At 70.2% G+C, this 44,411-nt stretch carries 45 protein-coding genes, 1 pseudogene and 1 riboswitch; of the genes and pseudogenes, 25 read left to right on the forward strand and 21 right to left on the reverse strand.

Going from position 1 to position 44,411, the window contains the following annotated elements:
* From H7I41_RS15890 to H7I41_RS15910, 5 genes and pseudogenes are all read right to left on the reverse strand, one after another.
* Nucleotides 1-590 (reverse strand): annotated as a pseudogene (locus H7I41_RS15890) (hypothetical protein); the annotation flags it as partial.
* A gap of 102 nt (nt 591-692) precedes the next feature.
* The gene (locus H7I41_RS15895; protein ID WP_264013568.1) at nt 693-890 is read right to left on the reverse strand and encodes a ferredoxin; all 198 of its coding nucleotides are present in this window, start codon (nt 888-890) and stop codon (nt 693-695) included.
* Nucleotides 891-909: 19 nt separating this feature from the next.
* A complete protein-coding gene (locus H7I41_RS15900; RefSeq protein ID WP_264013569.1) occupies nt 910-2,121 on the reverse strand; it encodes a cytochrome P450 in 1,212 nt (403 codons plus the stop codon).
* Nucleotides 2,122-2,130: 9 nt separating this feature from the next.
* Nucleotides 2,131-2,943, reverse strand: coding sequence for an alpha/beta fold hydrolase (locus tag H7I41_RS15905; RefSeq protein ID WP_264013570.1), 813 nt, complete (start codon nt 2,941-2,943; stop codon nt 2,131-2,133).
* An 11-nt stretch (nt 2,944-2,954) separates the two neighbouring features.
* Nucleotides 2,955-4,982: an MMPL family transporter gene (locus tag H7I41_RS15910; RefSeq protein WP_264013571.1), complete on the reverse strand. Its 2,028-nt coding sequence runs from the start codon at nt 4,980-4,982 to the stop codon at nt 2,955-2,957.
* A 63-nt stretch (nt 4,983-5,045) separates the two neighbouring features.
* Here H7I41_RS15910 and H7I41_RS15915 point away from each other — a divergent pair, with 63 nt between their 5' ends.
* A complete protein-coding gene (locus H7I41_RS15915; protein ID WP_264013572.1) occupies nt 5,046-5,510 on the forward strand; it encodes a MarR family winged helix-turn-helix transcriptional regulator in 465 nt (154 codons plus the stop codon).
* Here H7I41_RS15915 and map read toward each other — a convergent pair.
* The gene (gene map, locus H7I41_RS15920) at nt 5,507-6,301 is read right to left on the reverse strand and encodes a type I methionyl aminopeptidase (RefSeq protein ID WP_264013573.1); all 795 of its coding nucleotides are present in this window, start codon (nt 6,299-6,301) and stop codon (nt 5,507-5,509) included. The two genes, H7I41_RS15915 and map, sit on opposite strands and share 4 nt — an antisense overlap.
* Before the next feature lie 86 nt (nt 6,302-6,387).
* On the opposite strand from map, the gene H7I41_RS15925 reads away from it, so the two are divergent.
* Complete coding sequence (locus tag H7I41_RS15925) at nt 6,388-6,654, forward strand: helix-turn-helix domain-containing protein (protein WP_264013574.1); 267 nt, start codon at nt 6,388-6,390, stop codon at nt 6,652-6,654.
* On the opposite strand, the gene H7I41_RS15930 is transcribed toward H7I41_RS15925, so the two are convergent.
* On the reverse strand, nt 6,651-7,730 hold the full coding sequence (locus tag H7I41_RS15930; RefSeq protein WP_264013575.1) for an NAD(P)H-dependent amine dehydrogenase family protein: 1,080 nt from the start codon (nt 7,728-7,730) through the stop codon (nt 6,651-6,653). The two genes, H7I41_RS15925 and H7I41_RS15930, sit on opposite strands and share 4 nt — an antisense overlap.
* Nucleotides 7,727-8,767 (reverse strand): Rieske 2Fe-2S domain-containing protein, encoded by a 1,041-nt coding sequence (locus H7I41_RS15935; protein WP_264013576.1) that lies wholly within the window; start codon nt 8,765-8,767, stop codon nt 7,727-7,729. Before H7I41_RS15935 ends, H7I41_RS15930 begins: the two co-directional genes overlap by 4 nt.
* 103 nt (nt 8,768-8,870) lie before the next feature.
* On the opposite strand from H7I41_RS15935, the gene H7I41_RS15940 reads away from it, so the two are divergent.
* Nucleotides 8,871-9,431 carry a TetR/AcrR family transcriptional regulator gene (locus H7I41_RS15940; RefSeq protein WP_264013609.1) on the forward strand — a complete coding sequence of 187 codons (561 nt, stop codon included), beginning with the start codon at nt 8,871-8,873 and terminating at the stop codon, nt 9,429-9,431.
* Here the strand turns inward: H7I41_RS15940 and H7I41_RS15945 are convergent.
* Nucleotides 9,428-11,020 (reverse strand): Na+/H+ antiporter, encoded by a 1,593-nt coding sequence (locus H7I41_RS15945; protein ID WP_264013577.1) that lies wholly within the window; start codon nt 11,018-11,020, stop codon nt 9,428-9,430. The genes H7I41_RS15940 and H7I41_RS15945 overlap by 4 nt on opposite strands.
* Before the next feature lie 55 nt (nt 11,021-11,075).
* Between H7I41_RS15945 and H7I41_RS15950 the strand changes: the two genes are divergently transcribed.
* From H7I41_RS15950 to H7I41_RS15975, 6 genes are read left to right on the forward strand one after another with little or no spacing between them, the layout of a single operon-like run.
* Nucleotides 11,076-11,399 (forward strand): UBP-type zinc finger domain-containing protein, encoded by a 324-nt coding sequence (locus tag H7I41_RS15950; protein ID WP_264013578.1) that lies wholly within the window; start codon nt 11,076-11,078, stop codon nt 11,397-11,399.
* A gap of 41 nt (nt 11,400-11,440) precedes the next feature.
* Nucleotides 11,441-12,733, forward strand: a complete 1,293-nt coding sequence (gene purT / locus H7I41_RS15955; protein WP_264013579.1) for a formate-dependent phosphoribosylglycinamide formyltransferase — start codon at nt 11,441-11,443, stop codon at nt 12,731-12,733.
* Nucleotides 12,733-13,203, forward strand: a complete 471-nt coding sequence (locus H7I41_RS15960; protein WP_264013580.1) for an Rv0361 family membrane protein — start codon at nt 12,733-12,735, stop codon at nt 13,201-13,203. The genes purT and H7I41_RS15960 overlap by 1 nt, the downstream gene beginning before the upstream one ends.
* Nucleotides 13,204-13,222: 19 nt before the next feature.
* Nucleotides 13,223-13,633 (forward strand): rhodanese-like domain-containing protein, encoded by a 411-nt coding sequence (locus H7I41_RS15965; RefSeq protein ID WP_264013581.1) that lies wholly within the window; start codon nt 13,223-13,225, stop codon nt 13,631-13,633.
* Nucleotides 13,630-14,868: an O-succinylhomoserine sulfhydrylase gene (locus tag H7I41_RS15970; protein WP_264013582.1), complete on the forward strand. Its 1,239-nt coding sequence runs from the start codon at nt 13,630-13,632 to the stop codon at nt 14,866-14,868. Before H7I41_RS15965 ends, H7I41_RS15970 begins: the two co-directional genes overlap by 4 nt.
* Before the next feature lies 1 nt (nt 14,869).
* On the forward strand, nt 14,870-15,256 hold the full coding sequence (locus tag H7I41_RS15975; RefSeq protein ID WP_264013583.1) for a hypothetical protein: 387 nt from the start codon (nt 14,870-14,872) through the stop codon (nt 15,254-15,256).
* Here the strand turns inward: H7I41_RS15975 and H7I41_RS15980 are convergent.
* The 5 genes from H7I41_RS15980 to H7I41_RS16000 all read right to left on the reverse strand — a co-directional run bounded on the left by H7I41_RS15980 (nt 15,253) and on the right by H7I41_RS16000 (nt 21,262).
* Nucleotides 15,253-16,032: a triose-phosphate isomerase family protein gene (locus tag H7I41_RS15980; RefSeq protein WP_264013584.1), complete on the reverse strand. Its 780-nt coding sequence runs from the start codon at nt 16,030-16,032 to the stop codon at nt 15,253-15,255. The two genes, H7I41_RS15975 and H7I41_RS15980, sit on opposite strands and share 4 nt — an antisense overlap.
* On the reverse strand, nt 16,029-16,982 hold the full coding sequence (locus tag H7I41_RS15985; RefSeq protein ID WP_264013585.1) for a sugar phosphate isomerase/epimerase family protein: 954 nt from the start codon (nt 16,980-16,982) through the stop codon (nt 16,029-16,031). Before H7I41_RS15985 ends, H7I41_RS15980 begins: the two co-directional genes overlap by 4 nt.
* 73 nt (nt 16,983-17,055) lie before the next feature.
* Nucleotides 17,056-18,405: an MFS transporter gene (locus H7I41_RS15990; protein WP_264013586.1), complete on the reverse strand. Its 1,350-nt coding sequence runs from the start codon at nt 18,403-18,405 to the stop codon at nt 17,056-17,058.
* A gap of 173 nt (nt 18,406-18,578) precedes the next feature.
* On the reverse strand, nt 18,579-19,529 hold the full coding sequence (locus H7I41_RS15995; protein WP_264013587.1) for a 3-hydroxyacyl-CoA dehydrogenase family protein: 951 nt from the start codon (nt 19,527-19,529) through the stop codon (nt 18,579-18,581).
* 5 nt (nt 19,530-19,534) lie between these two features.
* Complete coding sequence (locus H7I41_RS16000; RefSeq protein WP_264013588.1) at nt 19,535-21,262, reverse strand: dihydroxyacetone kinase family protein; 1,728 nt, start codon at nt 21,260-21,262, stop codon at nt 19,535-19,537.
* A 193-nt stretch (nt 21,263-21,455) separates the two neighbouring features.
* On the opposite strand from H7I41_RS16000, the gene H7I41_RS16005 reads away from it, so the two are divergent.
* On the forward strand, nt 21,456-22,100 hold the full coding sequence (locus H7I41_RS16005; RefSeq protein WP_264013589.1) for a GntR family transcriptional regulator: 645 nt from the start codon (nt 21,456-21,458) through the stop codon (nt 22,098-22,100).
* Nucleotides 22,101-22,180: 80 nt separating this feature from the next.
* On the opposite strand, the gene H7I41_RS16010 is transcribed toward H7I41_RS16005, so the two are convergent.
* Entirely contained in the window at nt 22,181-23,044 is an 864-nt protein-coding gene (locus tag H7I41_RS16010; RefSeq protein WP_264013590.1) for an SDR family oxidoreductase, read from the reverse strand.
* A gap of 160 nt (nt 23,045-23,204) precedes the next feature.
* On the opposite strand from H7I41_RS16010, the gene H7I41_RS16015 reads away from it, so the two are divergent.
* The 5 genes from H7I41_RS16015 to H7I41_RS16035 are packed head-to-tail and all read left to right on the forward strand — an operon-like array spanning nt 23,205 to nt 27,603.
* Nucleotides 23,205-23,711 carry a GNAT family N-acetyltransferase gene (locus H7I41_RS16015; protein WP_264013591.1) on the forward strand — a complete coding sequence of 169 codons (507 nt, stop codon included), beginning with the start codon at nt 23,205-23,207 and terminating at the stop codon, nt 23,709-23,711.
* Nucleotides 23,708-24,814, forward strand: coding sequence for an LLM class flavin-dependent oxidoreductase (locus H7I41_RS16020; RefSeq protein WP_264013592.1), 1,107 nt, complete (start codon nt 23,708-23,710; stop codon nt 24,812-24,814). Before H7I41_RS16015 ends, H7I41_RS16020 begins: the two co-directional genes overlap by 4 nt.
* Nucleotides 24,811-25,929, forward strand: a complete 1,119-nt coding sequence (locus H7I41_RS16025) for an LLM class flavin-dependent oxidoreductase (RefSeq protein WP_264013593.1) — start codon at nt 24,811-24,813, stop codon at nt 25,927-25,929. Before H7I41_RS16020 ends, H7I41_RS16025 begins: the two co-directional genes overlap by 4 nt.
* The gene (locus H7I41_RS16030; protein ID WP_264013594.1) at nt 25,926-27,272 is read left to right on the forward strand and encodes an NtaA/DmoA family FMN-dependent monooxygenase; all 1,347 of its coding nucleotides are present in this window, start codon (nt 25,926-25,928) and stop codon (nt 27,270-27,272) included. Before H7I41_RS16025 ends, H7I41_RS16030 begins: the two co-directional genes overlap by 4 nt.
* 37 nt (nt 27,273-27,309) lie before the next feature.
* The gene (locus H7I41_RS16035) at nt 27,310-27,603 is read left to right on the forward strand and encodes a hypothetical protein (RefSeq protein ID WP_264013595.1); all 294 of its coding nucleotides are present in this window, start codon (nt 27,310-27,312) and stop codon (nt 27,601-27,603) included.
* Between the two features lie 11 nt (nt 27,604-27,614).
* Here the strand turns inward: H7I41_RS16035 and H7I41_RS16040 are convergent, their stop codons facing one another.
* Complete coding sequence (locus H7I41_RS16040) at nt 27,615-28,349, reverse strand: MBL fold metallo-hydrolase (protein ID WP_264013596.1); 735 nt, start codon at nt 28,347-28,349, stop codon at nt 27,615-27,617.
* 56 nt (nt 28,350-28,405) lie between these two features.
* Between H7I41_RS16040 and fgd the strand changes: the two genes are divergently transcribed.
* From fgd to H7I41_RS16060, 4 genes are read left to right on the forward strand one after another with little or no spacing between them, the layout of a single operon-like run.
* The gene (gene fgd, locus H7I41_RS16045) at nt 28,406-29,407 is read left to right on the forward strand and encodes a glucose-6-phosphate dehydrogenase (coenzyme-F420) (RefSeq protein ID WP_264013610.1); all 1,002 of its coding nucleotides are present in this window, start codon (nt 28,406-28,408) and stop codon (nt 29,405-29,407) included.
* A gap of 15 nt (nt 29,408-29,422) precedes the next feature.
* A complete protein-coding gene (locus H7I41_RS16050) occupies nt 29,423-30,382 on the forward strand; it encodes an endonuclease/exonuclease/phosphatase family protein (protein WP_264013597.1) in 960 nt (319 codons plus the stop codon).
* A gap of 10 nt (nt 30,383-30,392) precedes the next feature.
* On the forward strand, nt 30,393-32,480 hold the full coding sequence (gene pta, locus H7I41_RS16055) for a phosphate acetyltransferase (RefSeq protein ID WP_302914257.1): 2,088 nt from the start codon (nt 30,393-30,395) through the stop codon (nt 32,478-32,480).
* Nucleotides 32,477-33,676 carry an acetate kinase gene (locus tag H7I41_RS16060; protein WP_264013598.1) on the forward strand — a complete coding sequence of 400 codons (1,200 nt, stop codon included), beginning with the start codon at nt 32,477-32,479 and terminating at the stop codon, nt 33,674-33,676. The genes pta and H7I41_RS16060 overlap by 4 nt, the downstream gene beginning before the upstream one ends.
* 90 nt (nt 33,677-33,766) lie before the next feature.
* Here the strand turns inward: H7I41_RS16060 and H7I41_RS16065 are convergent, their stop codons facing one another.
* From H7I41_RS16065 to glnX, 4 genes are all read right to left on the reverse strand, one after another.
* The gene (locus tag H7I41_RS16065; protein ID WP_264013599.1) at nt 33,767-34,000 is read right to left on the reverse strand and encodes a hypothetical protein; all 234 of its coding nucleotides are present in this window, start codon (nt 33,998-34,000) and stop codon (nt 33,767-33,769) included.
* A 331-nt stretch (nt 34,001-34,331) separates the two neighbouring features.
* Nucleotides 34,332-36,575 carry a serine/threonine-protein kinase PknG gene (locus H7I41_RS16070; protein ID WP_264013600.1) on the reverse strand — a complete coding sequence of 748 codons (2,244 nt, stop codon included), beginning with the start codon at nt 36,573-36,575 and terminating at the stop codon, nt 34,332-34,334.
* The gene (locus H7I41_RS16075) at nt 36,575-37,540 is read right to left on the reverse strand and encodes a glutamate ABC transporter substrate-binding protein (protein ID WP_505011364.1); all 966 of its coding nucleotides are present in this window, start codon (nt 37,538-37,540) and stop codon (nt 36,575-36,577) included. The genes H7I41_RS16070 and H7I41_RS16075 overlap by 1 nt, the downstream gene beginning before the upstream one ends.
* A 65-nt stretch (nt 37,541-37,605) precedes the next feature.
* The gene (gene glnX / locus H7I41_RS16080) at nt 37,606-38,925 is read right to left on the reverse strand and encodes a protein kinase G-activating protein GlnX (RefSeq protein WP_264013602.1); all 1,320 of its coding nucleotides are present in this window, start codon (nt 38,923-38,925) and stop codon (nt 37,606-37,608) included.
* 134 nt (nt 38,926-39,059) lie between these two features.
* Between glnX and H7I41_RS16085 the strand changes: the two genes are divergently transcribed.
* A complete protein-coding gene (locus H7I41_RS16085; RefSeq protein ID WP_264013603.1) occupies nt 39,060-39,563 on the forward strand; it encodes an NUDIX hydrolase in 504 nt (167 codons plus the stop codon).
* On the opposite strand, the gene thiE is transcribed toward H7I41_RS16085, so the two are convergent.
* On the reverse strand, nt 39,547-40,212 hold the full coding sequence (gene thiE / locus H7I41_RS16090; protein WP_264013604.1) for a thiamine phosphate synthase: 666 nt from the start codon (nt 40,210-40,212) through the stop codon (nt 39,547-39,549). The two genes, H7I41_RS16085 and thiE, sit on opposite strands and share 17 nt — an antisense overlap.
* 110 nt (nt 40,213-40,322) lie before the next feature.
* On the opposite strand from thiE, the gene H7I41_RS16095 reads away from it, so the two are divergent.
* The 5 genes from H7I41_RS16095 to H7I41_RS16115 form a co-directional block, all read left to right on the forward strand.
* A complete protein-coding gene (locus tag H7I41_RS16095) occupies nt 40,323-41,705 on the forward strand; it encodes an FAD-dependent oxidoreductase (protein WP_264013605.1) in 1,383 nt (460 codons plus the stop codon).
* 4 nt (nt 41,706-41,709) lie between these two features.
* A riboswitch (TPP riboswitch) is annotated at nt 41,710-41,820 on the forward strand.
* Nucleotides 41,810-42,820: a glycine oxidase ThiO gene (gene thiO / locus H7I41_RS16100; protein ID WP_264013606.1), complete on the forward strand. Its 1,011-nt coding sequence runs from the start codon at nt 41,810-41,812 to the stop codon at nt 42,818-42,820. Its footprint overlaps the riboswitch before it by 11 nt.
* A complete protein-coding gene (gene thiS, locus H7I41_RS16105) occupies nt 42,817-43,014 on the forward strand; it encodes a sulfur carrier protein ThiS (protein WP_264013607.1) in 198 nt (65 codons plus the stop codon). The genes thiO and thiS overlap by 4 nt, the downstream gene beginning before the upstream one ends.
* Complete coding sequence (locus H7I41_RS16110; RefSeq protein ID WP_264013608.1) at nt 43,007-43,768, forward strand: thiazole synthase; 762 nt, start codon at nt 43,007-43,009, stop codon at nt 43,766-43,768. Before thiS ends, H7I41_RS16110 begins: the two co-directional genes overlap by 8 nt.
* A gap of 29 nt (nt 43,769-43,797) precedes the next feature.
* A partial coding sequence (locus tag H7I41_RS16115; protein ID WP_264013612.1) for an SGNH/GDSL hydrolase family protein occupies nt 43,798-44,411 on the forward strand: 614 nt, incomplete at its 3' end.

Consider the following 44,411-nt stretch of genomic DNA (forward strand, 5'->3'; position numbering starts at 1 on the left):
AGCTGCGGCACCGGGATGTTGAGGACGACGACCGGCGTCGGCGTGACAGCCGGGGCGGGCGCCGGTGCGGGTGCGGCCGGTGCAGGGGCGGGAGCCGCGACGGGCGCGGGACGCACGGGAGCCTTGACGGGGGCAGGCGGGCGGTTGTTGCTGATGCGGACGGGGACGGGCTGATTGTTCGCGGGCGCCGTCACCACGGTCGGGACGGCGGCGACCGACGGCAGCGCCGGCGCCGCGGTCGGGGTCGCGGGCACGACGACCGCACCGGGTGTGACCGCGACGGGCGCTGGCGAATGCGGCTCGGTGTAGTACTGCGAGACGACCACGCCGAGGACGGCGAAGGCGCCGACGGCACCCGCGATGGCGGCTGCCACCACGCCGTTGGTGAACGCCGTGGACCGGCCGGTCGGGGCCTGGTCGTCGGCAGGGTCGGGGCCGTCGATCGGGCCGTGGAGGTCGGCGAGCGCGTTCGACCACGCCGAGGCCTGCGTGTGCTCCAGGGACAGCACGTCGAGGTCGGCGGACCGGATCGTCTCGTTGTCCACCGCGCCGGTGTGGGCTGCGGTTTCGAGGTAGTCGGCGGCGTTCATCGGGGGGGGGGCTCCTCTGTGGTCTCGTCCTCGGCCGTGTCGGCCGTCGTGGGACAAGTACAGAGGGGGACCGGGGCTACCGATCCCAATTACTGCCGGCCGCTACTCCTGCGCGGCGATCCGCAGTGCGGAGGCCGGGCACAGTTTCACGGCCTCGCGTGCGTGGTCCTCCTCGCCGGCGGGCACCTCGTCGACGATCACCTGGACGATGCCGTCGTCGTCCTGGTCGAACACCGCGTCGGCGACCATGACGCAGTTCCCTGACGCGATGCACGCGTCCTGTTCGGCTTCGACCCTCATCCGCTCATCACCGCCCCTGCTACCAGCTCACTGCCAGCGACCGTAGTCCGTAGATGAAGTGGAACGACCGGAACTGCACATCCTCGAACGGCTCGGCGAGCGCGAGCCGCGGGAAGCGGCGCAGCAGTGCGGGGAAGGCGATCCGCATCTCCATCCGGGCCAGCGGTGCGCCGAGGCAGTGGTGCACGCCGTGGCCGAAGGCCAGATGCCCCATCGCGCCGCGGGAGATGTCGAGCTTCTCGGGTGCGTCGACGAAGTTCGGGTCCCGGTTGCCCGTCGGCAGTGACACGAACACCAGCTGGCCCGCCGGGATGGGCACTCCCGCCACCTCGACGTCGGTAGTGGTGATGCGGGGGATCGCGCTGTGCACGATGGAGAGCCAGCGCAGCAGCTCCTCGACCGCGGGCGCCACCGCATCGGGATCGTCGCGCACCGCCGCCAGCTGGTCGGGGTGCCGCAGCAGCGCGAGGGTGCCGAGGCCGAGCATGTTCGACGTGGTCTCGTGTCCGGCCAGCAGCAGCAGGCTCGCCACGCCGACGAGTTCGTCGTCGGTCAGTTCGTCGCCGTGCTCGCGCACCATCATGCCGAGGATGTCGTCGCCGGGCTCCACCCGCGCCCGGGTGACCAGCGATTGCATGTAGTCGCGGCTCTGCCGCTGCAGCTCGAACCGGTCGGGGATCGGGATGGACAGGTCCAGCTGGCGTGCCGACCGGCGCTGGAAGTCGGCGCGGTCCTCGTACGGCACGCCCAGCAGCTCGCAGATCACCAGCGACGGGATCGGCAGCGCGAAGCCCTCAACGAGATCCGCTGGGGCGCCGGTCTTTTCCATCGCGTCGAGGTGCTCGTCGACGATGGCCACAATCCGGGGTTCGAGCCGCTTCATCCGCCGGATGGTGAATTCGGGGGTGAGCATCCGGCGCAGCCGCTGGTGGTCGGGCGGGTCGAGGCCGAGCAGGTTCCCCGACCGGTTGCGCTGCTGTTCGTCCTCCGAGAGCACCGGGGCGCCCGGGATCACGAAGCCGGGCGGTCGCCCGTTGGAGAAGCGCTGGTGATCCGACAGCACCGCCTTGGCGTCCTCGTGGCGGGTGACCAGGTAGACGTCCATGCCGAAGGCGCTCTTGGCGATCCGCACACCCGTCGACTCGCGGATCTCGCGCAGTTCGGGGGTGGGATCGAAGTCGTTGCGGCGCATGTGCAACGGCGGCAGCGGTTCGGCCTCGACGTCGGTCATGTCACGACGCTACCCGCGTGCGAGGAAGTCCCCGGTCAGCGTGTTGACGAGCGGCGGGTTCTCCAGTGCCGCGAGGTGGGCGACGCCGTCGAGCACGACGAACGAGGCACCCGTGATGGCGTCGGCCATGGCGGCGGTCTCGGGAATCGGGAAGGTGGCGTCCTCGGCGCCGGCGACCACCAGCACCGGAGTCCTGACGCCGGCCAGCAGCGCGCGCTGATCCGGGCGCAGCGGCACCACCGAGCGCACCGCCCACCGGGCCGAGTCGACGTCGACGCGCTGGACGGCGTCGCGCACGTAGGCGACCACGTCCGGGCGGGTCCGCATGGTGGTGGGTCCGAGGAACGCCTTGAGCACCGACCGGGTCAGCGGCGGCCGGATGCCGCGCAGCAGTCCCGCCATTCGCAGCAGCAGCCCGTATTCGAGCCGCTGCCTGCCGCCTGCGGCCGAGGCCGTGCAGTTCATCAGCACCGCCCGTCCGATCCGGTCGGGATGGCGGGCGGCAAACGTGGCGCCGATCATCCCGCCCCACGAGTTGCCGACGAAGTGTGCCCTCGGCACCCCGAGTGCGTCGAGGATGTCGACGACGCAGCGCGCGCAGTCCTCGAACGAGAATGTCGCCGTGAGCTTTTCGCTCCCGCCGTGGCCGGGCGGGTCGACCAGCACGACGCGGTGCCCGGAGCCGAAGTGCGCCGCCTGAGCCGACCACATCTCGCCGGTCATCAGCAGGCTGGGCCAGAACACGATGGTGTCGCCGGTCTGCGCGCCGCCGACCGTCGTTCTCAGCCGGCCGAGTGCGGTGTCGATCAGGCGTTCCTGCACGACTTGTGACGCTAGCGGTCCGGCCGCAGCGCCGGCCACCAGATGCGCGGTCCGATCAGGGTGAACAACGCGGGGATGATCACGGTGCGCACCAGGAACGTGTCCAGCAGGATGCCGAGTCCGACGATGATGCCGACCTGGGTGAGCACGATCAGCGGCAGCACGCCCAGCACGCAGAACACCGCGGCCAGCACGATGCCCGCGCTGGTGATGACGGCGCCGGTCGCGGACACCGCGCGCACGATGCCCTCCCGGGTGCCGTGTTCGGGTGTCTCCTCGCGGGCGCGGGTGACGAGGAAGATCGTGTAGTCGACGCCGAGCGCCACCAGGAACAGGAACGCGAACAGCGGCGTCGAGTTGTCGAGCGCGGGGAAGCCGAACAGGTGCACGCTGGCCCAGCCGCCGAGGCCGATCGCCGCGAGTGCCGACAGCACGGTCACCGCCACCAGGACCAGCGGCGCCAGTGCGGAACGCAGCAGCGCGTACAACACGAGCAGGACGACCGCGAGGATCGCCGGGATCACCACCAGGCGGTCGCGGGCGGCGGCGGCGCCGATGTCGCGGGCCTGCGCGTCCGATCCGCCGACCAGCGCTGCCGGATCCGCCTCGTGCACCGACGTCCGAAGGCGGTCGACGGTGTCGAAGGCCCGATCCGATGCGGGGTCGGCGTCGAGCACCACCGACCACTGCGTCAGACCCGAGGGCGACTGCCCCGCCGGGTTCGCCGAGACCACGCCGTCGGTGTCGTCGATGGCCCGCTGGATCGCCGCGGCCTGCGACGTGGGCCCGATCACCCGGGTGGGGTCGGTGAGACCGCCGGGGAAATGGTCGGCCAATCGCTCGTAGCCCGTGACCGATTCGGCCTGCACCCGGAACTGCTCGGTCTGCGAGAGCCCGAGCGGGGTGCTCAGCAGGCCGGTGCACAGCAGCGCCAGCGCGGCGATCGACACCACGGCGACGCGACCAGGGCGGCGCGCCACCGCGTCGGCGATCCGGTGCCAGACCCCGCTCTCGGTGAGCGGTGTCGCGCCCGTCCGGGGGATGAACGGCCAGAACAGCCGCTTGCCGAACACGCGCAGCAGCGGCGGCAGCACCAGCAGCACGAACACCGCGGCGACCACCAGGCCGGACGCTGCCTGCACGCCGAGGCTGCGGGTGCTCGGTGCGGACGCGAACACCAGCGTCAGCAGTGCCAGCACCACCGTGGCGTTGCTCGCGACGATCGCCGGGCCCGCGCTGCGCACCGCGACCCGCAGCGCGTTGCGGTGGTCCTCTTCGCGGCCGAGTTCCTCGCGGTAGCGCGAGATCAGCAGCAGCGCATAGTTCGTCCCCGCGCCGAACACCAGCACACTGGTGATGCCGGAGGTCGAACCGTCCGGGCTCATGCCGAGGGCTTCGGCGACGGCGGTGCCCGCCACGGCGGCCACCCGGTCGGCGAAGCCGATCACGGCAAGGGGCACCAGGAACAGGACCGGCGACCGGTAGGTGACGATCAGCAGGACGGCCACCACCGCCGCGGTCACCGCGAGCAGGGTGAAGTTCGCGCCGGCGAAGGAGTTGGCGATGTCGGCTCCGAACGCCGGGCCCCCGGTCACCTCGGCCCTCAGGTCGGCGGGCAGACCGTCGGTGGCGGCGGTCCGCAGGCCCTTCACGGCGTCGTTGAGGGCGAACCCGGACAGCTCGCCGCTCAGCGAGACGGTGGTCACCGCGGCTTGGTCGTCATCGGAGATCACCACGGGCGGGCCTGCGGCGCCGCCGGTTTCGGCGACGGCCAGCATGCGCTGGCGCGCCTGTCCGGCGGCGTCGATGTCCGCGGGCGTCAGCGCGGTTCCATCGGCGCGGGTGACGACCAGGACGGCAGGCACCTGGTCGCCGTCGGGGAATTCGGTGCGTAGGGCGGTGACGCGTGCCGACTCCGCATCGGACGGCACGGACACCGGCGACTGGCTGCCGGAGTCCCCGCTGCCGACGAGGCCGAGCAGCGCACCGGAGAGCGCGACGACGATGAGGGCGAGCACCCAGGAGAAGCGACCGGACATCCTCAGAATATTTCAGATACTTAACTATTAATCAAGTGAACGAACAACCGCTACGCTGTCGGGGTGGACCGGGCGGAGCTGGAGGCGGTGATCGCCGCGGATGTACGGGCGCTCACCGCGGAGTCCGAACGCGTCGGCCGGCTGTTCGCGGCGCGGCACGACGTCTCGGTGAACGACTTCCGCGCCCTTCTGCACGTCATGGTGGCCGACACGGCGGGCACACCGCTGACCGCGGGCGAACTGCGACACCGGATGGGAATGTCCGGAGCGGCCATCACCTACCTGGTCGAGCGGATGATCGCGTCGGGCCACCTCGAGCGCGAGTCGGACCCGACGGACCGGCGCAAGGTGATGCTGCGGGTGGCCGACCACGGCATGGCGGTGGCGAAGGGGTTCTTCACGCCGCTGGCCGACCACAGCCACCGCGCGATGGCCGGCCTCTCCGACCGGGACCTCGCCGCCGCGCACCGCACCTTCGCCGCTGTGCTCGAGGCGATGCTGGCCTTTCAGCGCGAGGTGGACGGCTAGGTCGTGGGCCGCGGCTCGCGCAGCCGGGTCGGGGTGAGGATGCGCGGGCCGGCTTCGGTGATCGCGATGGTGTGCTCGGAGTGCGCCGCGTTCGACCCGTCCGCCGAGCGCAGCGTCCAGCCGTCGGCGTCGATGACCAGGCGGTCGCTGCCTCGTGCCCACCACGGCTCGAGCGCGAGGGTCATGCCCGGCCGCAACAGCAGGCCGCGGCCCGGCCGTCCGCGATTGGGAATGTGCGGGTCCTCGTGCATCGTGCGACCCAAACCGTGCCCGCCGAATTCGACGTTGACGCGGTAGCCGGCGTCGGCGGCGACGCGGCCGATCGCGGCGGAGATGTCACCGAGCCGACCGCCGGGCACCGCTGCCGCGACACCTGCGTCGAGGGCCCGCCGCGTCGACTCGATCAGCGCTGTGTCGGCGTCGTCGGCACTGTCACCGACGATGACCGAGACCGCGGCGTCGGCCACCCACCCGTCGATCGACACCGCGAAGTCCAGGCTCAACACATCGCCGTCACGGAGCACGTAGTCGTGCGGCATGCCGTGCAGCACAGCGTCGTTGACCGACAGGCAGATGACGTTGCGAAACGGCCCGCGGCCGAACGACGGCGCGTAATCCCAGTAGCACGACGTGGCGCCGCGCTCGGCGACCAGTGCGCGGGCACGGTGCTCGAGATGTATGAGGTTCATCCCGGGTTCCGCCTCGGCCGCCAGCGTCGCCAATGTCTGCGCGACGAAGTCACCCGTCACCGCCATCTTGTCGATCTCCTGGGCGGTCTTCAGTTCGATCACGTCCGTGCCTCCGTGCGGGGTCGGTATTTTTATACCGTCACGACGGTACCAGCTCCGGTATTTGAATACCGGCTATGCTGACGTCCATGGTGCGCGTACCGCTGAGCCCGGAGCAGGTGAGGGCCGGACAACGCCTCGGCGCGCTGATGAGGACGGCCCGCGCCGGACGCGACCCCGAGACGATCGCGCGCGACGCCGGCATCTCACCCGAGACGCTGCGCAAGATCGAGGTCGGAAGAATGCCAAGCCCCAGCTTCGGCACGGTGATCGGGCTCTGCAACGCCCTCGGCCTGCCGCTGCAGGACGCCGTCGACGCCTGGCACGGGGCCGACGACCACCAGCTGGCCATCTAGAGCGCGAAGCGCCCCGCGAATCCACGCAGCGGCACATCGGCGCTGGTGAGCAGTCCCGGCGGCGCCGCGACCACCGAGCGGATCGCGTTGAGTGCGGGCAGGCCGGTGACGGTCATGCCGATCGACGCGAAGTTCTCCGGATTCGACAGGTCCACACCGGGTTTGGGGAAGATCATGTGCTTGTTGTAGACGCACGGATCGCCCTTGATCTGAGTGATGTAGCAGCCCTTGATGTCCCAGCTCGGGTCCGTATGCGGGGTCATCTGCCACTCCAGGTGGGTCTCCACCCGCGGCACGCCGTCTACCATGCCCTGGTACTTGATGTAATTGCCGCCGAGTGAGCCCTTCGGCAGTCGGTACCAGCCGAGGTCGACGTCCTTGGTGCAGGCGCCGAGCTCGTAGCTGAACGCCACCTCGTCGAGGTCGAGGCCGAAGCAGTCGGCCATCATCAGCACGCTGTCGGCGAAGACCCGGGTGTACTTCTCCAGCTTGCCCGGGATCGACGGATCATCCACGGGCAAGCCGTAACCGACCTCGATCCAGGTGTCCTTGGAGTGGTGGCAGGACACGTCGACCGATTCGATCGTGGTGACGTTCTCGATCTCGGCGACATCGGCCGAGCAGGCCACCCCGAGGATCTGGTTGACGCCGGGGTTCATGCCGGTGCCGTAGAACGTCGAACCGCCCTTCGCGCAGGCCTCCGAGAGCAGTTGCGTCACCGGCTTTCCCGACGGGTGCGGGTGGTTGGTGTCGCGGTGCCAGCCCGTGATCCAGTCGGCGGTGGTGACGATGTCGATGCCGGCCTCGAGCACCGCGACGTAGAGATCCTCGTCGGGGAACACGCCGTGGAACGTGAGAACATCGGGCTCGGCGGCGATGATCTCGTCCACCGTCCCTGTCGCGGTGACCCCGATCGGGTCGATCCCGGCGATCTCCCCGGCGTCGCGACCCACCTTCTCCGGTGTGTAGCAGTGCAGCCCGACCAATTCGAGGTCGGTCCGGTGCTGCAGCCGGCGGATCATCTCGGAACCGACGTTGCCCGTCGCCACCTGGAACACGCGGATCGGTGAAGTCATGTCGTGCAACCCTTCTCGGTCATCGAGGCGAGGTCCGCGGCACTGCCGCCGCGGCCGTCGGGATAGAACTGCATCGCCCACTTGCGGATCGCGGTGAATCCCTCGTACTCGGCGGTGGCCAGCGCGGGGGGATCGGAATAGCGTTGGTGCGACCAGATGTGGATGTCCTGTGCGAACTGGCGGATCACCTCGTCGCCGAACGCCTCGGCCTTGACGCGGGCCCGCTCGGGATCCCGCACGGGCTTGGCCGGCCTGCCGATGTAGACCATGAACCGGACGTCGGAGGTCGAGTCGTCGACCGGGGTGACGGCCGAGATGGTGCGGTTGTCGACCATGCCCCAGCTCTTGGTCACCGCGATGCCCAGCCCGCCGTTGATCGCCTCGACCCCGCTGCGCACGTCGTCGATCGACTGCTGGTCGTCGCCCTCGAAGGTGATCGTGAAGTCCACGTAGGACACCGGTTCGGCGAAGTCGTGGCGGGTGAACACCGGAACGATCGGCGTCTCGTGCACGTACTTGAAGTGCGCGAAGTCGACCCCGTTCTCGAGCACGTACTGCGGGTGCATCTCCAGCCCCTGCCGGAACAGCCGCTGCTGCGGGAAGTAGTCGGCGGCGCTGCTGCCGTCGGCGAACGACGCGAACACGTCGGGGGCCTCGAAGAACGGCTCCCGGCCCTCGGCGTCGTGCCAGATGTAGACGGCCTCGTTGCGTTCGGTCACCGGGTAGGTCCGCATGCGGCGGCCGCGGTTGGGCCGGTCCTGGTACGGGATGCACACGTTGCGCCCGTCGGCGTTCCACTGCCAGCCGTGGAACGGGCACTGGATCACCTCGCCGACGACATGACCGCCGAAGCCGAGGTGGGCGCCGAGGTGCTCGCAGTAGGCGTTCATCACGACCACCCGGCCGGTCTCCGAGCGCCAGGCGACCATGTCCTCGCCGAAGTACCGCATGGTGTGCACGTCGCCGACGCCGACCTCGTCGGACCAGGCCACCTGGAACCAGCCCGTCGGCTTCATCGAGAGCGGCGGTTTCGCCATGTGGACAAGAATCACAGAGGCCTCTACGATTCGTCAAGTGTCGGCATCGCGGACCGAGAGTCCCCGGCGAACCAACCGGCGTGGCCAGGCCACCCGCGACGGCATGCTGGACGCCGCGCTGCGCGCCCTCGCCACCGGCGACACGACCGCAGCGTCCGGGAACCGCATCGCCAAGGACGCAGGCGCGACGTGGGGCGCGGTCAAATACCAGTTCGGCGACATCGACGGGCTCTGGGCGGCCGTGCTGCGCCGCACCGCCGAGCGCCGCGGCAGGCTGCCGTCCGGGGCGACCCCCGGTGCCCCCCTGCGCGAACGCGTCAGCGCCATCATCGACCTGCTCTTCGACGGCCTGTCCGCCCCGGACTCCCGCGCGATCGAGACGCTGCGCGCCGCGCTTCCCCGCGACGGCGCCGAGCTCGAACGGCTCTACCCGCAGACCGCGGCGGAACTGCAGTCCTGGGGACGCGGCTGGATCGAGGCCTGCCAGGCGGCGTTCGCCGACGTCGACGTCGACCCCGAGCGCATCCGCGAGGTGGCGTCGTTCATCCCCGGCGCGATGCGCGGCCTGGTCTCCGAACGCCAGCTCGGGTCGTACTACGACCTCGACGTCGCACGGCGCGGCCTGGCAGGCGCGATCGTCGCCTACCTCGAACCGCCGGCCTAGCGACGGTTGAGCGTCGCCTCCTCCAGGTCCAGCCCGCGCAGCACCGAGCGCAGCACCTCGTCGTCGATGCGTCCGGCGTCGCGCTCGGCGATGAACGTCTCTCGCTCGGCGGCCAGCATTTCCAGCCGCAGCCGCCGGAACGCCGACGCCGGGCTCTCGCCGATGTCCTCCTCGTCGCGCCCGAGCCGCTCCCACGCCGAGTTCGCCCTGCGGTTGTTCCAGCCCCTGAGCACCTCGGCGGCGCGGTCGTGCACGTCCGAGCCGGGCTCCTGTTCGGCCATCAGCTCGTCGAGCCGGTCGGCGGCCGCCTGTGCCGCCTTGGATTGTGCGGCGGCCGCCGCCAGCGCGTCCCGGTGCGCTTCGTCGCCCTGCACCCCGAGCACCCGGATCAGCCACGGCAGCGTCAGACCGTGCAGCAGCAGCGTGCCGACGACCACGACGAAGGTGAGGAACACCAGTTGCGGGCGGCCGGGGAACTCCGCACCCGACATCGTGGTCATCGGGACGCCGAAGGCGGCGGCCAGCGACACCACCCCGCGCATTCCGGCCCACGCGACGACGAACACCTGCGCGGGCGGGGGTGCAGGCTCGCTGTGCCGGAGACGCGGCGACACCCAGCGCGGCAGGTAAGCGAACAGAAAGACCCAGACCAGGCGCACCATCAGCACCGTCCCGAACACGGCCGCCGACGCGATCACCAGCGTGCGGGCCGAGATGCCGGTCAGCTCGCCGACGACCTTCGGCAGCTGCAGCCCGATCAGCAGGAAGGCGAACGACTCCAGCACCAGCTGCGCGGCCCGCCACACCGCGTCGTCCTGCAGCCGGGTCGCATAGCTCGCGCGGATGGAGCGCTGCCCGGAGATCAGGGCGGCCACCACCACCGCGATCACCCCCGAGCCGTGCACCTCCTCGGCCAGCAGGTAGATCGTGAACGGCGCGACCAGGCCGATCGCGCTCTCCACCACCGGGTCGTTCAGCCGGGCGCGGATGCCGACGATCAGCGCGCCGAGCAGGCCGCCGACCAGAGCCCCGCCGACGGCGGCCAGTGCGAAGGTGCCCAGGCCGTCGCGCCAGCTCACCGCCGTGCCGACCGCCGCGCCGAGGGCCACCTTGTACGCGGTCAGCGCGGTGGCGTCGTTGAGCAGGCTCTCGCCGCCCAGCAGCGTCATGGTCTGCCGGGGCAACCCGAGGCGCCGGCCCACCGCGGTGGCCGACACCGCGTCGGGCGGCGCGACGATCGCGCCGAGTGTCAGTGCGGCAGCCACGGTCAGCTCAGGAACCGTATGGAAGGCGACGAAGCCGACCGCGAACGTGGTGGCCAGCGGCAGCCCGACGGCCAGTAGCCCGATCGGCCGGACGTTGCGGCGCAGCGCCACGGAGCTGCTCTCCAGCCCCGCCGACCACAGCAGCGGCGGCAGGATCACGAAGAGCACCAGCTCCGGGTCGAGCTGGATGTCGGGCAGTCCGGGGATCAGGCCCACGCCCAGGCCGGCCACCACGAGCGCCAGCGGCGCCGACACGTCCAGGCGGCGGGCCACCGCGGCCAGCAGCAGCGACACCACCAGCACCGCCAGCAGCACGGCATTCACGTCGCGACCTCCGAATATTTGCGTCCGTATCGTTGTCCAGCATGCTTGGCAGAACATGTTGAGGAGATCACGATCCCGCGACCGCGGGCACACCGCTCGCTCGGGCTCGCGCTCCACGCCGCTGTGCGAGCACCTGGCCGCCGACGAGTCGGCGCACGTGCCGCCGGCGTCGAGCCGCTGCCAGGGCTGCGCCGCGCTCGGCGAGACGCTGTGGGCGCACCTGCGGGTGTGCGTGACCTGTGGCCACGTCGGCTGCTGCGACTCCAGCCCGCACCAGCACGCCACCGAGCACCACCGCGCCACCGGCCATCCCGTGATGCGTTCGGCCGAGCCGGGGGAGACCTGGCGGTGGTGTTACGTCGACTCGTGTCTGGGCTGAGCCCGTCGCGCCGCGGACCGATCTGGCAGGCTTGACAGGCGATGACTGAATCACTCGAAGGCGAATCGACAAGCGAGCCCGTCACGCCGGTGGAAGGCGTCGAGCTTGAGGCGTCGTCGCAGCAGGTCACCGCCGACGGGCCCGCGGACCACCGGGCGACGGTGATGCTGCTGGGTTCCGGTGAGCTCAGCCGGGAGCTGGCGCTGGCGTTCCAGCGGCTGGGCGCCGTCGTGATCGCCGTCGACCGGCACTACGGCGCGGCGCACGGCGTGGCGGACCGCTCGGCGGTGGTGAAGATGAACGACGCCGAGGAACTCACCGCGCTGATCGGCCGGGAGAACCCGCGCTACGTGGTCGCCGAATCCGGCGTCATCGCCACCGACGCGCTGCTGGCGGTCGCCGAGCGCGACGACGTCGAGGTGTTCCCCACTCCGCGCAGCACCCGCCTGGCGCTGGACCGCGAGGGCATGCGCCGGTTGGCCTCCGACGAACTCGGCCTGCCGACCGCTCCGTTCTGGTTCGCCGGTTCGGTCGAGGAACTCGGCGCGGTGGCCGAGCACGCGGGCTTCCCGCTGGTGGTCAAGCCGGTGTCAGGGGTGCTGCGCGACGGTCAGTCGGTGCTGCTGCGCCCCGAGGACGTCGAGCCGGCGTGGCAGCGGGCCATCGCGGCGGGACGCATCGCGCACAGCCGCGTGATGGCCGAGACCGTGGTCGAGGTCGACTACGAGGTCACCCTGCTCACCGTGCGCACCACAGGGCCCACGGGGCCGGCACTGACGTTCTGCGAGCCGATCGGACACCGCCAGGGTGACGGCGACGAGGTGCTCGAGGTCTGGCAGCCCCAGCAGATGAACCCCGCCGCGCTGGACGCGGCGAAATCGATCGCGGCGCGGATCGTCAACTCACTCGGCGGACGCGGGGTGTTCGCCGTCGAGCTGCTGGTCCGCGGCGACGAGGTCTACTTCTCCGACGTCCGGACCCGGCCCCACGACACCGGCATGGTGACGCTGCGTTCCCAACGGCTGTCGGTGTTCGAGCTGCACGCGCGGGCGATCCTCGGCCTGGCCGTCGACACGATCATGATCTCGCCCGGTGCGGCGGAGATCCGCTACGGCGGCGCGGAGGCGCCGGTGACCGAACCCGCCGCAGCCGACGTCACCGCCGTGCTGTCCGAGGCGCTGGAAACCCAGGAGAGCGACGTGCGGCTGTTCGGCCGCCCCGACGAGACCGAGGACCGCCGCCGGCTGGGCGTCGCGCTGGCCACCGCACCCGACGTGATCATCGCGCGGGACCGGGCGCGCCGGGTGGGCGCTGCGCTGCGCAAGCTCTGGTGATGGTGAAGCCCACCGACCCTGCAGGAGCGGACGGAGAACCCGACCGCGACCGGCCCACGGTCGCGCCGTTCATGGGGGCACTGGCAATCATTGTCCTCGTGGTGATCACAATCGGGCTGGTCAACCTGTTCGAGGGCGACCCGGAGCTGACCCCCGAGCAGCAGGTCGCCCGCGCGGCCGTCGCGCAGAACGACGCGCTGCAGCGCGAGGCCTACCCCGACTTCCGTGCCAACACCTGCGCAGCCCAGCAGGGCGACGAAACCGAATTCCTTGCCCGCCACCGTGACTCGAAGGACAAGAAGGGCCCCCGCTTCGTCGACGACGTCACCGGTGTGGCCGTCGACGGGGACCGCGCGACCGCCACGGTGACCTACTACTTCGAAAAGGCGCCGGACACCAAGACCGAGGTCCCGACCACCTTCGAGCGGCAGGACGGCACCTGGAAGGTCTGTTCGACCGGTCCCAGCTAGATATGGGAGACTCGCGGCCGTGAGCTACGCCGGAGACATCACGCCTGAGGAGGCGTGGAAGGTCCTCAACGACAACCCCGACGCGGTGCTGGTGGACTGTCGCACCGACGCGGAGTGGAAGTTCGTCGGCGTGCCCGATCTGTCGTCGCTGCAGCGCGATGTGATCTTCATCGAGTGGAACCGCGTCGACGGCTCGCACAACGAAGACTTCGTCGCCGACCTGCAGTCGGCCGGGGTGTCCGGCGAGCGGCCGGTGGTGTTCCTGTGCCGGTCCGGCAACCGGTCCATCGGCGCCGCCGAGGCCGCCACCGAGGCCGGCATCGGCCCGTCGTACAACGTGCTCGACGGCTTCGAGGGCAACCTCGACGAGCATCGCCGGCGCGGGAGCACCGGCTGGAAGGCCGTCGGCCTGCCCTGGGTCCAGTCGTGAGCTCGCCCGACCCCCAGGACGCGGTCCCGTCCGTCCGCATCCCTGCGCCCCTGCCCGACGGCGTCAGCCAGGCCACCATCGGAGTGCGCGGCGGCCTGCTCCGGTCGGGCTTCGACGAGACCGCCGAGGCGCTCTACCTCACGTCCGGCTACGTCTACGACAGCGCCGCGTCCGCAGAGAAGGCGTTCACCGGCGAGATCGACCGGTACGTGTACTCGCGGTACGGCAACCCGACCATCTCGATGTTCGAGGAGCGGCTGCGGCTCATCGAGGACGCGCCCGCGTGCTTCGCGACGGCCACCGGGATGGCGGCCGTGTTCACGTCGCTTGGCGCGCTGCTGGGCGCCGGTGACCGATTGGTGGCGGCCCGCAGCCTGTTCGGCTCGTGCTTCGTGGTGTGCAGTGAGATCCTGCCGCGCTGGGGCATCGAGACCGTGTTCGTCGACGGCGACGACCTCGCGCAGTGGGAGGAGGCGCTCTCGGTTCCCACCCAGGCGGTGTTCTTCGAGACGCCGTCCAATCCGATGCAGTCGCTGGTCGACATCGCCGCGGTGTCGGAGCTCGCGCACGCCGCGGGCGCGAAGGTGGTGCTGGACAACGTGTTCGCGACACCGCTTCTGCAGCAGGGCTTCCCGCTCGGTGTCGACGTGGTGGTCTATTCGGGGACCAAGCACATCGACGGTCAGGGCCGGGTGCTCGGCGGGGCGATCCTGGGCGACAAGGAGTACATCGACGGCCCGGTGCAGAAGCTGATGCGCCACACCGGCCCGGCGATCAGCGCGTTCAACGCCTGGACCCTGCTCAAGGGGCTGGAGACGCTCGCGGTGCGGGTGGACTACTCCAACCGTTCCGCGCACCGAATCGCGGAGTTCCTCGAGCAGAACTCCTCGGTGTCGTGGGTGCGCTACCCGTTCCTGGAGTCCCATCCCCAGTACGACCTGGCCAAGCGGCAGATGACCGGCGGCGGCACCGTGGTCACCTTCGCACTCGACGCGCCCGAGGGCCGCGCCAAGGAGCGCGCGTTCGAGGTGCTCGACAAGCTGTCGCTGATCGACATCTCCAACAACCTGGGCGACGCCAAATCGTTGATCACCCATCCCGCCACCACCACGCACCGGGCGATGGGCCCGGAGGGCCGGGCTGCCATCGGCCTCGGCGACGGGGTGGTGCGCGTCTCCGTCGGCCTCGAGGGCACCGAGGACCTGATCGCCGACCTGGACCGGGCGCTGGGCTGACGTGTCCCGGCGGACGGAGGCGAAGAAGGCCCGCAGGCGCAAACGCCGCACCGTCCGCGAGGAACGGCGGTTGGGTGGCGAGGTGTTGAGCCTCGAAGCCGTCGACGAGGTGCTCACCGACCGCGGGTGGGAGTTCGACGTCGAGAACTCCACCGACGACATCGCGACGTGGTTCTTCCCGCCGTCCGGAGTCGAGATGATCGGCGACACAGTCGAATCCGTGACGAGGATTTGGCTCGGCGCCGACGACGAGGACACCTGGCACGTGATCTTCGTCGGCGCGGGCGCGGAATCGGTGGACTACGTGTTCACCGCCGACTCGCTGCTGGAGAACCTCGAGGCGATCGAGGAGCACCGCCACGGCGATCCGGCGCCGGGGTTCGACTAGGGGCGGGCCGAGACCTCGTCGAGGATCGAGACGACGGCAGCGGGATCGTGTGCGCGGCGCCCCAGGAACAGTCCGTCGACCGCGTCGCCCAACCGGCTCAGCAGTCCGGGGCCGGCGCTTCCGCCGTAGACGACCCGGCTTCCGGTTGCGGTGGGTTCGCCTGCCAGCCAGCCGCTGATGGCCCGGCACACCCGCTGGATGTGGTCGACGGGCGCGGGTTCGCCGGCCCCGATGGCCCATTGCGGTTCGTAGGCGACCACCATCGATGCCGGCATGCTCGCGGCGGCAGCGGCGTCGACCACCACGTTCACATCGCGGATGCACGACCGTGCCGCCTGCTCGGCTGTCGTGCGCTTCGGTTCCCCCACGCACACCACCGGGGTGAGGCCGTTACGCAGCGCGGCGACGGCTTTCGACGCGACGATGCGGTCGGACTCCCCGAAGATCCTGCGGCGTTCCGCATGCCCGATCTCGGCGTAGGCGCATCCCATCTCCGAGAGCATCGACCCGCTGACCTCACCGGTGAAGGCACCGGCGTCCTCCCAGAAGAGGTCCTGGGCCCCGACGTCGACACGGCGGCCGGCGAAGATGTCCACACAGCGGGGGATCGCGGGGAAGCTGGGCAGCACGAACAACCGTGCCAATCCGTCCGCCAGCACAGGGTGCTCATCGGCGATCCCCGCGATCCGTTCGCACCAGCGGGTGGTCTGGTGGTACCCCATGTACATCTTCAGACTGATCCCGATGGTGGCCGGGCGGTGCGCTGCAGCGGTCACGACCCCGGAGCGCGCCTGGGAAGGATGCGCCGCAGGTACTCCCGGTTGGTCGCGCTGACGCTGAGCCCGTCCCCGCCGTAATGCTCGGTGCAGAAGGCGCCACGGAAGCCGCCGTCGACCGCCATCCGTACCGCTTTGCGGTAGTTGATGACTCCCAGCTCCAACGGGGCGGGCGCGGTGACGATGGCGCCGCTGGTGCCGTCCTCGGTGCGGAAGTAGTTCTTCACGTGCCAGTAGTTCACGTACGGCAGTGTCTTCTCGGCCATCGCCTCCCAGCGCTCCACGGGCCGGTGCAGGCGCTGCAGGTTGCCCAGGTCCGGATTGAGGCCGACGGCGGGATGGTCGACGTCGCGGACGAACCGCACCGAATCGTCCGCCGATCCGAGGTAGGTGTCCTCGTACATCTCCAGCGATATGGCGATCCCGACTTGGGCGGCGTGTTCCCCGAGTTCACGGATGCGGCGAACGGCAAGCCTCCTGTCGTCGGGGTCCTCGGAGTCGATGGGCCCCTGGACGGTCCAGAACCACAGCGCATCCCGCTGAGCAGGCGTGAGGGCGCGGAAGAATCCGAAGGACACGATGGAGGCACCCATCGCCGCGGCGGTATCGATCACCCGATGCCCGTAGTCCAGGTAGTCCTCGCCGAAGTCCGGGTCGACGACGCTGCGCCGTGCCGTGGAGATCGCCGGGATGCTCAGGCCGGCGCTCTTCACCACGTCCTGGAACTCCTGCAGCCGTTCAGGACTGAGGTCGGCGACCCGGAGCCAGGAATCGGTGGGATCGAGCTCGGTGAATCCGGCATCGGCGACTTCCTCGAGCGTGGCGGCCCACTGCTGCGCGCTCTGGTCCTGGGTGGTGGTCCCGTCGGGGAGCGTCGAAGGGAAATTGATCATCGCCGCGGCGATGGGCCAGTTCTCGTTGGTCAGCGGTTCGGTCTCGGCGACGGTCATGCGATCTCTTCCATGGCAGGGTCTGTGAAATGGGGGTCCGGCGAGGGCGCTGCCGGTCTCGCGGGTGAACCGCTCAATCGAGCAGCTCGTCGGCCTTGACGCGGAATCTGCGGGTGTAGAACAGCATTCCTGCGGCGACGATGGGCAGTACTCCCAGCGCGTAGATGCCGGCAGATCCAGCGGCGTCGTTGACGATGGCGTTGACCTTGGTGCGCAGGATGGGTGCGATGAATCCGCCGAGGTTGCCCAGCGAGTTGATCAGACCGATCCCCGCTGCGGCCGCCGCACCGGTGAGGAACGCCGTGGGGTAGGACCAGACGATGGGGCCGACCCCGAGGAAGCTGCAGACCGCCAAGGTGATGAAGATCAATCCCAGCACCGGCTGGTGATACGTGCCCGCCCACGCGGAACCGAAGATGCACAGCCCGGTGGAGATGAACAGCAGGGTGCCCCAGGTGCGTCGCCGCCGGATGGTGTTGGCGGACCGCCCGATCAGGTAGCACGCGAAGATGCCGAAGAACCAGGGAACCGCCACCAGGAGACCGACCTTCAGTCCGACCTTGGTCCCGGTGAGGTCGGACACCTGCGCGGGCAGATAGAAGGTGACTCCGTAGACGGCGACCTGCATGCAGAAGTAGATGGTGGTGAAGTACCAGACCTTTCCGTTCTTCATGGCGTTCCACACACCACTCGGTCCGGTCTCGTCCTTGACGGTGTCCTCCTGCGCCATCACCTCTTTCAAGGCCGCCTTCTCCTCAGCGGAGAGGAACTTGGCCTGCTCGGGGCCGTTGATGAGGAAGACGAAGGCGGCGATTCCGGCGGCGACGGCCAAGAGTCCCTCGACCGCGAACATGACCTGCCAGCCGTGCACGCCCGGCATCTGGTCACCGATGTTGATCAGCCAGCCGGACAGCGGCGCACCCAGCATCTGGGAGACCGGCTGGGCCAGGTAGAAGATGGCGAACATCTTGACCCGCACCTTGTTCGGGAACCAGGCGGCCAGGAACATGATCACACCGGGGAACAGGCCGGCTTCGGTGACGCCGAGCAGGAACCGCAGTGCGATGAACGTGTTCGGGCCCTGCACGAACGCGAAGCACGCTGAGACGATGCCCCAGGTGATCGCGATCCGGGCCAGCCAGAACTTCGCGCCGACCCGATTCAGGATCAGGTTGCTGGGGATCTCGAAGATGGCGTAGCCGATGAAGAAGATGCCCGCGCCGAGGGCGTAGGCGCCTGCGGACACTCCCCGGTCCACCTCGAGCGCGTCCGCCGCGAAGCCGACGTTCGTGCGGTCGAGGAACGAGACGATGTAGAGGATGACGAGCATGGGCATCAACCGGCGCGAGGCCTTCGAGATCGCCGAGGCGAGAACCGGATCGCGCAAGAGTTCCTTGCTCGCGCTCAAGTCTATCGTTGACATGACTGCTCCTGTCGATGGTGCTGCAACGCAGAGGGTTTGGTGATTCGGATCGGAACTGCCGTCAGGTGAGGATCAGAGCCACTCCCACCAGGCAGATGATCAGGCCGGCGGTGAGGTAGAGGAGTCGCTCGCGCGTCCATCTCGTCGGGTGGTCAGCGGGCATGCGGGTACTCCTAGTTGAGTGGCGCGGGGCCGAGGTCGTCGAGCAGCTTCTGCATCAGGACGTAGGCCTTGTTGCGGTATGCGATGAGCTCAGGGATGCGTTCGGCCGGGACGTTGAGAAACCCTTCGCCGGTCTTCGTCCCGAGCTTGCCTGCCGAGACCAGTTCACTGAGGATCCGCGGCGTCGAGAAGCGCTCCGGGAAACCGGTCTGCAGCGACCGGTAACAGAAGTCGTACACGTCGAGGCCGGCCATGTCCGCGATGGCGAACGGGCCGAAGAACGGCAGCCGGAAGCCGAAGGTGGTGCGCACCAGGGTGTCGATGTCCTCCGCGGTCGCCGTGCCGTCCTCGACCAGCTGCGTCGCCTCGTGAAACAGGGCGTACTGCAGGCGGTTCAGCACGAAGCCGGTGACATCTTTGACCTGAGCCGTCGATTTTCCCGAGTCGTGGATGAGTTGACGCGCCCGGGTGACGACGCTCTCGTCGGTACCGGCGTGCGGGATGATCTCGACTCCGGGAATGAACGGCGACGGGTTGCTGAAGTGCACGCCGAGGAATCGGCCGGGATGGGTGACCGCGTCGGCCATGTCGCCGATGGAGATGGTCGAGGTGTTGGAGCCGATGATCGCGTCCGGCTTTGCGGCGGCGCTGATCTGGCGCAGGATGTCGTGCTTGACGGTCAGGATCTCGGGCACCGCCTCTTCGATGAAGTCGGCATCCGCCACCGCCTCGGCCAGCGATGCGGCGGGCCAGAGGTTCGCCTCCAATGTGGCCGTGGCGTCGTCGGGGAACAGGCCGTCGGCCACGAACTCCTTCGATTCGGCGATCAACCGGTGGTAGTTCTTCTCGGCGACCTCGGCGCTGACGTCGGCGAGCGCGACGCGGGCGCCCGCGAGGCCGAAGACCTGCGCGATGCCCCCGCCCATGTAACCCGAGCCGATCACCGCGATATGCGTCGTCATGGTCGTCATCGCTCACTTTCACTGAGGTTGTCGATGCGAGAGCCGATCTCGGCCACCGCCTGGGCTATCACGGCGAACGACATGGCGCCGGGGTCGGGATGTCCGAGGCTCTTCTCCGCCAGCGGCCGTGCGCGGCCGAGCCTCGGTATCAGTTCCGCTGTGGCGTCGGCGCCGCGCCTGGCCGCGGCTGCAGCCTTCAGCAGCGCCTGGCCGAGCTGCGCATCGCCGTCCAGTTCCTCGGACAGCACGTCGGCGAACGGGGCGAGCGCGTCGACCATCGTCTTGTCACCGACCGCGGCGCCTCCTAATTCCGTCACCGCCGACGCGAAGGCACGCACGGCCGCGGCGGCGTCGGCCGCGGAATAGGCGTCCCGGTTGCCCAGGGCGTTTCCGGCCTGGATAAGGCCGGTGCCCCAGAGCGCACCCGACGTGCCCCCGGCCCTCTCGCTCCACGCTTCACCAGCACTGATGAGGATGTCGCGGACGCCGGTTCCGGTGGCGGCCCTCGCCGCCGCAAGTGCTGCGTCGGCTCCGCGTCGCATCCCGATCCCGTGATCACCGTCGCCGGCGACGGAATCGAGCTTGCCCCAGGCGGCTTCGCTTCCGGCGACCACGGCGCTGATCTTCTCGAGCACATCCACCGCGAGGCGGCCGACCCTTATAGCCTCCTCGGTGCCCGGGTCGGCTGCGGTGGCCGCGCGGGGCCGGCGAGCGTTGTGTCGCCGGGCTTTCCGGGTACCGGGCACCTTGCGGTAGGCGGGCGAGTCGGCCGGTGCGGACCAGTACTCGGCCAGTTCGTCGTCGGGCCAAAACAGGGTGAGGGACAGGCCCGGCATGTCCAGGCTGGTGACCAGCTCACCGCACTCCGGTTCGACGACGCGCAGTCCCTCGTCGACGAGATTCTTCTCGATCTTCCCGTAGAGCAGGAACAACTCGTCGTACTTCACGGTGCCCAGTCCGTTGACGATGGGCACCACAGCGGTCCCCGCGTCGGTGGGTCGCTCGGTGAGCAGCCGACGGACCAACAGCGCCGCCAGATCGGATGCGGTGGGTAGTTCCAGGTCGGATATGCCGGGTTCGCCGTGGATACCCAACCCGAGAGACACTTTCCCGGCCGGGACGGAGAAGAGTGGCGACGAATCGCCGGGCAACGTGCAACCGCCGAATGCGATACCGAGAGAACGCGTGCGGTCATTGGCTTTTCGGGCCAGCCGTTCGACCTCGTCGATGTCCTTGCCCGCCTCGGCTGCTGCGCCGGCGACCTTGAAGACAGTCAGGTCACCCGCCACGCCGCGGCGCTTGTGCTGCTGCTCGATCGGAGCGCTGGCGACGTCGTCGGTGACCCGTACGGTGCGGGCGTCCATTCCCTCACCCCGCAGCCGCAGTTCGGTCTGGCTGAAATGCATCACATCGCCGGCGTAATTGCCGTAGCAGAACAGGACACCGCCGCCGGCGTCCGCGGCCTTCGCCACCCGGTAGATCTGACCGGCCGAGGGTGACGCGAAGATGTTCCCGCAGGCCGCCGCGGTGGCCAGGCCTGTGCCCACGAGGCCCGCGAAGGCGGGGTAGTGGCCCGAGCCGCCACCGACGACCACGGCGACCTGACCCGGCGGGACCTCGGTCGCGCGGATGACGCCGCCGTCGAGGCGGTCCACATACCGGCGGTTGGCCGCGACGAAGCCGTCCAACGCGTCATCGGCGAACGCTGCCGGGTCGTCGTAGATCGAAGTCACGGTTCCTCTTCGCCGGGGATCGCATCCGCATGTCGAGGTGAGACCTGTGTCCCGCCGACCGCTCGATGAGACGCGGATCACTCAATTTCCTATAGGATCGAGGATCGACGATCTTGAGGAGCCTGTCAAGGATTTCCTATAGGATCTTTTCGTGGCCCCCGAAGGCGTCGCTTCTCGTCCAGTCCGACAGGTCTTGACCGACCATGTCTACGACCGGCTGCTGGAGTTGCTGATGGACGGCCGATACGAGCCCAACGCGGCGCTGAGCATCGACGGCATCGCCCGCGAACTCGACGTCTCCGCGACGCCCGTCCGTGAGGCACTCGCGCGTCTCGAGGTGACCGGCCTCGTGGTCCGGGTCGCCTTACGCGGGTATCGCGTCGCGCCGTTGCTCAGCACCGCCGAACTCGCCGAGCTGATGGACGCCCGGCTGATCATCGAGCCCGTCAACGCTTCCCGGGCCTGCGAACGGGCGACGCCCGCGCTGATCGAGGCGCTCGATCGATCGATCGACGACCTGCGCACCGCACCGCGGGGCCACGAGTTCGCCAAGTACCGGGACTACTGGCAGGCCGACATGCGGTTCCACGAACTCATCGCCGAAGGCGCGGGCAACCGGTTCCTGCTGATGGCATACAACTGTCTGGGCGGTTCGGTGCAACGATTCCGGCTCTTCACCGGCTTGGGCGTCACCGACGCCGAGTACGCCATCAACGAGCACACCGCCATCCTGGCCGCGTTCCGGGACGGTTCGCCGGAGAAGGCGCGGCAGGCGATGGTCAATCACCTGCACGGTGTGAAGAACCGCGGGTTCCAGGACGTCGTCGACCACGGCTGAGCGCCGCGCCCTGGGCCGAATGTGAATCGTGGGCGAGATTTCGGGCCGATTTCCGCCCAGGTTTCACAGTCGGCGTTCGACTAGCTCGAACCGCCGCCCTCGACCACGCCCTGCGCGGCCTGCGCGCGCTGCTCGTAGCTCTGCCGCTTGGTGGTGTCGAACTCCAGGAACACGTTGTCCAGGCCGAGCTTGCGATTCATCCAGCGGCGGCCACGCGGGCCGAGCAACTGGGCGGCCTGCGCGGTGAACCGCAGGAACGGCGGCACCGCCACGTGGGTCTTCGGCTTGTCCAGCGTCTTGACGATTGCGGCCGCGATGTCTTCGGGCTCAACCGGTTTGGTGCCGATGGTCTCGCGGGTGCCCGAGATGAGATCGGTGTTGGTGAACGGCGGCATGACCACCGAGACGTGCACGCCGTGCGGGGCCATCTCGTCGGACAGCGCCGCCGAGAGGCCGACGACGCCGAACTTGGCGCCGACGTAGACGACCTGACCGGGTACCGGGATCACACCGGACAGCGAGGCGATGTTGATGATGTGGCCGCGGCGGCGGGCGATCATGTCGGGCAGCGCCAGCTGGCAGCCGGCGATCACGCCGTACAGGTTGACCTCGATCGACGACCGGATCGACTGCTCGGACTGGTCCAGGAACGGCCCGATCGGCATCACGCCCGCGTTGTTGATCAGCACGTCGATGTGGCCGCCGCCGTCGGTGCGCGCCTTGTCGAGGAACGTCGCGAACGACTCGCGGTCGGTGACGTCGAGCGGGTAGCCCGACACCTGGCCGAGCTTGGTCAGTTGCGCCACCGCCGACTCCTGCAGAGCGACGTCACGGTCACCGATCACCACGCGGGCGCCGCGAGCCAGCAGGGCCTTGGCGGTGGCATAACCGATACCGCGGGCGGCGCCGGTGATCGCGATGGTCTTGCCCCGGATGTTGTCCATGGCGACGAACTTTACACGTGTCAAGTTTTGATCGGAAGTGGGTGGGCGTCCAGGGTGAGTACCTCGCATTTCGGGCGCCGTCTGCGGGGATTTTCGATCACGATGAGCAGATGTGCGGCGGCGGAATGCACTCCGCTGCCGCGCGTTGGACAGTGAGGTGATGACCGTGTCGACAGTGACGCCACTGCGCTTCGTGGCCGTGGACCAGGACGATCCGCTGGCCGCGCCGCTGCTCGCGGAGCTCGCGACGGAGTACGCCGAACGCTACGGCGGCACGCCCGACGCGGTGGCCCGCTGGCTGAGGTCCTACCCGGCCGCGGAGTTCACGCCGCCCGACGGCGCGATGCTGGTCGGGCTCCAGGACGGGATCCCGGTGACCGGTGGTGCGTACCGCCGCTTCGGTGTCGTGGACGGGGTCGCCACCGCCGAGCTCAAGCGGATCTGGACCGACAGTGGCCACCGCAGGCGCGGCCACGCCCGCGCGCTGCTGGCGGCCCTCGAGTCCGGGATCGCCGCCGCCGGCTACGGCCGCGTCTACCTCACCACCGGCGACCGGCAACCCGAGGCCGAAGCCCTGTACGAGGCGGCCGGCTACACCCGGCTGGCCGAGCCGCTGCCCGCCGAGGGCGAGGTCTATCCCGTCGCGTTCGAGAAGGCACTCCGATGACCGGGCATCTGCACGTCGGGGTGGCGCTGGACGGCTACGGCTGGAACCCGCACGCCTGGCGCCACACACCGGAGCTGCCGTCAGTGCTCGGCGGCCGGTACTGGGCCGGACTGGCCGCCACCGCCGAGCGCGGTCTGCTCGACTTCCTCACCATCGACGATTCCCTGATGCCCCAGCCGGGACGGGGACAGCGCATCGACCCGCACCGGCCCGCCGGCCGCGCCGACGCCGTGCTGGTGACCGCGCGCATCGCCGCCGCAACCCGCCACATCGGCCTGATCCCCGTCGCGACGGTCACCCACACCGAGCCGTTCCACGTCTCGAAGGCCATCGCCACCCTCGACTTCGTCTCACACGGCCGGGCCGGCTGGCAACCGCGGGTCAGCGCCGCCGCGCACGAGGCGGCACTGTTCGGCAGGCGGTCGTGGGCCGGCGCCGACGATCCGTCGTTCGTCGACGGCCTGTTCGACGAGGCCGCCGACGCGGTGGAGGTGGTGCGCAGGCTGTGGGACTCCTGGGAGGACGACGCCGTCATCCGCGACGTGGCGTCCGGCCGCTACGTAGACCGGGACAAGCTGCACTACATCGACTTCACCGGCCGGCACTTCTCGGTGAAGGGCCCGTCGATCACACCGCGGCCACCGCAGGGGCAACCTGTGGTCGCGGCGCTCGCCCATGCGCCGCGGGTGTACGAGTTCGCTGCGCGCAGTGCCGATCTGGTGTTCATCACGCCCGCCGACAACGCCGCGGTGCCCACCCTGCTCGACGAGGTCGCGACCGCGGGCGGCACCGATCTCAAGGTGTACGCCGACCTCGTGGTCTCGCTCACCGGTGACACCGACTTCCGTTCCGACGCAGCGATATTCGGCGGCAGCGCCGATGAACTGACGGACCTGCTGCTGTCCTGGCACGACCTCGGGGTCGACGGCGTCCGGCTGCGCCCGGCCGTGCACGCCACCGACCTGCCCGGCATCGTCGACGAGGTGGTGCCCCGCCTGCAGCGCGCGGGCCGCTTCCGCACCGGCTATGCCGACGAGACGCTGCGCAGCCGGCTCGCACTCCCGGTGGCCGACAACCGATACGCCGCGGTGCGTGCGTCATGACCGTTCCGCTGTCCGTGCTCGACCTGTCGCCGATCCCCGAGGGCGGTGACGCGGCGACCGCACTGCGCAACACCGTCGACCTGGCCCGGCACGCCGAGCAGTGGGGGTTCCGGCGGTATTGGGTCGCCGAGCACCACTTCGTGGCGGTGGCCAGTTCGTCGCCCGCCGTGCTGATCGGCCAGATCGCCGCGGCCACCGACCGGATCCGGGTCGGATCGGCAGCCGTCCAGGTCGGTCAGACCACGGCGATCGCGGTGGCGGAGAGCTTCGGCACGCTCGACGCCTTCCACCCCGGCCGCATCGACCTCGGGTTGGGCCGATCGGGTCAGCGGCGCCGCGACGCGGCCGGGCAACCGGCGCAGGAGAAGCCCGAGCCGCGAAGCGACTGGCTCGACGTCGACGGTGTGGTGGTGCCGCCGCCGTTCGACACGCGCGCACTGCTGACCAAGCCGCGCTTCACCGCCCGGATGGCGGCGCTGCAGCAACCCGGCGCGGAGTCACCCGACTTCGCCGAGCAGGTCGACGACATCCTGGCGATGCTCGCGGGCAGCTACCGCGTCGGCGACGTCGAGGCGCACGCGGTTCCCGGCGAGGGCGCGGGCCTGACGCCGTGGGTGTTCGGCAGCAGCAGGGGCCAGAGCGCCCAGGTGGCCGGCGCCCGCGGGCTGCCGTTCGTCGCCAGCTACCACATCACCCCGGCGACGGCGCTGGAGGCGGTCGACGCCTACCGCGACGCGTTCACCCCGTCGGCGTGGCTGGCCGAACCCTATGTGGTGGTCTCGGCCGACGTGCTGGTCGCCGACGACTCCGAGACCGCGCACCGGCTGGCGGCCGGCTACGGGCACTGGGTGTACTCGATCCGCGCCGGCGACGGCGCGGTGCCGTACCCGGATTCCGCGCGGTGCACTCAGCTGACCGACGAGCAGCGCGCCGTGGTCGCCGACCGGATCGCCACGCAGTTCGTCGGCGACGCCGACGAGGTCGCCGCCCGGCTGGCAGCTCTGCAGCGGGTCACCGCCGCCGACGAACTGGTGGTCACGTCGGTCACCCACCGCCACGAGGACCGGCTGCGGTCCCACGAGTTGCTCGCCAAGCGCTGGGGACTGGGCGGATGAGCGCACGGAACGGCAAGCACCGCAAACCCATTCACCTCGCCGCGCACTTCCCGGGGGTCAACAACACCACGGTGTGGACCGATCCCGACTCGGGCAGCCAGATCGAGTTCGACTCGTTCGTCCACCTGGCCCGCACCGCCGAACGCGGGCTGTTCGACTTCTTCTTCCTGGCCGAGGGGCTGCGCCTGCGCGAGCATCGCGGCCTCATCCACGACCTCGACGTGGTCGGCAGGCCGGACACCTTCACCGTGCTGGCGGCGCTCGCCGGTGTGACCGATCGGCTCGGCCTGGTCGGCACCATCAACACCACCTTCAACGAACCCTTCGAGGTGGCACGGCAGTTCGCATCGCTGGATCACCTGTCCGACGGGCGGGCCGGCTGGAACATGGTGACGTCGTCGGACGCGTTCACCGGCGAGAACTTCCGTCGCGGCGGCTATCTCGACCACGCCGACCGCTATCGCCGCGCCGCCGAGTTCATCACGGTGGCCCGCGAGTTCTGGCGGAGCTGGGCGCCCGGTGCGGTGGTCGCCGACCGGGACACCGGCGTCTACGTCGACCCGGCCGCGATCCGCGAGATCAGTTATCAGGGAACGCAGTTCGATGTGCGGGGCGTCGCGACGCTGCCCGCGGGCCCGCAGGGGGAGCCGCTGCTGTTGCAGGCCGGCGACTCCGCAGACGGCCGCGAGTTCGGCGCGCAGCACGCCGACGCGCTGTTCACCCTGCACTCCGCGCTGGATGCGGGGCAGCGCTACTACGCCGACGTCAAGGCCCGCGCGGTCGCCGCGGGCCGGGACCCCGACCGGCTCAAGGTCTTCCCAGCCGCCACCTTCGTGCTCGGCGACACCGCCGCGGAAGCCGCCGACCGGGCACGCCACATCCGCCTGCAACAGGTCAGCGGCCCCACCGCGATCGCCATGCTGGAGCAGGTGTGGCAGCGCGACCTGTCGCACTACGACCCGGACGGCCCGCTGCCCGACGTCGAACCCGCCGACGACCCGACGCTGACCCAGGGTCGGGTGCGACACGCCGACCCGAAGGCGATGGCCGCCGGCTGGCGTGAGCGCGCCGAGGCCGAGAAGCTCTCGATCCGCGAACTGGTCATCGCCGTCACCAACCGGCAGCAGTTCGTCGGGACCCCGGCCGCGGTGGCCGACGAGATCGATCTGCACGTGCAGTCCGACGCGTGCGACGGGTTCATCCTGGTGCCGCATCTGACGCCGCACGGCCTCGACGAGTTCGTCGACCGCGTGGTGCCGCTCCTGCAGGAGCGCGGGGCGTTCCGCACCGAGTACCGCGGCCACACCCTGCGCGAGCATCTGGGGCTGCCCGCCGGCGGATAGGCTGTACGGCACGCGAGACCCGTGGGGGTGGTCAAGGGTGTCTCAGGCGGCCGTGGGATGGCTGATGCTGGCGGCGGCGATGTTCCTGCTGGCCGGCGGTCTTGCGCTGCGGTCGTTCGTCGGCCGACGCGCCGACCGCAGCGCGCTCGGCCGGATGCTGCGGCGGCTCCGGACCACCCGCTTCGGCCGGCTGTTCTTCGGCCCGGTGCACGGCGACGCGCTCGAGCCCGAGGAACTCGACCAGATGATCCTGATGCCGACGATCATCGTCTCCTGCGGGATCTGCCTGTCGGCGCTGTTCCTGCTCGGCTACGTGCTGCTGGCCCCCTGACCGCTTCGTGCTCAGCGGGGCCGCGCCTGCTCGACCAGGTCGTGGATAGGGCCGCGCCACACCGGGCCGTGGCCGGGCAGCAGCACCTCGGTCTCGAGCAGGCCGAGCGCGGCGAGGCTGCGCACACAGCCCTCCTGATCGTGGTTGAACATGTCGGGCAGCAACTGGGGCCGGTCGCGGCGCAGCAGCGGGTGGCCGGTCACCAGAGCGTCGCCGCTGACGAGCACGCCGTCCACCACGAAGGAACAGTGACCGCCGGTGTGGCCCGGTGTCGGGACGGCCCGCGGCGCACCCGGCAGATCCGCGGCGACCTCGTCGGTCAGGGCCTGCGCGGTCGGGATGCCGTCACGCACCATGCCGCCCCTGCGGGTGATCGCCACCGTCCAGGACAGCCACCGCGGCTGCCAGATGTGCTGCGCGACCTTGGCCGGCGAAACCTGTTCGAGGTAGTCCCTCCTGGCGTGGCCCACCTCGTCGGCGTGGCAGAACACCGGGATGCCATGGTCTTTCGCCAGCCCGATGGCCGATCCGAAGTGGTCGACGTGGGCGTGGGTCAGCAGGAACGCCCGGATGTCGTCGACCCCGAAACCGGCGTCGCGCACCGACTGCAGCACCTCGCCGCGCTGCCCCGGAAAGCCGGCGTCGATCACCAGCACACCGTCGGGACCCGTCACCACCGTCCAGTTCACCAGCTCGGTGCGGGCGAAGTACACGTGCTCGGTGATCTGCGTCAGCGCCGCCGCCATCCCGCGAGTCTAGGCAAGAGAGTAGAAACGAACGCGTGGCTGAAACCAAACATGGACTGAAACTGGGCTACAAGGCGTCGGCGGAGCAGTTCGCGCCGCGCGAGCTCGTCGAACTGGCCGTGGCCGCCGAGGCGCACGGCATGGACAGCGCCACGGTCAGCGACCACTTCCAGCCGTGGCGGCACGAGGGCGGCCACGCGCCGTTCTCCCTGGCGTGGATGACCGCCGTCGGTGAGCGCACCAAGACACTCCAGCTGGGCACCTCCGTGCTGACACCGACGTTCCGCTACAACCCGGCGGTGATCGCACAGGCGTTCGCCACGATGGCGTGCCTGTACCCGGACCGCATCTTCCTCGGAGTCGGCACCGGAGAAGCGCTCAACGAGATCGCCACCGGCTACGAGGGCGAATGGCCGGAGTTCAAGGAACGGTTCGCGCGCCTTCGCGAGTCGGTGAAGCTGATGCGCGAGCTGTGGCTGGGTGACCGCGTCGACTTCGACGGCGAGTACTACCGCACCAAGGGCGCCTCGATCTACGACGTGCCCGAGGGCGGGGTGCCGGTGTACATCGCCGCGGGCGGCCCGGTGGTGGCCAAGTACGCCGGCCGCGCGGGCGACGGCTTCATCTGTACCTCCGGCAAGGGCGAGGAGCTGTACAAGGACAAGCTGATCCCCGCCGTCTCAGAAGGTGCAGCGGGGGCGGGCAGATCGGCCGGCGACATCGACCGGATGATCGAGATCAAGATCTCCTACGACACCGATCCCGAACTGGCGCTGGAGAACACCCGCTTCTGGGCGCCGCTGTCGCTGACCGCGGAGCAGAAGCACAGCATCGACGACCCGATCGAGATGGAGAAGGCCGCCGACGAGCTGCCCATCGAGCAGGTCGCCAAGCGCTGGATCGTCGCCTCCGACCCCGACGAGGCCGTCGAGAAGGTGAAGGACTACGTCGACTGGGGCCTCAACCACCTGGTGTTCCACGCACCGGGGCACGACCAGAGGCGATTCCTCGAGCTGTTCCAGCGCGACCTGGAACCGCGCCTGCGCCGGCTGGGCTGATCCGCCGCGCCGCGGATGCGGATCCTCCTCACCGTCCTCGGCGTGCTCGCGCTGGGTGCGGCCGCGCTCGGCCTTGCGGCACGTTACGTGCCGATCGACGGGCACGGCGTGCTCATCGTGGCGTCGGCGGCGCCGTACCTGATGCTTGCCGCGCCCGTCGCCGTGGCGCTGCTGGGCCTGGGCCGGCGCTGGGTGCTCACCGGCCTGGCGGCAGTGCTGTCGGTGGCGCTGCTGGTCGTCATGCTGCCCCGCTACCTCGGCTCCGAAAGCGCCGCCGAATCCTCTGTTCAGCTACGCGTGCTGACGGCCAATCTCGGCATGGGCCGGGCGGATCCACGTGCCCTCGCGGCGGCGGCGAACGCGACCGCCGACGTGCTGGTGGCCGAGGAGATGACGGCTGAGGCGGCGACCGGGCTGTCGCGGGCCGGTCTCGACCGCGCCTTCCCGCACCGCATGCTCGACCCGCACCCGATGGCCGGCGGCATCGGCGTGTGGAGCCGCCACCCGATCACCGACTCCGGCTTCGTCGAGGACTACACCCTGTCGACGCTGCGGATGCGCATCCAGGTGCCCGGGGTGGCCATCGCCCCGACCGTGGTGGCGATCCACCTGCCCGCGCCGTGGCCGATGCCGATCGGTGCCTGGCGACGTGACCTGGCCCGGTTGCCTGCGACGCTGCGCGAACTCGGCGGGCAGGCGGGGGCCGGTGCGGTGATCGTGGCGGGCGACCTGAACGCGACGATGGACATGGCGCCGTTCCGGCGGCTGCTCGACGAGGGCTACCGCACCGCGACCGAACAGGCAGGCGCCGGTCTGGGCCGCACGTTCCCCGGCGGGCGCCGCATCCCGCCGGTGCTGGGCATCGACCATGTCCTGGTGCGCAACTGCGTCGCCACGTCGGCGCGCACGGTCGGCCTGCCAGGCTCCGACCACCTCGGCCTGCTGGTGGGTGTGGAGGTCCCGCTCGATCCGTAGGCTTTGACTCGTGCCCGAGGCCCGAGAACCCCGAGTGTCCGCCATCTACGTCGCGTCGCCCGAAGGCGACACCGGGAAGTCGACCATCGCGCTTGGCATCCTGCACCGCCTGGCGGCGACCGTCGCCAAGGCGGGTGTGTTCCGGCCGATCGCCCGCCTTTCAGACCACGCCGAGCGCGACTACATCCTGGAACTGCTGCTGGCGCACACCACCGCCGGGTTGTCCTACGACGACTGCGTCGGCGTGAGTTACCAGCAGCTGCACGAGGACCCCGACGCCGCGATCGGCGAGATCGTCGACCGCTACCACCGGGTGGCCGACCAGTGCGACGCCGTGCTGATCGTCGGCAGCGACTACACCGACGTCGCCGCCCCCAGCGAGTTGAGCGTCAACGCGCGGATCGCGGCGAACCTCGGCGCCCCGGTGGTGCTCGCGGTCAAGGCCAGGGACCGCAGCCCCGCCCAGGTTGCACAGGTGGTCGAGGTCTGCCTGGACGAGATCGCCGGCCAGCACGCGCTGACCGCCGCGGTGGTGGCCAACCGCTGCGACCCCGACCAGCTGACAGCGGTCGCCGACGCGCTGCGCACCGTCGGCCCGCCGGCGTACGTGCTGCCCGAGGAACCGCTGCTGGTCGCACCGTCGGTGGCCGAACTGCAGAGCGCCGTCGACGGGACGCTGATCCTCGGCGACGAGGCGCTGCTGCACCGCGAGGCGATGGACGTGCTCGTCGCGGGCATGACCGCCGAACACGTGCTCGAGCGGCTCACCGAGGCCGTCGCGGTGGTCACCCCCGGGGACCGTTCGGATGTGGTGCTCGCCGTGGTCAGTGCGCATGCCGCCGAGGGGTTCCCGTCGCTGTCGGGCATCATCCTCAACGGCGGACTGGACCTGCACCCGTCGATCTCGGCGCTGGTGTCCGGGCTCGGGCTGCGGCTGCCGATCATCGCCACCCCGTACGGCACGTTCGAGACGGCCAGCCGGGTCGCCGCCACCCGCGGCCGGGTCACCGCCTCCTCACAGCGCAAGATCGACACCGCGCTGACGCTGATGGACAGTCACGTCGACACCGCCGATCTGATTGCGCAGCTGTCGATCTCGGTGCCGACGGTGACGACGCCGCAGATGTTCACCTACCAGCTGATCGACCAGGCCCGTTCGGACCGCAGGCACATCGTGCTGCCCGAGGGCGACGACGACCGCATCCTCAAGGCCGCCGGGCGACTGCTGCAACGCGGGGTGGCCGACCTGACGATCCTCGGCGAGGAGACCCAGGTGCGTTCGCGCGCCGCGGAACTCGGCGTCGACCTGTCCGCGGCCACCGTGCTCGACCCGCTCACCAGCGACCTGTGTGACCGGTTCGCCGAACAGTACGCCGAGCTGCGCAAGCACAAGGGTGTGACGGTCGAGCAGGCCCGCGAGACCATCCACGACGTCTCCTACTTCGGCACCATGCTGGTGCACAACGACATGGTCGACGGCATGGTGTCGGGCGCCCGGCACACCACCGCGCACACCGTGCGTCCGTCCTTCGAGATCATCAAGACCCTGCCCGACGTGTCCACCGTGTCCAGCATCTTCCTGATGTGCCTGGCCGACCGGGTGCTGGCCTACGGCGACTGCGCGATCGTGCCCGACCCGACGTCGGAGCAACTCGCCGACATCGCGATCTCCTCAGCGCGCACCGCCGCCCAGTTCGGCATCGACCCGCGGGTGGCAATGCTGTCCTACTCCACCGGCACGTCGGGCACCGGCGCCGACGTCGACAAAGTCCGGGCGGCAACCGAATTCGTCCGGCAACGCGAGCCGGACCTGCTGGTCGACGGCCCGATCCAGTACGACGCCGCCGTCGAACCGTCGGTGGCCGAGACGAAGATGCCCGACTCACCCGTCGCCGGCCGGGCGACGGTGCTGATCTTCCCGGACCTCAACACCGGCAACAACACCTACAAGGCGGTGCAGCGCAGTGCGGGTGCGATCGCCATCGGTCCGGTGCTGCAGGGCCTGAAGAAACCGGTCAACGACCTGTCCCGGGGGGCGCTCGTGGAGGACATCGTGAACACCGTGGCGATCACGGCGATCCAGGCGCAGGGCAAGTGAGCGCCGAGCGCACCGTCCTGGTGCTCAACTCCGGCTCGTCATCGGTGAAATTTCAGTTGATACAGCCTGATTCGGGTGCGTCACTGGCCGACGGCGTCGTCGAGCGGATCGGTGAGGAGTCGTCCTCGGCGAGCCTGACGCTGGGTGAGCGCGAGGTCAGCCGCGACGACAAGGTGGCCGATCACGAGGCCGCGCTGCGCACCGCGTTCGAGCTGTTCGAGGAAGCCGGCGCGCAACTCGGGTCGGTCGGGCTGGTCGCGGTGGGTCACCGCGTCGTGCACGGCGGCCCGGATCTGTACCGGCCGACACTGATCGACGACGCACTGGTCGCCGAGCTCGAGGAGCTGGCGCCGATGGCGCCGCTGCACAATCCGCCCGCGGTGCTCGGCATCAACGTCGCCCGCAAGGCGTTGCCCGACCTGCCGCACGTCGCGGTGTTCGACACCGCGTTCTTCCACGACCTGCCACCGGCGGCGGCGACCTACGCGATAGACCGGGACATCGCCGAGCAGTGGCACATCCGCCGGTACGGCTTCCACGGCACGTCACACCAGTACGTCAGCGAACAGGCCGCCGCTTTCCTCGGGGCAGCGCCGGAATCGCTCAACCAGATCGTGCTGCACCTGGGCAACGGCGCGTCGGCGTCGGCGATCGTCGGCGGGCGCCCGGTCGACACCTCCATGGGACTGACACCGATGGAGGGCCTGGTGATGGGCACCCGGTCCGGGGACATCGACCCCGGCGTCGTCATGTATCTCTGGCGGACCGCGGGCATGAGCGTCGAGGACATCGAGACCATGCTCAACAAGCGCGCCGGCGTGCGCGGTCTCGGTGGCGAGGTGGACTTCCGGGTGCTGCACGAGCGCATCGAATCCGGCGACGAGCAGGCGCAATTGGCCTATGACGTCTACATTCACCGGTTGCGCAAGTACATCGGCGCCTACCTGGCGCTGCTGGGCACCACCGACGTCATCAGTTTCACTGCCGGCGTCGGCGAGAACGACGCCGCCGTCCGGCGCGACGCCCTGTCCGGGCTCGCGCCGCTGGGCGTGGAACTCGACGAGCACCTCAACGCCAGCCCCGCGAAGGCGGCCCGGCGGATCTCCGCCGACAGGTCGCCCACCACGGTGCTCGTCGTGCCGACCAACGAGGAGCTGGCGATCGCGCGGGCCTGCGTGCAGGTCGTCGACGAATAGCGGTTGTCCTGCGCCGAGATCGACGTGGCGCAGGAGAAGTGCGGGACGAGTCATGCGTGAGAGCAATCTCGACGCCGAGACGTGATGCGCTCAGAGCCGGTGCATCTCGCGCGACATGGCGGCGTTCTCCATGAAGCTCTCCCGTCGTGCCTGGCGGTGCTGCTGCGGCCGTGCGGCCGGGCCGGCCAGCCAGCCGGTGATCGCAGTGCTGATGGCCGCGAACGGCTTCCAACGAGGTCGGGAGCGTGCCAGTGGTGTGGAGCCGGCATGGAATCCGGCCAGAGAACCGATCGGTGGGCGTGCGCCCAGGTCTGCCGTTGTCATGGCTGAACGCTATGAACTGCGGGGTGCCGCGCGCATCGCCCTGCGGTTCGATCTTGGTGTCCGACCCTGGACGGGCCCGAACTCATACCCCGGCATGATGCCGACGGTCCTGCGGCGTCCGTAACCTGCTCTGCAGGGGGTGACATGACCGATCGAGGAGCGAACATCGTCGCGTCGGTGGCCGCTTCGACGGCTCGGATCCTCGGTCCCCGCGTGATGCGGGTTGTCGCGCGACGCGATTTGTCCTGAGCAGCCCACGGATCCTGTCGAGCAGTGCCGGGCGCCGCGTCCTGCACGCAGCGCTCTCACCGGTCTGACGCGCAGGCCCCGCTCAGAAGGTGCTCATCGGGCGCACGCTGTTCGCCAGGTCCACCAGCGCGTAACGGTGTGACTGCGTGGGCGCCACCCTGGCCAGGCTGCGCAGCGAGGCCTCCACACCCAGCTGCAGGCCGTGCTCGGTGAACGGGAAACCGAGGATGTGATTCGTGCTCGCGGTGTTGTCGGCGAGCCAGTCCATCGCGGTGCCCAGCACGAGCGCCCGGATCTGGAGCACCCGCGGCTCGGTGTCGGGCAGTGCCTCCACCCGCCGTGCGGCGTCGCGGATCTGCTGCTCGGTGATCTCGGCGGCCGATCGCCCGGACAGCAGCGTCACCGCACTGGTCAGCCGGGCGGTGGTGAAATGCCTCGAGGTGGCCGGAACCTCGTCCAGTGTGCGGACCGCCGCATCGCGGTTGCCTTCGACCGAGTTGGCGCGCGCCAGCCCGAAACCGGCCGAGATGACGCCGTTGTCGGTGCCCCACACCGTGTCGTAGAACCGCTGCTCGTCGGCGCTGCCCGCGAGTTCGGCCGTCGCCGCCAACGCGAGCTTCGGCGCCAGCTCACCGGGCTGGGTGTCCAAGACCTCGGTGAAATGCTTCATGGCGGACTCGTAGTCGGCCGACAGCAGTTCGGCGACCGCGCGGAACCACACCAGCCGCCACCGCCAGCCCACCCGGGCGGCGAGGTCGTCGAGCTTGCGGGTGGCCTTTGCGACGTCGCCGAGGTCGAGCAGCGCTCGCACCTCCATCAGCGGCAGCTCAACCGATTCCGAGAGGTCGATGCCCTCCGAGTCCAGCGCTCCGTGTCGTGCCGCACGCAGCTGGTCGAGCGTCTGCACCGGCTGGCTCAGCACGCTCGCGGACAACACCGCCGCACCGACATCGGCTGGGTCGACCAGCGGCACCGGTAGCGCCTTGACGATCTCCTGTGCGGTGAGCTTCTCCGAATGCACCTGGCCGTCGACATAGACGTCGGTGTGTGCCACGAGCAGGTCGATCCCGAACGTCGAGCGGGTCGGCGAGAAGACCGTCGACAGACCGGGTCTGGGCGATCCGGTGTCGAGCGCCACCACCTCGCGCAGCACGCCGAGCAGCTGCGCCGACATCTCCTCGGCCGATCCGAACCTGCGCCGCGGGTCCGGATCGATCGCCCGCCGCAGCAGTCGGCCGAACGAATCATATTGATAAAGAACGGGATCGTCCTCCGGCAGGCCGTCGACATAGCGGCCCTTGCGGGTGCGCAGGTCCAGCGTCAGCGCCGCGAGCGTCCGGCCGACGGTGTAGACGTCGGTCTGCACCGTCGGACCGGTGCGCACGATCTCCGGCGCCTGATAGCCCGGCGTGCCGTACAGGTAGCCGAACGAGTTGATCGTCGACACCGCCCCGAGGTCGATCAGCTTCAGCTGGTCCTCGGTGAGCATGATGTTCTCGGGCTTGAGGTCGTTGTAGGTCAGGCCGATCGAATGCAGATACCCCATCGCGGGCAGGATCTCGAGCATGTAGCCGATCGACTGGGCCACCCCGAGGCCCGACCCCTTGGCCTGCTTGAGTGACGTTCCGCCGACGTACTCCATCACGATGTAGCCGACCGGATTGCCGTGCTTGTCGTTGTGCTCGACGAAGTTGTAGATCTTCACGATTCCGGGATGGGTCACCTCGGCCAGGAACTGCCGTTCGGCCATGGCGATCGCCTGCGCCTCGGCGTCGCCGGTGTGCACCAGACCCTTGAGCACCACGGGCCGGTCGTTGACGTTCTTGTCGAAAGCCAGGTACACCCAGCCCAGCCCGCCGTGCGCGATGCAACCCTTGATCTCGTACTGCTCGGCGACGATGTCTCCGGTATTGAGCTGCGGCAGAAACGAATACGGGCTGCCGCAGTGCGGGCAGTAGCCTTCGGACTGTGCCTTGCCGTCCTTCGAGGACCGGCCCACCGGGCGGCCGCAGTTCCAGCAGAACCTCTTCGACTCGGCCACCACCGGGTTGACCATCAACGCGTCGAGTGGGTCCTTGGCGGGCACCCGCGGCATCTCCACCAGACCGCCACCGAGCCGCCGCCTCGGCGAGAGCGTGCGCGTCACGGTCGTCGTGTGATCGTGCGAGTCGGTGTCCTCGGTGCGCACCGAGATGCTGTCGGTGTCGTCGAAGTGCGGCCGGAACACCGCCTGGGTCGCCATCGGCCGCAGCGTCGCGACCGAGTCGAGCTCGTCCAGCGACGCCGGCTGCGTGCCCGGGCCCTCGTCCTCCTCTGCGGCGGGCATCAGTCGACGTACCTTGCGACCGGAGGTGCGGGCGCCGGCCCGAGCACCGTCAACCACTTGCGGTACAGCGTGTTCCAGGTCCCGTCACGGCGCACCCGCTCCAGGGTGCCGTTCACGAAGCGCACAAGTCCGGTGTTCTGGAGGTTGACGCCGATGCCGTAGGGCTCCTCGTTCATGCTCGGCCCGACGATGTGCAGGTAAGGATCCTGAGCCACCAGTCCGGCCAGGATCGCGTCGTCGGTGCTGACGGCGTCGACCTGCCGCTGCTGCAGCGCCACCAGGCAATCCGCCCACGTCACCACGGCGACGATGATCGGCGACGGGCTGATCTGCTGGATCCGCCGCAGCGACGTGGTGCCCTTGACCACGCACACCCGCTTGCCCGACAGGTCGGATGCCTGCGAGATGGCCGAACTGCGCGGGGCCAGGATCCGCTGATTGGCGGTCAGGTACACCGTGGAGAAGTTCACCAGCTTCTTGCGCTCGCAGGTGATCGTCATCGTCTTGACGACCACGTCGACCTGGTTGTTCTGCAGCGCCGCGATGCGGTCCGCCGACGACATGATGCGGTACTCGACCTGGGCGGGCGAGCCGAAGATGTCGCGGGCGATCTCGCCGGCGATGTCGACGTCGAAGCCGGTGATCTCACCGGTGATCGGGTCGCGGAAGGAGAACAGGTTGCTGCCGATGTCCAGCCCCACGATCAGCCGGCCCCGGTCCCGGATGTTGCGCACCGCCGCGTCGGCCTCGTCGCGATCGCTGAACGGGCGCAGGCTCGCCCTGCGGTTGCACTCGTCGTTCTCGGTCGCGGGCAGCCGCACCGGCTCCGGCGGCAGCTCCTCCATCCCGGCCGGTGTGGGCGGCGCGAGCGTCACCCCCGGTGCGGGCGTCGAGGACGTCGCCTGCCCGCAGCCGGTGAGCACCGCGGCGGCGGTGATGAGGGCGAGCAGCAGCCTGTACCCCATCAGCGGCTGTTTCTTCTTCGCGCAAGCGCTCATCAGCGGCTGTCTCTTCTTCGCGCAAGCGCTCATCAGCGGTACTCACTGAGTCGTGGCCACAGCCCCAGCGCCACCGCGATCGCCGCGATCACGCTGAGCACCGCGGCGCCGGCGGTGGCGCCCGACAGCACGCGGCGGGCGTTCATGATGTCGCTGCGCAGCTGGCCGCGGCTCTCCTCGATGCCCTTGTTCAACGCGTCGTTGAGCTTGTCGAACGCGGGGGTGGAATCGTCCTCGCCGGTGCCGAGCGCCACCTGCGTCGCGGCCTGATAGTTGCCCACCGCGATGTAGGAGTTGATCCGGTCGTCGGCGGCGCGCCACCGAGTCAGCAGACCCTCGGCGTTGGCCAGGTCGGTGGTGTCGATCGAATTGTCGCGACCGAGGTAGTCCGACAGCTCCTGCTGCATCATGTCGATGCGCTGGTAGTACGACTGCTTGCGGACGTTCTCGTCGCCGCGCCGGATCAGCGCCAGCGTCTCGTCGGCGCGCGCCTGCTGGGCGGTGATGGCCAGCGTCGTGATGGTCCGCAGCGATTCCGCCCCGGCGCCCTTGGCGCTGCGGCTGTCCGCGGTGGAGATCGCGAGCGCCGTTCCCACCCACACCACCATAATCAGCACGGCCAGACCGCCGGCGACGAAACCGATGTTGACCCGGCGCCGGGTCCGTCGCGCCAGCCAGCGGTTGGCGAATGCGCCGAACAACAGCGTCGCCAGCACCACCAGGATCACCGGGTTCGGGATCCGGGTGGAGGCCGTGGTCTCCTCGTCCACCCGCGCCGAGGTCTCCTGGTAGAGCCGCTGCGCGTCGGGCAGGATCTGCGTCTGCATCAACGACGAGGCCTCGGACAGGTAGGACGAGCCCACCGGGTTGCCCGCCCGGTTGTTGGTGCGGGCGGTCTCGACGAGCCCGGTGTAGACGGCGAGCCGCGCGTTGATCCGGCCGAGCAGCTGCACCAGCGGCTCATCGGTGAGGCCGCTCGAGGCGCGGGTGAGGGCGACGGCCGCATCGGTGATCGCCTGCTCATAGCGCTGCCGCACGTCGCGCGGTTCGGTGCCGGCGATGAACGCGGTGGCCGCGGCGGCGTCGGCGACCGAGAGCCGGGTGTAGAGCTGCCCGGCGGCGAACGACAGCGGCTCGGTGTGGTCGAGCACCGTGGTGAGCGCCTGCTGGCGGTCGTTGATGCTGGTCGACGTGGCGAACGCACAGGAGATGGCCAGTGCGGAGAGCACCATCCCGATCGTCAGGATGCGGCCGGGCGTGGTCCAGAGGAACCACCACCGCGGATGCGCCGGCGTCGTGGGTGATCGTGACGCCAGCGGCTCGGTTGACGGGTGCGCCAACTCCACAGTCACCTGTGCGCGGTCCTCATCTATCCGGCTGCTTGAACGACTCGATCGACTCTATAAAAGAATCCTAAGAGGTCGGGGGAGGACGCGCGCCCGATCGGCGACGGCCGTCCGAGGTCGGGCAGTCCTATCCTGTACGGATGCGCGGCGACGGTGACGGTTGGGTGTTCTCCGACAACGGCCGTTTCTGGGGTAGACACGGCGCGGCCGGGCTGCTGCTGCGCGCGCCCCGCCCGGACGGATCACCCGCGGTGCTGCTGCAACACCGCGCGGTGTGGAGTCATCAGGGCGGCACCTGGGGTCTGCCCGGAGGCGCGCGGGACAGCCACGAGACCGCAGAGCAGGCCGCTGTTCGCGAGGCGCACGAAGAGGCGGGCCTCACCACCGATCAGCTCACCGTGCGGACCACCGTCGTCACCGCCGAAGTGGCCGGCATCGGCGGCGCGGCGTGGAGCTACACCACCGTGATCGCCGACGCGCCGGAGCTGCTAGACACCGTGCCCAACCGCGAGAGCGCCGAACTGCGCTGGGTGGCCGAGGAGGAGGTGGCGGAGCTGCCGCTGCATCCGGGATTCGCCGCCAGCTGGGAGCGGCTGCGCACCGTGACGGCGTCGATCCCGCTGCTGGTCAACGGTCAGAGCTGAGCGCCGCCTTCAACCGCCGCGCCGCCGCCTCCGGGTCCTCGGCGGCGGTGATCGCCCGCACCACCACGATGCGCGCAGCGCCTGCGGCCAGCACCTCGGGCAGCCGCTGCTCGTCGATGCCGCCGATGGCGAACCACGGCTTCGGCGGCGCCAACCGCGCCACCTCGCGGACGAGGTCGAGCCCGGGCGCCGGCCGCCCCGGCTTGGTGGGCGTAGGCCAGCACGGGCCGACGCAGAAGTAGTCCACCTGCTCGGCGACGGCCGCCTCCGCCTGCGCGAGATCGTGGGTGGACCGGCCGACGACCGGGCCGGGCCGCAGGATGTCGCGGGCCAGCAGCAGCGGCAGGTCGTCCTGGCCGAGGTGCAGGCCGTCGGCGCCGGCCGCCCGCGCGATGTCGGCGCGGTCGTTGACCATCAGCAGTGCGCCGTGCCGTCGCGCCGCCTCGCCCAGCACCGCGAGCGCATCGATCTCCTGGCGTGCCTCCAGCGGGCCGAACCGCTGCTCGCCGGGCGAACCCTTGTCCCGCAGCTGGATGAGGTCCACCCCGCCCGAGAGCGCGGCGTCGGCGAACTCGGCGAGGTCACCGCGCTCGCGGCGGGCGTCGGTGCACAGATACAGCGAGGCGGCGGCCAGACGTTCGCGTGGCATGAGCACATCGCGACGCTAGCCGAAGTCGGGTAGCGGACTACTCTAGGCGGCCGCCCTGGCCGGGGACACGCTCCATGAGCAGGTCAAACCCGGTGAAGGCAGGTGGCGGCATGGACAGAATCGGCGGACGCGCAGTGGTGCTCGGCGCGAGCATGGGCGGCCTGCTGGCCGCAAGGGTGCTCGCCGACCTCTATGACAGCGTCACCGTGGTGGAGCGCGACGTGCTGCCCGACGGCACCGCCAACCGCCGCGGGGTGCCGCAGGGGCGGCATGCGCACGCCCTGCTCGCGCGGGGCCGAGCCGCCCTCGACGAGCTGTTCCCGGAGTTCACCGCCGATCTCGTCGCCGCCGAGGTGCCCGCATTCGACTACCGGGACATGTCCCGGGCGTACACGCATCTCGCGGACCACGAGGGCATCCGCAACGGAGCACTGCCCGGCGTTCCGCCGCTGTTCGTACCGAGCCGGCCACTGCTGGAAGGTCTGGTGCGGCAGCGCCTGCAGGCGATGGCCAGTGTGACCATGCTCGACGGCCACGACATCGAGGGGTTCACAACGTCCCGCGAGGGCGACCGGGTGACCGGGGTACGGGTACGCGCCCACGGCTCCGGCGCCGAGGCCGCCCTGACAGCCGATCTGGTGGTCGACGCCTCCGGCCGCGGGGCGCGCACACCGGCGTTCCTCGAGAGCCTCGGATACGGGCGGCCGGTCGAGGAGAGCGTCGCCGTGCGCCTGGTGTACTCCAGCCAACTCCTCAGAATTCCGCCGGGAACCCTGCGGGAGATGCTCGCCCTGGTGAGCCCGACACCGGGTCGTCCGACCGGGATGGCGCTGTTCGGATACGAGCACGACGCGTGGATGTTCACCGTCTTCGGCATGGCGGGCCATGAGCCGCCCGGTGAGCTGTCCGAGATGGTCGACTTCGCGACCGGCTTGGTGCCCGACCACATCCTGTCCGCCGTCCGGGCCGCCGAGCCGCTGACCGACGTGTGCCGCTTCCGTTACCCCGAGAGCCGGTGGCGTCGCTACGACAGGATGCGGCGCTTCCCCGCCGGCCTGGTGGTCATCGGCGATGCGATGTGCAGCTTCAACCCGATCTACGGCCAGGGCATGACGGTCGCCGCGCTGCAGGCGCTGGCCCTGCGGGGGTGTCTGCGCCGCGGAGACGACGATCTGGCCCGCCGCTACTTCCGGGCCGCGGCCAAACCGATCGGCGTGGCCTGGCAGTTCGCGGTCGGCTCCGATCTGCGGCTCCCCGGGATAGAGGGGCGCCTGCCGCTGTCGATGAGGCTGACCGGCCGGTACGTCGAGCGGTTGCAGAACGTCGCGGAGTACGACCCGGAGGTCGCCGCGCAGTTCCTGCGGGTGGTCGGCTTCCTCGACCCGCCGCCGGCGCTGATGCGCCCGAAGGTTGCGCTGCGGGTGCTGGCGCCCCGGCGGCGGCCATCCGCTCAGACGAGGCGCGTTCCGGTTGAGGAGGTCGCCGCCGGGTAGTCTGGAGGCTCGACACGGGAGTCCCGGCACCGGGGACTGAGAGTGGGTGCGCGCCGCCCTTACCGTCGGACCTGATCCGGATCATGCCGGCGAAGGGAGCAGCAATGCCTCTGGGATCACTCGCCGTCATCGGTGGCGGCGTCATCGGCCTGGCCGTCGCCCGCCGCGCCGCGCTCGACGGCTGGCAGGTCTCGGTGCACCGGGCGGACGCGCACGGGGCGTCGTGGGTCGCCGGTGGCATGCTCGCCCCGCACAGCGAGGGCTGGCCCGGTGAGGAGCGGCTGCTGCAGATCGGCCTGGAGTCGCTGCGACTGTGGCACGAGGGCTTCCTCGACGGGATGCCGGACGGCGTGGTGACGGCACGGGAGTCGCTGGTGGTGGCCGTCGACCGCGCCGATGCGGCGGACCTGCGGACTGTGGCTCAGTTCCTGGCCGAGCAGGGGCACCCGGTCACCCCGACCACGTCCGCACGCGAGATCGAACCGCTGCTGGCCCAGGGCATCAGGCACGGCTTCGTCGCGGGAACCGAACTGGCGGTGGACAACCGGTTGGTGGTCGACGCGCTGGCCGCGCACTGTGACCGGCTCGGGGTCCGGTGGGAGGGCCCGGTCGACCAGCTGTCCGACGTCGACGCCGACGTCCGGGTGATCGCCAACGGTATCGACGCGCCCACCCTCTGGCCCGGGCTGCCGATCCGGCCGGTGAAGGGTGAGGTGCTGCGACTGCGCTGGCGGCGCGGATGTATGCCGGTGCCGCAACGGGTGATCCGGGCCCGGGTGCACGGACGGCCGGTATACCTGGTGCCGCGCGCCGACGGGGTGGTGGTCGGCGCCACCCAGTACGAACACGGTCGCGACACCGCGCCCGCCGTCGCCGGGGTGCGCGAACTGCTCGACGACGCGTGTGCGGTGGTGCCTGCGCTGGGGGAGTACGAGCTCGCCGAGTGCGCGGCGGGCCTCCGGCCGATGACGCCCGACGGGGTGCCGATCGTCGAGCGCCTGGACGAGCGCACGATGGTGGCGGCAGGCCACGGCCGAAGCGGATTCCTGCTCGCACCGTGGACCGCCGAACGCGTCGCGGCCGAATTGAACGTCATGGCAGGGGTGAGGGCATGAGAGTCACGGTGAACAACGAGGACGTCGACCTGGACGGCCGGCCCACGGTGGCCGACCTGCTCGACCGGATGGGCTTCCCGGACAAGGGCATCGCGGTGGCGGTGGACTGGTCGGTGCTCCCGCGGTCGGAGTGGGAGACCCCGCTGGCCGACGGCGCGAGGGTGGATGTGGTGACGGCGGTGCAGGGTGGCTGATGCGGGCAAGTTGACGATCGCGGGTAGGGAGTTCGGCTCCCGGCTCATCCTCGGCACCGGCGGCGCGGCCAACCTGGCGGTGCTCGAGCAGGCGCTGGTCGCGTCGGGCACCGAGCTGACGACGGTGGCGATGCGGCGGGTGGACGCCGAGAGCGGCACCGGCGTGCTCGACCTGCTGAACCGGCTGGGCATCACGCCGCTGCCGAACACCGCGGGCTGCCGCGGCGCCGCCGAGGCGGTGCTCACGGCACAACTGGCGCGTGAGGCGCTCGGCACCGACTGGGTGAAGCTCGAGGTGATCGCCGACGAGCGCACGCTGCTGCCCGATGCGATCGAATTGGTCCGCGCCGCAGAGCAACTCGTCGACGACGGCTTCACCGTGCTGCCGTACACCAACGACGATCCGGTATTGGCGCGGCGGCTGGAGGACACCGGCTGCGCCGCGGTGATGCCGCTGGGTTCCCCGATCGGCACCGGTCTGGGCATCGCCAATCCGCACAACATCGCGATGATCGTCGAGCAGGCCGGCGTCCCGGTGATCCTGGACGCGGGGATCGGCACCGCCAGCGACGCGGCCATGGCGATGGAACTGGGCTGCGACGCCGTGCTGCTGGCGACCGCCGTCACCCGCGCCACCGACCCGGCGCTGATGGCCGCCGCGATGGCCGCCGCCGTCACGGCCGGACACCTCGCCCGGCTGGCAGGCCGGATCCCCAAGCGGTTCTGGGCGCAGGCGTCGAGCCCGTCGCTGTGAACGGCCGCTACGTCGCGCTCGGCAGCTCGATGGCCGCGGGGCCGGGTATCCGCCCGTCGGCCGACGGGGCGCCGTTCCGGGCCGGCCGGTCGGCACGCAACTACCCCCACCTGGTGGCCGCGGCGCTCGATCTCGAGCTGGTCGACGTCACCTACTCCGGCGCCACCACCGCCCACGTGCTCGACGAGCGGCAGAACGGCGTGCCGCCGCAGATCGAGGCGCTCGACGGTGACGAGCGCCTGGTGACCGTGACGATCGGCGGCAACGACGCCGGCTACGTGCCGCTGCTGACCGTCGCCGCGCTGCCGCGGTTCACCCGCTCACTGCCGCTGCTCGGCGGCCGGATCCGCGACCTGCTCGACCCGACGGCGCGCGACCGCGCCCTGGTGCTGGTCGCCGATTCATTGCAGCGGGTCGGGCAGGCCGTCCACGAACGTTCGCCGCGCGCCACCGTGCTGTTCGTCGACTACCTGACGCTGCTGCCGCCGGCCGGTTCGCCCGCACCGCCGCTGGCCGGTGTCGACGCCGCGCTGGGCCGGCGGGTGGCCGACACCCTCGAGCGGTTGACCGGTGAGACCGCCGAGGCGACCGGGTGCCGATGGGTGCGGGCCGCCGAGGCCAGCCGGGCCCACCACGCGTGGTC

It is taken from the genome of [Mycobacterium] manitobense, assembly GCF_025821665.1.
Lineage (GTDB): Bacteria > Actinomycetota > Actinomycetes > Mycobacteriales > Mycobacteriaceae > Mycobacterium > Mycobacterium arseniciresistens.

Coding starts and splice junctions, on each gene's coding strand:
- H7I41_RS15925 (WP_264013574.1), top strand. CDS start 6,388: ATGGTGCGCGTACCGCTGAGCCCGGAGCAGGTGAGGGCCGGACAACGC.
- thiE (WP_264013604.1), bottom strand. CDS start 40,212: ATGCCACGCGAACGTCTGGCCGCCGCCTCGCTGTATCTGTGCACCGAC.
- H7I41_RS16020 (WP_264013592.1), top strand. CDS start 23,708: ATGACCGGGCATCTGCACGTCGGGGTGGCGCTGGACGGCTACGGCTGG.
- H7I41_RS16050 (WP_264013597.1), top strand. CDS start 29,423: ATGCGGATCCTCCTCACCGTCCTCGGCGTGCTCGCGCTGGGTGCGGCC.
- H7I41_RS16085 (WP_264013603.1), top strand. CDS start 39,060: ATGCGCGGCGACGGTGACGGTTGGGTGTTCTCCGACAACGGCCGTTTC.
- thiS (WP_264013607.1), top strand. CDS start 42,817: ATGAGAGTCACGGTGAACAACGAGGACGTCGACCTGGACGGCCGGCCC.
- H7I41_RS16025 (WP_264013593.1), top strand. CDS start 24,811: ATGACCGTTCCGCTGTCCGTGCTCGACCTGTCGCCGATCCCCGAGGGC.
- H7I41_RS15985 (WP_264013585.1), bottom strand. CDS start 16,982: ATGACCGTCGCCGAGACCGAACCGCTGACCAACGAGAACTGGCCCATC.
- H7I41_RS16065 (WP_264013599.1), bottom strand. CDS start 34,000: ATGACAACGGCAGACCTGGGCGCACGCCCACCGATCGGTTCTCTGGCC.
- H7I41_RS16075 (WP_505011364.1), bottom strand. CDS start 37,540: ATGGGGTACAGGCTGCTGCTCGCCCTCATCACCGCCGCCGCGGTGCTC.
- purT (WP_264013579.1), top strand. CDS start 11,441: ATGACTGAATCACTCGAAGGCGAATCGACAAGCGAGCCCGTCACGCCG.
- H7I41_RS15895 (WP_264013568.1), bottom strand. CDS start 890: ATGAGGGTCGAAGCCGAACAGGACGCGTGCATCGCGTCAGGGAACTGC.
- H7I41_RS16095 (WP_264013605.1), top strand. CDS start 40,323: ATGGACAGAATCGGCGGACGCGCAGTGGTGCTCGGCGCGAGCATGGGC.
- H7I41_RS15910 (WP_264013571.1), bottom strand. CDS start 4,982: ATGTCCGGTCGCTTCTCCTGGGTGCTCGCCCTCATCGTCGTCGCGCTC.
- H7I41_RS16030 (WP_264013594.1), top strand. CDS start 25,926: ATGAGCGCACGGAACGGCAAGCACCGCAAACCCATTCACCTCGCCGCG.
- H7I41_RS15900 (WP_264013569.1), bottom strand. CDS start 2,121: ATGACCGACGTCGAGGCCGAACCGCTGCCGCCGTTGCACATGCGCCGC.
- H7I41_RS16015 (WP_264013591.1), top strand. CDS start 23,205: ATGACCGTGTCGACAGTGACGCCACTGCGCTTCGTGGCCGTGGACCAG.
- H7I41_RS15940 (WP_264013609.1), top strand. CDS start 8,871: ATGCTGGACGCCGCGCTGCGCGCCCTCGCCACCGGCGACACGACCGCA.
- H7I41_RS15960 (WP_264013580.1), top strand. CDS start 12,733: ATGGTGAAGCCCACCGACCCTGCAGGAGCGGACGGAGAACCCGACCGC.
- thiO (WP_264013606.1), top strand. CDS start 41,810: ATGCCTCTGGGATCACTCGCCGTCATCGGTGGCGGCGTCATCGGCCTG.
- H7I41_RS15950 (WP_264013578.1), top strand. CDS start 11,076: ATGTTGAGGAGATCACGATCCCGCGACCGCGGGCACACCGCTCGCTCG.
- H7I41_RS15990 (WP_264013586.1), bottom strand. CDS start 18,405: ATGTCAACGATAGACTTGAGCGCGAGCAAGGAACTCTTGCGCGATCCG.
- H7I41_RS15930 (WP_264013575.1), bottom strand. CDS start 7,730: ATGACTTCACCGATCCGCGTGTTCCAGGTGGCGACGGGCAACGTCGGT.
- H7I41_RS16070 (WP_264013600.1), bottom strand. CDS start 36,575: ATGCCCGCCGCAGAGGAGGACGAGGGCCCGGGCACGCAGCCGGCGTCG.
- H7I41_RS15935 (WP_264013576.1), bottom strand. CDS start 8,767: ATGGCGAAACCGCCGCTCTCGATGAAGCCGACGGGCTGGTTCCAGGTG.
- H7I41_RS15995 (WP_264013587.1), bottom strand. CDS start 19,529: ATGACGACGCATATCGCGGTGATCGGCTCGGGTTACATGGGCGGGGGC.
- H7I41_RS16010 (WP_264013590.1), bottom strand. CDS start 23,044: ATGGACAACATCCGGGGCAAGACCATCGCGATCACCGGCGCCGCCCGC.
- H7I41_RS16040 (WP_264013596.1), bottom strand. CDS start 28,349: ATGGCGGCGGCGCTGACGCAGATCACCGAGCACGTGTACTTCGCCCGC.